The sequence below is a fragment of the Roseivivax sp. genome (assembly GCF_054552075.1).
Genome location: NZ_JBTOLZ010000027.1, coordinates 1 through 41,897, shown reverse-complemented (window position 1 = coordinate 41,897; position 41,897 = coordinate 1). Strand labels below are relative to the sequence as shown.

Sequence of the window (41,897 nt, the reverse complement as noted above, 5' to 3'; positions counted from 1 at the left end):
CTCGCCACCCCAAGGAGCGCCGGCCCATCGGGCCGGTCCGGCGCGCGCCCGGCATCTTCGATGCTATTCGGGCGCAAGGGGCGCTGGCGGCACCGGGGTGCTTGAGTGCAGACGCCGGTTCAAATGCATCCACTTGGAAGCCGGCCCTCCACCCTAGCAACAAGAACACCAGAGGGCGCGCTCCAGACCGGGGGCCGGCGCTGCTGCCCTCCGAGCGAAGCGCTTTATCCCGGCAAGGTCAGGGCTAAAGACGATCTAGGCACACCACTCCAAGGAGCGCCGGCCCAAGGGGCCGGTCCGGCGCGCGCCCGGCACCTTCGGTGCTATTCGGGTGCAAGTGGGCGCTGGCTGCGCCGAGGTGCCATTGTTCTTGCACCTGCGTTGTGGGCCCGCCCCCACCTCACCCAGCATAACCCCGCTCGAAATAAGGCAATTCTTTGACATTTCCTGCCCCGCGGTTGCGTCTTTTGAACCGATCGGTTCAGCTCAGGGCAAATTATCGACGGAGACGCCCATGCCCCTCCCCCGCCTTCTGACCGCCGCGCTGACGCTTGCGGCGCTGGCCGCCCCGAGCCTCGCGAGCGCCGAGACCTCCGTGGCCATGGAGGTTGTCCGCCCGGTCGCCACCGAGACCGGCGAGACCGCCTTCGAGCCGGTCGAGACCGCCCTGCCGGGCGAGCCGCTGGTCTACCGCATCGCGCTCAGCAACACCGACCCGGTGCCCGCGACCTCGGTCGGGCTCTCGCTGCCGCTCGACGGCAACCTGGCGATCGACCCGGCCTCGGTCAGCGCCGAGACGCCGCTCACCGTGCGCTTCTCGGCCGACGGGGGGGCGAGCTACGCGCCCTTCTCCGAGCTCACGATCGAGGAGAACGGCGAGACCCGGCAGGCCCAGCCGACGGACCTCACGCATCTGCAGATCGAGATCGCCGAGATCGCCCCCGAGAGCCAGGTCGCCGTGACCTATGACGCCGTCGTCCGCTAAGCCGGATGCCCTAGCCAAGTCCGCCAAGTCGAACGCCCAGGCCCTGTCCGCTCAAGCGGACGCCCCGGCCCTTCATCCAACCAGGAGACAGACCATGCCCCATCGCGCCCTGCGCCGATCGCTTCTCTGCGCCCTGTCCTCGACCGCGCTGGTCGGTGCGGCCCAGGCCGCCGGCACCGCGCCCGGCACCTCGGTGTCGAGCTCGGTCAGCATTTCCTACTCGAGCGGCGGCACCACGATCACCCAGGAGGACGCCGCCAGCGTCGCCTTCGTCGTCGACCGCAAGGTCGACTTCAGCTTCCAGGGCCAGGCCGCGGGCGACGCGGTGCTGGCCGCCCAGGGCGCCGAGGGCCAGACCATGGTCTTCCGGCTCGAGAACGAGGGCAACGATGCCTCGGGCTACGACATCGACATCGCCACCTCGGGCGAGATCGGGCTCGACTTCGACGCCGCGGGCGGCGGCGCGCCGGGCAGCTACTCCGTCTACGTGGGCGACAGCCCCGAGGTCGCGCCGGAAGACGCGCTCTACGACATCGCGGGCACGGCGAACCTCGGCGACCTGGCCGCCGACGCGGTGCGCTTCGTGAAGGTGGTGGCGCATATCCCCGGCAGCGCCGCCGATGGTGCCACGGATGCCTTCGACGTGACCGCGACGGCGCTCGATCCCGGCACCGACACGGTGACCACCGAGATCCGCGGCCAGGGGCTGCAGGGCATCGACACCATCCTGACCGACCCCGGCGAGGACGGGCTCGAGCTGCAAAGCGAACGCTACGTGGTCCAGGCCCCGCAGCTCTCGGCGCTGAAGGAGGCGGCGGTGATCTCGGAGAACCTCGACGGCGGCTTCGACTGCGGCAGCGATCCCGCCGATCCCGCCGCCGAGGCCGCGGTGCCCGGGGCCTGCGTGGAATACACCATCTCGGTCACCAATGCCGCCGAGGCCGGCTCGGACGCGGTCAATGTGACCATCACCGACGCCCTGCCCGAAGGCATCACCTATGCCGGCACCACCGCGACCACCGGCTTCGACCGGGTGAACGAGGCCGGCGGCACGGTGACCGCCGAGCTTGCCGCCCTGGCGCCCGGCGCCACCGCCAGCTTCCGCATCCGCGCGGTGGTCGACTGATGCCCGCCAGAGAGACGACAGCAGCACCGGAAAGAGCCATGACCCAAGCCCGCATCCTTTCGCTGACCGCCTGTTGCGCCGGGGCGCTCGCCGCGCCCATGGCCATGGCCGGGGGCCAGGCGCCCGGCACGCCGATCTCCAACGCGGTGACGGTGAGCTATGCCTCGGGCGGCGACGTGATCACCCTGCCCGGGACCCCGGCGGCCAGCTTTTCGGTCGACCAGCGGCTCTCCTTCACCTTCGCGCCGCTCGACGATCCGGCCAGCGTGAACGTGGAGCCGGGCGCCGCCACGCAGGAGATCCGCTTCCTGCTGACCAACACCGGCAATGCCGCGGCGCCCTTCGACATCGACCTCTCCGCGATCGAGGACCAGCTGGGCCTCCGCTACGACGCCGAGGCCAGCGGCGCCGAGGGCACCTATTCGGTGGTCCTGCGTAACGCCGAAGGCGCCGAGGGCACGCCCTATGATCCGACCGGCACCCAGGCGACCCCGGCGCTTGCCGCCGACGGCGCGCTGATCGTGGTGCTGCGCGCCTCGATCCCGCGCAGCGCCAGCGACGGCCAGGTCAGCGCCTTCGAGGCCAGCGCCGTGCCGCTCGCACCGGGCGGCGGCGAACGCCAGCCCGAGGTCACCGGCCAGGGGCTCGAGGCGGTGGACATCGTCTACGGCGACCCCGGCGGCGACGGCCGCGAGGCGGGCTCGGCGAGCTACCGCGTGCTGGCCCCGCAGCTCTCGGCGGTGAAGGACGTGGTGGTCATCTCCGAGAACCGCGCCGGCGGCTTCGACTGCGCCAGCGGCGCGCCCGAGGTCGGGGCCGAGGCCTTCGTGCCCGGCGCCTGCGTGGAATACACGATCACCCTGTCGAACGCCGAGGCCGCGAGCAGCGCCGCCACGCTCCTGGCCTTCAACGACGCCCTGCCCGAGACGGTGAGCTATACCGCCATCGCCGGGAACAACGGCTTCGACGAGGTCGCGGTCCGCGACGGCGTGATCCGCGGCGAGGTCGGCAGCCTGGCGCCCGGGGCCTCGGCCACGGTGCGGGTGCGGGCGACGGTCGATTGACCGGATGCGCCGATCTGATGCGATTGCCCGCTGGCGCCGGCTCGTCCCGGCGCTGGCCCTGGCCGCCGCCGCGCCCGCGGGCGCGCAGGACCGCCTGCCCAGCGGCGCGCCGGAGCCCGCGCCGGCGGGCGAAGAGATCACCAACCGGGTGATCATCGAGTTCGGCCCCGAGGGCAGCACCCTGCCCCCGATCGAGGCCGAAAGCACGATCACCGTCCTCGCCCCGGAGCTGCCGGGCGAGCTGACCGCCTTCCGCGTCGCGGGACAAAGCGCCGAGGCGCTTCGGACCGAGATCGCCCCGGCGGATTACAGCGTCAGCGGCAGCCCCTCGGGGCCCTTCGACCGGGTGCCGCGCGCCGCGCCCGCGCCCATGGCCACGCGCATCGCCCCGGCCGAGCGGGTGCGATCGGATGAAGACGTGATCTTCCTGCTCGAAGATCCGCTCGAGAACACCGACCCCGAGGCGCGCGACGCCGCGACCCTGCGGATCACCGATTCGGTCAGCGGCGACAGCGAGCTGTTGCGGATCTACGAGACCGGCAAGAACACCGCGACCTTCGCGGGCGCGATCTGCGCCTGCAGCGACAGCCCGCGCGGCCCCGACGGGGTGCTCGCGACCGAGGCCAACTCCCGCGTCATGGCCCGGGCCGCCAGCGCCCGCGCCCCCGACCGGGTCTTCGAGGACAGCGTGACCGTCGGCCCGGTCACCCCGCGCGGACGGGTCTTCGACAGCCGCAGCGGCACGCCGCTCAACGGCGCGCGGATCACCATCATCGACGCCGAGACCGGCGCCCCCGCCGAGGTCTTCGGCGAGGACCTCGAGGCCCCCTTCCCCGCCACGGTGACCAGCGGCGGCCAGGTCAGCGACGCCTCGGGCGAGACCTATGACTTCGCCCCCGGCAGCTACCGCTTTCCCTATGTCGAGCCCGGCTCCTACGTCTTCGTGATGACCCCGCCCGAGGGCTACCTGGCGCCCAGCTCGCGCCGCCCCGAGGAAGTCGCGCCCCCACCCGGCGGCGCCCCCGAAGTGACCGGCGCCTCCTATCTCGAGCCCTTCGACATCTCCCCCGGCGAGGTGCTGGTCTACGACATCCCGCTGGACGGCGCCGCGCTGGTCGACGTGAGCCGCAGCGGCTCGGCCGAGCGGCTGACCGCGGGCGAGGCGATCCGCTACACCGCCACCGTCGGCGGCTCGGTCCCCGGCGAGACGCGGGTCGATGTGACCGACCTTCTGCCCGAGGGGCTGAAGCGGGTGCCGGGCTCGCTCAGGATCGACGGGGCCCGCCCCGAGGCCGAGGTCACCCGCTCCCGCGATGGCCGGCAACTGGTGATCTCGGACATGGTCCTGCCCGAGGGCCGCCGCCGCAGCATCACCTATACCGCCCGGGTCACCGTCGCCGCGCCCGACCGCGGCACGCTGACCTCGCGCACCAGCGTCTCGGGAGAGAGCTTCAACACCGCCTCGGCGCAGCACCGGCTCGAGGTCGGCCCCGCCTTCGCGCGCGACGAAAGCGCGGTGCTGGGCGAGGTGGTCCTGGGCTGCGGCCCCGCCGCGGGCCCGCCCGAGCGCGACCTCTCGGGCATCCGCGTCATGCTGGAGAACGGCCGCTTCGCCGAGACCGACGCCCGCGGGCGCTTCACCCTGCGCCGGGTGCCGCGCGGCGGCCATGTGCTGGCGCTCGACCGTTTCACCCTGCCGCGCGGGCTGGAGCCGGTGCTCTGCCGCAACAACACCCGCCGCGCCGGGGCGGCGGGCTCGGTCTTCCTCGAGACCCGCGACGGCTTCGCCCGGCGCATCCGCTTCCACCTGACCGAGGTGCCCCCGCGCGAGACGCCCGACCCCGAGGTGCCCGCGCCGCCGCGGATCACCGGCTATGACGCGGATTGGCTCGACGCCGCGCCGCGCCGCGCGGGCCTGCATTTCCCGCCCGAGGGCTTCCTGCCGCCGGTGCGCAGCCTCTCCGCCGCGGTGGTCCGGCAGAAGGGCCAGACCGCGCGGCTGTTCCTGAACGGCACGCCGGTGCCCGAGATCTACCGCCGCCCCGCCGTCGCCGCCGAGGGCGGGGGGCGCTTCCTCGACATCTGGCGCGGGGCGGAGCTCGACTTCGGGGTCAACGACCTGCGGCTCGAGATCCGCGACGCCAGCGGCACCCTGGTCCGCCAGGAGACCCGGCAGTTGCGCTTCACCGACCGCGCCGCCCGGCTCGAGGTGCTCGAGGAGATGTCGGATCTCTCCACCGATGGCCGCGCCCGCCCACTGGTCGTCTTCCGCGCCACCGATGCCGAGGGCACGCCGCTGCACCCCGGCGCCATCGTCGCGATCAGCGTCGAGCGGCCCTTCGCCTTCGCCCCGGGCGAGCGGCTGAACGGCGCGCGCCAGGGCGCCGAGCCGATCCAGCGCACCACCGCCAGCGTCGATGCCGACGGCCGCTTCCGGATGCGCCTCGCGCCCAGCCGCCGCTCGGGCCTCGCGCGCTTCACCCTGCGCGACGGCGAGCGCGAGCTGACCGCCAGCGCGCCGATCTCGGCGGCCGGCCGCGACTGGACGGCGGCGGGCCTCGTCGAGGCGCGGCTGGCCGGGCGCGATGTCGCCCGCGCGCTGAAGACCCCAGGCGACCGGCGGCTCCTGAGCTTCGGCGACGCGGCGCTCGACGGTCATGCCGCGCTCTTTCTAGAGGGCATTGCCCCGGGCGGCTGGCACCTGACCCTGCGCTACGACAGCGCCATCGACCCCGACGAACGCGACTTCTTCGCCGAGGACCCCGAGCGCGACTACCTGGTCTATGGCGACGAAAGCACCGAGGGCGATGCCGCCAGCAGCCGCTCGCCGCTCTACCTGCGGCTCGAACGCGGTGGCACCGATCTGCTCTGGGGCGATTTCGACACTGCGATCGGCCGCGAGAGGCTGGCCGAATACGACCGCCGCCTGACGGGCGCCCGGGCCAGCTTCACCGGCGAGACCCAGGCCCTGCGCCTCTTCGCCGCCGAGACGAGCCTTGCCTATGCCGAGGACCGCTTTCCCGCCGATGGCACCACCGGGCCTTTCGACCTGAAGCGCAGCGACATCCTGCCCAATTCCGAAAGCCTGACGGTCGAGACCACCGCCCGCGACGATCCTACCCGGGTCATCGCCCGCCGCGAGCTGACCGCCGGGCGCGACTACAGCATCGACTACGTGGACGGGCGGATCTTCCTGGCCCGCCCGCTCCGGGCGCGCACGCCCGATCTCGACCGCAACACCCTCGTGGTCCGCTACGAGACCGAGACCGCGCGCCGGAGCGGGGTGATCCTCGGCGCCCGCTACGAGGTCGCCCCGACCGAGGACCTGAGCGCCGGGGTGACGCTGGTGCACGAGGACGACGTCGGCGGCACGACCGGGGCGGGACAGCTCGGCGCGGTCGACGCGCGCTACCGCTTCTCCGAGACGCTGACCGCCCATGGCGAGCTGGCGCTCTCGCGGCAGGGCGCCTCGAACCTGCTTTCCGATCCGCGCGTGACCCATGCCGCCGAACTGGGCTTCCGCTTCGACGATGGCAGCACCACCGCCGAGGGTTACCTGCGCTCGCAAAGCACGGGCTTCGGCATCGCCAATCTCACCCCCGATCCCCAGCGCATCGACATCGCGCATCTCAGCGCCGACCTCCTGCTCTCCGAAGAGGTGACCGAGGGGCCCGACGGCGCCGAGACCCGCCGCAGCCTGCGCTTCCAGGGCCAGGCCCGGCTCGAGCGCAACGCCGAGACCGGCGAGCGGCTCGAGATGGCCGAGGCCAGCCTGGTGCGCAGCCGCGACCGCCTCACCCGCAGCGCCGGACTGCGCTACGCCGGCCGCCGGGGCGCGCCGGACCGCGACGACGGGCAGGTGCTCAAGGGTTTTCTCGGCAGCGAATATGAAAGCGCCGACGGACGGCTGCGCCTGGCCTTCACCCAGGAGCTGACGCTCTGGAACAAGGGCGAGCGGGCCGAGGCCGACCTCGGCGCGCTCTCGGTCGATTACGCCCTGACCGAGAGGCTGCGGCTCACCGCCAGCAACGAGGTCGCCTGGGGCGAGGATTTCCGCGTCGACATCCTGGCTGTCGGGGCCGAGCTGACCCTCTGGGAGGGCGCGCGGCTCTCGGGCGGGCTGGTCAATGCCTCGGGCCGGGACCAGAGCCAGACCGTCGGCCACCTGGGCTTCGACCAGGCGCTGCCCCTGAGCGACCGGCTGAGCGGCTATTTCGGCCTGGAGGCCCAGGACGCGCTGGCGGGCGACCTGGCCGAGACCGGCCCCGCGGCGCGCGGCGGGCTGACCAACCCGCGCCTCTCCGAGGGCTTCGTCAGCGCCAGCGCCGGGCTCGAACACGCCGGGCCCGACTGGCGCGGCGCGGTCGATGCCGAGCTGGGCTTCACCACCGAAAGCGATCACGCAAGGCTGCAGCTCGAGGCAACGACGCCGCTCTCCGAGGCGCTCTCGCTCGGGGCCCATGCCAGCTTCTTCTGGTCCGAGGGCGCCGAGGGGGCGCTCGAACGCGACCACGAGATCAAGCTCAGCGCCGCCTGGCGCCCCTTCGACCGGCCTTTCGTGCTGCTCAACCAGCTTAGCGCCCGGCGCGAGGTCGCGGGCGACACCGACGAGACGCGGCTGATGAACGAGCTCTTCCACACCCGCGAGCTGACCGACCGGAGCGAGCTCTCCCTGCGCCACGGGCTGAAACATGTCTCCCGGTCGCTCGGCGGCGGCGAGACGGCAGAAGAGGTGCTGACGCTGGTCGGCGCGGAATACCGCCGCGACCTGACCGACTGGCTCGATGTGGGCCTGCATGGCGCCAGCCTCTGGGCGATGGAGGACGGCAGCCAAGAGGGCTCGGCCGGGGTCTCACTGGGCTTCACCCCCTTCGAGAACGGCTGGATCGCGCTCGGCTACAACGTCGAGGGTTTCGCCGACCCGGACTTCAGCGAGGCGGGTTACACCGACAAGGGCGCCTTCCTGCAGTTCCGCTTCAAGATCGACCAGGACAACTTCAACGAGGTCTTCTGAGATGCGCCCCGGCCCCTTCCCCCGCGCGCCCCGGGCGGCGCTGATCCCCCTGGCTTGCGCGCTAAGCCTCGCCGCGGGCGGCGCCGGGGCCGCGACCTGCGCCAGCCCCGAGGCCGAGATGCTGCTCGACTGGTCCGGGGCCGGCTGGAAATCCGGCGCCCGGAGCGCGTCCCTGCCCGCCGAACGCCGCGCCGGCCCCGAGGCGGGCCCCGCCGATGCCGTCGGCCTCGATCTCTCGGGCGCCACCTCGCGCATCCGCCCGGGCTACCCCGAGGCCAGCTCGGAATTCACCGGCGGGCGCGGCGCGGGCACCGACAGCCTCGCGCTCCTGATGGATTTCGCCAACAACAGCGAGGCGCTGACCCTGCGCTTCGACTTCCCGCGCGCGGTCGAGGGCCTCTCCTTCGCGATCTTCGACATCGACTACCTGCCCTATCGCACCTCGCGCGGCCGGGTGACCCAGCGCGGCTTCCGCGACGGGGTGGAGATCACCGGCTGGACCGCCGAGGGCGCAGCCGTCACGCCGCAGCTCTCCTCGCCGCATATCCCGCCCGGCGCCCGCAGCGCCTCCGGCGCCTCGATCTACCTCGGCTCCCCCCTGACCGACCGCCAGGCGGTGGGCTACGAGCGCAACGCCGCCCCCGCCGACGACATGGGCAACCTCGAGGTGCGCTTCGCCCAGCCCGTCGCGGCGCTGAGCCTGCGCTATACCAACGGGCTCTACCCGCCCTCCTCGAACCCCCAGGCCCAGGCCATCGCGCTTTCCGACCTGAGCTACTGCGCCCCGCTCGGCGCCGAGCTCTCGGTCAGCAAGAGCCAGCGGGTGATCTCCGAGGACGGCGCGGCCTGCGCGACCCTGCCAGCCGATGACAGCCCCGCCCCCGGCGCGCCCGGGGGTGCCGCGATCCCCGGCGCCTGCATCGAATACCGCATCGCGGTCACCAACGAGGGCGACGCGCCGGCCCGCCAGATCGCGCTCAGCGACAGGCTCGACGCGGCGCTGATCTTCCAGGCCGCCCGCGCCACCGGCTTCGCCGGCGGCACATCCGCCGAGCTGGTCAGCCACCCCGCCAAGGGCACCCGCTGCGCCGCCGGCGCCTGCACCGTGGCCCTCGACGGCGCCGAGCTCTCCCCCGGCGCCAGCGGCGCCCTCCTCATCCGCGCCAAGGTCCGCTGACCCCGGCCCAGCGCGGCCCCGGACCACAAGCGCCCACCCCCGCCACGCGAAGCCCACCGCCAGCCAGGATCCCACAACCGCCGCCGCGAAAGATCCCCGGCCCCGCAAAACCCGGCACACCCGCCCTGAAACCAAGCAACACCCGCAATGAAGCCCCCTTCCAGGCCTGACCGGGCCCAAAATACTCCGGGGGTGAATGCGGGCCGAAAGGCCCGCAGAGGGGGCAGCGCCCCCTCCCCCGGGTCCGGGACGCCGCAGGCGGACCGGACCCCAACAAACATGCTAAAACAAAGCGCGAAGCCCTACCCCGCCCAGACCTCCGCCGCCGCCGCGAGGAAGACCCGCGCCACCGGCCCGATCAGCGCGTCGGGGTAGTCGTAGTCCTGGTCGTGCAGCGCCGGGTGGTCGCTGCCCGCGCCGGTGAAGATCATCGCCAGCGGCCCGAGCCGGGCGAACTGGCCGAAGTCCTCCGAGGGGCGCCAGGGCTGGCCGCGGCCCGAATGGGTGATGCCCGAGCGGTCGAGCGCCGCGCGCAGCGGCACCACCGCGTGGGGGTCGTTGACCACCGCGTCGAAGACATCGGCGTAATCCATCTCGACCTCGAGCCCGTGGCGCGCGGCGATCTCGCGCACCAGCGCCTCGGCGCGTTCGCGCATCCGCGCCATGGCGCGGTCCTCGAGGCAGCGCAGCGTGGCGCAGACCTCGGCCTCGCCCGGCGCGATGCCGAAGGCGCGCTCGCCCATGCGGCAATGGGTGATGGTCGCCATGGCGAACTCGGGGTGGTCGAGCGGATGCGCCGCGCTCAAGCCTTCGAGCGCCACCAGGATCTCGGCCAGCGCGCCGCGCGGCGAGACCCCGGTCTCGGGCTGGGAGGCATGGGCGGTACGCCCGGTCAGCCGGATCGTCAGTCCGCAGGAGGCGCAGGCGATCGGCCCCTCGCGCAGCGCCACCTGGCCAAGCGGCAGCCCCGGCAGGTTGTGCTGGGCGAAGATCGCCGCGGGGCGCAGCGCGGCGAGCCGCGGGTCCTCGAGCATGGCGCGGGCCCCGGCGCCGGTCTCCTCGGCGGGCTGGAAGACTAACGCGAGGCTCCCGCGTTCGGGCCGCACCCGGGACAGCGCCCGCCCGACTCCCAGGAGCGTGACCATATGGCCGTCGTGGCCGCACAGATGCCCCCAGCCCGGCCGCACCGAGACATGGGCGCTTTTCCCGGTCTCCGGGATCGGCAGCGCGTCGAGCTCGGCGCGCAGCATCACCAGGGGGCCCTCGGATTTGCCCTCGATAACCCCCATGACGCCATGGCCGCCGATCCCGGTCTCGACCCGGTCGACGCCGATCTCGCGCAGAAGCCCGGCGATCCGCGCGGCGGTGCGCTCCTCCTGCCCCGAGATCTCGGGATGGCGGTGCAGGTCCCAGCGCAGGGCGGTCAGCGCGGCGATGTCGTCTTCATTGAGCTCGGGCGTCATGTCACCCGAATATCAGGTTCGGCAGCCAAAGCGCCACCTCGGGAATGAAGGTGGTGATCAAAAGCGTCGGCAGCCAGGCGAAGCCGATCATGATGAAGGTGGGCTTCAGCATCTCGGTCACCGGCGTGTCGGTCACCTTGGCCCCGAGATAGAGAAGCGGCGCGGTCGGCGGGGTGATATTGGCCATGCCGAGGTTCACGCCGAGGACCGCAGCGAAATGCACCGGGTCCATGCCCACCGACTGCACGATCGGCAGAAGCAGCGGCGCCGAAAGCAGGAGCCCCGAGATGTCGTCCATCAGCATGCCGATCAGGATCATCACCAGGTTGACCATGAGCAGGATCACCACCGGGTTCTCGGAGATCGAATAGATCAGGTCCTCGGCCATGCCGGGGATGTCCTCGAAGACCAGGAAGCGGCTGACGATGACCACCATGAAGACCATGAGCATCACAACCCCGATGGTGATGCCGGCGTAGCGCAGGGTCGGCAGGAAGTTCTCCACGGTGATGCCGCGGTAGATGAAGAAGCCCACGGGGATCGCGTAGACCACCGCGACGCCGGCGGCCTCGGTCGGGGTCATGATGCCGCCGTAGATGCCGCCGAGGATGATCGCCGGCATCAGGAGGGCAGGCAGCGCGTAGCCGCCGCGCCGGGCCAGCTCGCGCGGGAGGTTGTCGGGCCGGGGCGGCAGCTTCAGCTCGGCCTTGCGCATCAGCACCGCGTTCACCAGGCACAGAAGCGCGATCAGGATCAACCCCGGCACCACGGTCGAGAGGAAGCAGCGCAGCACCGACTGCTGGGCCACCCAGGCATAGAGGATCTGCGACGACGACGGCGGGATCAGCAGCCCCAGCGGGCAGGCGCTGACGATGATCGCCGCGGCGGGACCGCGGGGGTAATTGGCCTCTTTCAGATGCGGCATCATGATCGAGCCGATGCAGGTCAGCGTCGCCGCCGCCGAGCCCGAGATCGAGCCGAAGATGCCCGAGGCGATGACCGCCGCTCCGCTCAGCCCGCCGCGCAGCCGGCCGATCAGAAGCTCGGCGATGGCGACAAGCGGCGCGGCGATGCGGCCGCGTTCCATGATCGCGCCGGCCAGGATGAAGAGCGGGATCGCCAGAAGCACGACGGAGTTCATCTTCCAGTGCCCGGTGGGCAGGAAGCCGGTCACGTCGTGCCCGCCGAAGACCCCGATGAAGACCAGCACCCCGCCGAAGGCCATGGGCACGCTGACCCCGATCACGAGGAGCGCGCAGATGATGAAGAGCGAGCCGAGAATGATCATCGCGCGGCCTCCTCGGCCTGGGCTTGCACCGGGTCGTCGCCGACCTCGGGGGAAAAGGCCTCAAGCGGCAGGCGCAGCATGATCCAGAGCCGGAGCGCGCTGTAGAAGGCCATGAGCGAGAAGCCTGCGAAGATCGCCGCGCGGGGCACCAGGAAGGGAATGCGCAGGGCGATGGTGGTCTGCCAGCGCGGGTAGTCGCCGACCTCCTCGATCATCATCAGCACCGCCCAGTAGACCAGCGCAAGAAGCACCACGAGTTCGATCGCGGTGATCGTCACCGCCCGGATGCGGCGCTTTCGCGGGTCGCTCAGCGCGAAGTTCAGCAGGTCGGCGTTGACGTGCTTGTCCTCCCAGGTGCCGAGTCCCGCGGCCAGGAAGTAGAGCCAGAAGCAGACGATCAGCAGCCATTCCTCGTAGGCGAAGAGATCCGCCTCGAAGCCGTAGCGGAACAGCACGACGAAGAAGAACGTCAACGCCATGATCAGGCAGCCAAGGCAGACGTAGATCGTCTGGAGCCGGAGCAGTCCGCGCACCAGCCGCGCGAGCCCGGGGGAGAGGTGGTCCGCTGGGTCGGCCATCAGCGCCTCCTTCCTGGTCGGTTGGGAAAAAAAAGGGCCGCGCGATGACGCCGCGCGGCCCCGGGATCAGCGGCTCAGTTGGTCGCCGGCATCAGCTGGTCCATGACCTCCTGGCCGACGATCTCGGCGATGCCCGGCCAGACCTCGGCGCGGACGGTCTCGGCGATGGCGCCGCGCTCGGCGTCGCTCAGCTCGACCACCTCGTAGCCGGTTTCCTCGAGCTTGGAGAGGTAGCTGGCCTCGTTCTCCTTGGCGAAGGCGAAATACTTCTCTGCGGCGTTGTCGAAGGCGGTCTGCACCACCTCGCGCTGCGCGTCGTTCATCTCTTCCCAGGTCTCGGCCGAGGCGTAGTAGGTGGTGTTCTCGACCACCGCGCCATAGGGCACGAAGACCGAGCCCACGTCCGAAGTGGCGAAGGCGGTATAGGCCAGCTGCGCGGTGCAGCAGATCGCGCCATCCACGGTGCCCGACTGCATCGCCGCGAAGACCTCGCCCCAGTTCATCGTGGTGGCGTTGAAGCCCATGGTCTCGACGGTGCTCTTGATCACCTGGCTCGACCAGACGCGGATGTTCATGCCCTTGTCGCCGAGGCTCGCGGCGTTCTCGGGCACCTCTTCGGCGACGACGCCGATGAAGCCCTCGGGCGCATTGGCCAGGAGCTTCAGCCCGAGCATGTCGAGGCGCTCGGCGAAGATCTGGTTAAAGGCGCTGTCGGAGTTCAGGTAGGTCGCTTCCATCTCGTCGAAGGAGGAGACCAGGTAGGGCAGCGAGTTGATCTCGAGCACCGGGTCGCGCTGCGCGTAGATCACCGAATGCACCAGGTCGACGTTCCCGCGCGAGGCGTCCTCGAAAAGCTCCTCGCCCGAGCCGAGCTGGCCCGAGGGGAAGAGCGTGACCGACAGGCCCACGTCGGCACCCTCGATCTCCTCGACGACCTCTTCGAGGATCTGGTTGCCGAAGTGCTCGGCCGGCACCACGCCGGCGAGCTTCAGGCGCATGTCGTCGGCCGATGCGGCCCCGGCGCCCAGCGCGAGCAGCGCGGCGCTGGCGGCGAATGTCTTGCGAAGTTCCATCTCAGTCTCCTGTTGGCAGTGAAGGGAGCGCCCGTTCAGCGGGTTCTGTTCTTGGCGGCGGCCTGCGGCGGGCCGCCCGAATACTGGCGCCGGTTCGACCGGCCCCAGTCGCAATAGAGGTCGGCCATGATCGTGCCGCTGGCCTCCTCGACCATGGCGCGCGTCACGCGGGCCGCCCCGTCGGCGCCGAAGAGCGTGACGGTATCGCCCGGCGCGGCCTCGGGGATGTCGGTCACATCCACGGTCAGCGCGTTCATGGAAATCTTGCCGATCAGCGGCGCGAGCCGCCCGCGGACGGCGACCTGCGCGCTGTTGGCCATGCTGCGGCGGATGCCGTTGGCATAGCCGATGGACAGGTTCGCGATGCGGCTTTCGCGGCCCAGCACATGGGCGCGGTCGTAGCCGATGCTGACGCCCTCGGGCAGGGTGTTGACGCTGGTGATCCGGGCGCAGAGCCGCATGACATCGGCAAACTCGGCGCGCGCACCGACGATGCCCCAGAGGATCGCCCCGGCGCGCAGCATGTCGTATTCGATGCCCGCCTCGGCCAGGAGCCCCAGCGAGGACGCCGCATGCACGGTGACCGCGTCGCGGGACAGCCCGCCCTCGGAGAGGCACCAGGCCACGTCCGCCTCGAAGCGGGCGCGGCTCGCGGCCAGGTCCTCGGGGTCATGGGCGGGGAAATGCGTGGTCAGCCCGGCGATGCGCAGCCCCGGCATGGCGAGGATCTCGCGCGCGGTGGCGCGGCCCCCTTCGGTGGCGAGCTCGATGCCGTCGCGGCCCATGCCGCCGGCGTTGAGCGGCAGATGCACGGGCACCGGCGCGTCGGGGTCGGAAATCGCCCGGGCGGCCTCGGCGCTGGTGGCCAGCTCCTCGACGCCGAGCCCCGCGACGTCGCGCGCCTCCGCAAGGCTCGCCCCGCGCAGCCGCATGATCCGGCCGGTGAAACCCGCCCGGCGCAGCGCCAGCGCGTCCTGGTTGCTGGTGATCCCGGCCCAGCTCACGCCGCCTTCGGCCAGCACCGGGGCCACGCGGTCGATGCCATGGCCGTAGGCGTCGGATTTCACCACCGCGCAGTAGTCGCAGCCCGCGGGCAGCCGCGCCTTGATCGCCGCGAGGTTGGCGGCCAGCGCGTCGAGGTCGATCTCGACCCAGGCGTCGGGCAGGGATATGGCGCCGTCGCTCCGCATGATCAGCCGCGCGCGGCCCCGTGTCCAAAGGGGTGTCCTGCGGCGCGGAAATCATCGGCGGGTCGGGGCGCGACGGCCCCTGCGAATGGCGGCATTGCCATGGTCTTATCCGGGTTGAATGCGTGCTTTCCCAATCCCCGCCGGCGACAGCGGGTTGTTAAAGCCTAAGAAGGGCGCGCTGTGCACTGACATTGCAAAAATGACTCGCGCGGTGTGAAATACGGCGCAATTCGTGACATTGATTGGAGCATTTTGTTCATGAGACTTGTCGACGAAACCGACCGGGAATTGATCTCGGTGCTGCGCCGCGACGGGCGCGCGCCGGTCTCGAAGATCGCCGAAATCCTCGACGTCTCGCGCGCCACCGTGCAGCGCCGGCTCGACAGCCTGGTCGAGGACGGCGTGGTCCTGGGCTTCACCGTGCGCGCCCGCGAGGCGGTCGACGCCGAGGGCGTCTCGGCGATGATGGCGCTCGAGGTGCGCGACCAGAACGCCTCGGCGGTGATCCGGCGGCTGCGCGGCATCCCCGAGCTGCGCACGCTCTATTCGACCAACGGCAAATGGGACCTGATCGCCATGATCGAGGCGCAGGACCTGTCGGATTTCGACCGCGTTCTGGGCGAGGTCCGCGAGGTCACCGGCATCGCCAACAGCGAGACCAACATTCTTCTGAGCGCGGTCTGAACCGCGCGGCGCGGTCCGCACAACCCCAGATTGAGTATTGCGCGCCCTGCCGCGCAAAGCTTCACCCCGGATACGGAAACAATCCGCCCGGACGCGCGTGATTATTCCGCGATAACCCGGGTTCGCATTTTTGCACTTTATGAATGATTGACAGAATGGCCGGCGCCGATGCAACTTCCCCGGCATTTCCTCGGGAGTTTTTCGTGCGAGTGTTTTCCGGTCCGTATTTCTTGACCTATGCCTTTCTCGGTCTGGCGGCCAGCGCGCTGGCCGCCGAGACCACCCGCGAGTGCCGCGGCGAAGGCGACGCCCGCATCTGCGCCACGATCACCACTCATGAGGACAATTCCATGGTGGTGAAAACTTCGGATTCCGAGGGAAATACCTATGAAATCCGCAGCTGGAGCGACGCCAAGGGCACCCATAGCGTCGACAGCCGGGGCAACCGCTGCACCATCACCCGCAGCGGCGCGATCATCGGATGCGGCCAATGACAGCCCCTGCGCGCGTGGCGAAGGGCCCGGGCCTCTCGAGGCCCCGCGCGAGACATTCGGCAATTTCGATCCATTGCTTATTCCGCCTTTATTGCGCCGCAATTCGCTGTGTCTTTCCAAACACGCTTATTCTCATTTCCCCGGCATTTTCCCAAGACCGGGCGAAATCACTTGGCGGATGGCCCCGCTTTCCCTCTTTCTAAGCAATCAATCATAAGTTGAGGTATTCCATGTCCCTGACAGTCGATCAGCAGATCCTTATCGAACAGCGCGTGAGCAATGACGCGCGCTCCCCGGTTGTCGCCTACCTGCTCTGGTTCTTCCTGGGCGGGCTCGGCGGGCACCGCTTCTACCTGGGCCGGACCGGCTCGGCGCTGGTGCTCCTGGTGCTGATGCTCGGTGGCATCGCGACCTCGGCCTTCCTGATCGGGCTGCCGCTCTTGGCGATCGCGGGCTGCTGGCTGCTGGTCGATGCCTTCCTGATCCCCGGCATGATCCGCGCCGACACCGAGGCGCTGCGCAGCCGGCTGACCAAGGCGGGGATCACCGGCGGGCCGGTGCAGTAAGGCCCCGCCCAGGCGGGGCGCAACATGCTAGGGAGGCAAGGATGGCAGAGACTGGCACACCCCCGCGGCAGGCCCTGGCCCCCGTGCCGCCCCGGGTCGAGCCCGCGCTGACCGGGAAACCGCCGCATCCGCTCGATGCGCAGTGGTTCATGAATTCCGAGGGCGAGACCTATGGCCCCTACAGCGGCCACGCCCTGCGTCAGTTCGCCGGGGAGGGGCGACTGACGCCCGAGACCGAGGTGATCCGCGACGGCGCCGGGACCTGGACAACCGCAGCCGAGGATACCGCACTGCGGCGGCTCTTTCCCGACCTGCCGGCGCTCAGGCCGCAGGGCGCGGTGGCGGGCACCTCGGGCTCGGCGGGCGATCACGGGACGGTGGTGCAGATCACCAATACCGTCTCGACCCCGCGCCCGGCGGCGGCGATCCTCGAGCCCGGGGCGAACAAGTCGCCGGGGCTCGCGCTTCTGTTGTCGCTGGTGATCGTCGGGCTCGGGCAGATCTACAACGGCGAGACGGCCAAGGGCATCATGATGTTCCTGGGCTGCCTGCTGCTCTGGGCGCTGCTCCTGGGCTGGGTGATCCACATCTGGGCCATGGTCGATGCCTATTCGCGGGCCAAGACGCTCCGGTCGCAATACGAGCTTTGGCAGCTCGCGCAGGTGGCGGCCCGATGATGCGCTCCTGGACCCTCTCGCGCCCCTGCGCGCAATGCCGGCCGAGCGCCGCGGCGCGGCGGGCGACCTGCCCCGCCTGCGGACGGCGTCATGCCATGGGCCCCACGACGCTGGAGCTGCCCCGCCTGCCGGTCTGGATCGACCGGCCGCTCGCGGGCTGGCTGCGGGGCCGCGACCTGCCCGAGATCGCGCTGCACCTGGCCTGCGTGCCCTTGCTCCTGCCCCTGCCGCTGGCCGCGCTGGCGCTTGGCGGGCTGCACCTGGCGCGGCGCGGCACCCGGGGCGACCAGCGCGAATGGCTGGTCATCATGGCGACCGCGGCGCTGAACCTGGGGCTGAGCCTCTATCTGCTGCACCTCCTCGGCGGGGCGCTGGCCGAGACCGCGCTCGAGGGGCTGCACGACCTCTGGCGGATGGTCCTGCCCCTGGGCGGCGAGGCCCCCGGCCCCGCGCCTTCGGTCGAGGTCTAACGCCCGGCCTCGTCACGCAAAACGGCGGCCCCGGGCATTCCCGAGACCGCCGTATCCACGTCACGCCGCACAAGCGACGGCGCGTCACCTTATTTCAAGAGCGCCAGCACCTTCTCGGCCGCGCCTTCCGAGGAGGCCGGGTTCTGCCCGGTCACCAGCCGCCCATCGGCGACCGCATGGGGCTGCCAGTCCTCGACACCCTCGAAATCGGCGCCCAGCTCGCGCAGGCGGCTTTCCAGCAGGAAGGGCATGGCCTCGGCCAGGCCCACGCCGCGCTCCTCGCTGTCGGTGAAGGCCGAGACCTTGCGCCCCTTCACGATCGGCGCGCCGCTGGCGTCCACCGCCTTGGAGAAGGCCGCCGGGCCGTGGCAGACCGAGGCCACCACCTTGCCCTGGTCCCAGGCGGCGCCGATCACCTTGGCGACCAGGTCACTTTCGGCCAGGTCGTACATCGCGCCGTGGCCGCCGGGGATGTAAAGCGCGTCATACTCGGCGATGTCCTGGTCCTCGAGCTTGTCGGGCGTCTCGAGCCGCGCGGTCGCCGTGGCATCCTCGCGGAAGCGCGTCACCGAGGCCGGGGCGTCCTCGCCGGTGGCGTCGGAATTGGGGTCGATCGGCACCGATTTGCCGCCCAGCGTGACCAGCGTCACCTCGTGGCCGGCGTCGAGGAAGGCATAATAAGGCGTCGCCAATTCCTCGTACCAGACGCCGGTCGATTTGCCGGTCTCGCCGAGGACATCCGATGCGGTCGAAAGAATGAGAATACGTGCCATGCTGCTGTCTCCTAGCGGTCAAAATCCTTGGTCGGGGTCGGGCGCGGCCCGGGAAAGGTGCGGCGCCGAGAGCCCGGTCAGGGCGTCCAACACCGCAGGTGGGGCGCTTGTTCCTGATCTTGGCTGGCGCGGCATCGCGGCCTCCTGTCCCATGTCGGGCGGCGCGCTTTGCGCCCCGTCGAGGGCAGAGATAGGCGTCGTGCGCCCATATGAGAAATTGATGCAGACAAGGTCAGAAATCGATATTCCGGGGATATGATGCCCGACCTCGCCCTGCTGCGCGTCTTCCATGCGGTCATGGAAGAGCGCAATGTCACCGCCGCCGCCGAACGGCTCGGCCAGTCGCAAAGCACCGTCAGCGCCGCGCTCTCGCGGCTGCGCGAGGCCTTGGGCGACGAGCTGTTCCTGCGCGCCCGCTACGGCGTGGAGCCGACCGAGAAGGCGCTGGAGATCGCGCCCGACATCGCCGCGGGGCTCGAGCGGCTGGAACAGGCCTTCCGCGCTGCCGAGCCTTTCGATCCCGGCCGCACCACCCGCCGCTTCCGGCTGCTGCTGGGGCCTTACGTGGAGATCGTGCTCTTGCCCGAGCTGGCCGCCGCCTTCGCCGAACGCGCCCCGCTCGCGGCGCTGGAGATCGCGCCGCTGGGCCCCGACCTCGACCCGCGCAGCCTCGCCGGGCGGGCCTTCGACCTGGCGCTCGGCCGGTTCCACAGCGCGCCCGAGGAGCTGGTGGTCTCGGAGCTTTTCGAGGACGGGTTTCGCTGCCTCGTGGCGCCCGAGGCGCTGCCGGAGGGCGCGCCGCTCGACCGGGAAAGCTACGAGCGGCTGCCGCATGTGGTGGTCGCCCCGCCGGGCAAATGGCGCACCGGGCTGCACAAGCGGATGGAGGGCACGGGGCTGCGCCGCAACACCGCGCTGGTGGTCTCGCATTTCCTGTCGGCGCCGCCGGCGGTGGCGCGGCTGGGCGGGATCGCTACGGTGCCGCGCCGGGTGGCGGCGATGACCGCCGGGCCTTTCGGGCTGCGCGACCTGCCGGTGCCGGTGGACCTCGGGCAGTTCCCGAGCCAGATCGCCTGGCACCCGCGCCTCCGCCGCGACCCCGGCCACGCCTGGCTGCGCGGGCTGGTGGGCGAGATCGTGGCGGGGTTCAACGGGACGGGGTGAGGGCCCGGGTCTGCGAGTGAGTCAGGCAGGCGGCGGATGCGCGGGGTCTAGGCTGTGCCGCGACGCCATCCGCAGAGACCAGCACAACGCGCGGGCAGTATCGCCCCAACGGCGCGGCGCGCGGCCCTTACGCGCCACACGGGGCGGCGCACACCGCCGCGCCCGCGCCGCCTGCCCTTCCACCTACCGCGCCGAGGCCTCCGCCTGCAGGCTCTGCGCATAGGCCTCGAGCTGCGTCGCCACGGTGCCCCAGCCGCCGTGAAAGCCCATCTCCTCGTGCTGGGCCCGCGCCGCCTCGGAGCGGTGGCGCGCCGTCGCGGTGTAGGAGGTGCCGCCCTCGGGGTGGTCCTCGAACTCGATGATCGCCGTCATGAAGGGGTCGGCCGCGGGCTTCCAGCCCTCGGAATAGGCGTCGGTGAAGACCAGCTTCCGGCCCTCGATCACCTCGAGCACCACGCCGAGGTTGCGCATCTCCGCGCCCTCGACCCAGAAGGTCGTGTTGAACCGCCCGCCGGGGCGCAGGTCGATCTCGCAGTCGGTGACCTCATGCGGCTTCGGCACGAAGAACTGCTTGATATGCGCGGGCGTGGTCCAGCACTCCCAGAGCAGCGCCCGGGGCGCGTCGAGCCGGCGGGTGAAGGTCAGGTCGGTCGCAGGGTCGAGGATCATTTCTCGCGCTCCTTTTTCAGGGAAGTGACGTAATCGTCGAAACGGTCGAGCCGCCCGGTCCAGAGCGCCCGCTGTTCGGCGAGCCAGTCCTGCACCGGGGTGAAGGCATCGGGCGCCAGCGCGCAGACCCGCACGCGGCCCTCCTTGGCCGTGGTGATGAGCCCGGCCGCCTCGAGCTTCCTGAGGTGCCCCATGAAGGAGGGCAGCGCCATGTCGTGCGGGGCGGCCAGCTCGCTGACGCTGGCCCGCCCGCGCGCGAGGCGGGTCAGGATCGCCCGCCGGGTCGGGTCGCCCAGCGCCGCGAAGTGCAGATCGAGTCGGGGGTCATACTTAGCCATATGACTAACAAAGCACGGCACCCCGGCGCGCGGCAAGGAAAACTTAGGGTGTTGCATAAGTTTTGACGGCGCGCGGGCGCGCGACGGGCCTTGCGCCGCGCCCCCGGCCTGCCCCCGACCTAGAGCACCTTGCAGAGCCGCAGCGCGTCGTAGATCGCCGCATGGGTGTTGCGCGCCGCCACCGCGTCGCCGATGCGGAAGAGCTGGTAGCGCCCCTCGGGGTTGCGCGTCACCGCCTGCGGCTGACCCGCGATGAGTGCCTCGTAATCCACCTCGCCGAGGTTTCTGGAGCCCTCCAGAAGCTCGAAATAGACCTCGTCGAGCGGCCGCGTGCCGTGGTTCACCACCACCTGGTCAACGTGGCGCGTCCGGCGCGCGCCGCCGTAATCACTGCCCAGCGTCGCGGTCAGCGCGTTGCCCTCGCGGCTCACGCCGGTCAGCACCCAGGTCGGGGTGAAGGTCACCTCGCGCTCCTGCAGCGCGCGCAGCGCGGGGGTCAGCGACATGGCCATGACCTCGGAAGAGATCGTCCGGTCGCGGGTCACGATCTCCACCTGAGCCCCCGTGGCGGCGATCTTCTCGGCGGCCTGGAGCCCCGCGTAATCGCCCGCGTCGTCGTAGATCAGCACCCGCGCGCCCGGCGCCACGTCGCCCGAGAGGATGTCCCAGGTCGAGACCACCAGCCCGTTGCCCTCGGCCAGCACCTCGGTGTGCGGCAGCCCGCCACTGGCGACGACCACCACGTCGGGGGCCTCGGCGGCGACACTCTCGGCATCAGCGAAGCTGTTGAACCGGAAGGTGACGCCCATCCGCGTGCATTCGGCGAACCGCCACTGGATGAGCTGCATCATCTCGGCCCGGCGCGGGCTCTGGGCGGTCAGGCGCACCTGGCCGCCGGGGTCGTTGGCCGCCTCGTGCAGGATCACCTCGTGGCCGCGTTCCGCCGCGACCCGCGCGGCCTCGAGCCCCGCCGGCCCCGCGCCGATCACCACCACGCGGCGGCGCGTGTCGGCCTTCGGCACGGCATGCGGCTGCTCCAGCTCGCGCCCCGTGGCGGGGTTGTGCAGGCAAAGCGCCATGCCGCCCTGGTAGATCCGGTCGAGGCAGTAGTTCGCGCCGACGCAGGGGCGGATGCGCTCTTCCTCGCCGCGCAGGATCTTGGCGACGATATGGGGGTCGGCCATATGCGCGCGGGTCATGCCGACCATGTCGAGCTTGCCCGAGGCAATGGCGTGACGGGCGGTCGCCACGTCCTGGATCTTGGCGGCGTGGAAGGTCGGGAACTTGGTCGCGGCGCGGATCTCTCCGGCGAAGTCGAGATGCGGGTTGGCCCGCATCCCCTGCACCGGGATCACGTCGGTCAGCCCGGCGTCGGTGTCGATATGGCCGCGGATCACGTTGAGGAAATCCACCAGCCCGCTGTCCTTCAGCCGGTGCGAGATCTCGAGCCCCTCGGTCCGGCTGATGCCGCCGGGCAGGTCCTCGTCGGCGACGTAGCGGATGCCGACCAGGAAGTCCGGCCCCACCCGCTCGCGCACCGCGCGCAGCACCTCCATGGAGAAGCGCATGCGGTTCTCGAGACCGCCGCCGTAGGGGCCTTCAAGCGTGTTGGTGGCCGGCGACCAGAACTGGTCGAGCAGATGGCCGTAAGCCTGGATCTCGATGCCGTCGAGGCCCGCCGCCTTCATGCGCTCGGCGGCATCGGCGTAATCCTCGGTGATCCGGGCGATGTCCCAGGGCTCGGCCTTCTTCGGGAAGGCCTTGTGCGCCACCTCGCGCTCGTGGCTCGAAGAGACCACCGGCAGCCAGTCGGCCTTGTCCCAGCGGGTGCGGCGGCCAAGGTGGGTGAGCTGGATCATCACCGCGCAGTCGTGCTCGTGGCATTCGTCGGCGAGCTTCTTCATCCAGCCGACCACCTCGTCCTTCCAGGCGAGGATGTTGTTGAAGACCGGCGGGCTGTCCCGCGCCACCGAGGCCGAGCCCGCGGTCATGGTCAGCGCCACCCCGGCGCGCGCGCGTTCGACGTGATAGGCGCGGTAGCGGTCCTTCGGCATGCCGTCTTCCGGGTAGGCCGGCTCGTGGCTGGTGATCATCAGCCGGTTCTTCAGGCGCAGGTGCTTGAGGTCGTAGGGTTGAAGCAGGGGATCGTTCGACATCGGCGGCCTCCCGGGGCGGATGGGGTGATCCTTCCGCACAATGTTCACTTGTGTCAATATTTAGATCATCACTGTCTATTTTTCTTGTGACCCCGCGCCCCGCGGCCTATCCTGAGCCCATGGCAGACAGGTCGACCATCCCGCCCGAGAAGGCCTCGGGCTGGCGCGGCTCGCGCGCGCTCTGGCTCGAGGCGGCCAAGCTGGCGCTGATCGAGGGCGGGCTCGCGGCGGTGAAGATCCAGCCGCTCGCGGCGCGGCTGGAGCTGTCGCGCACCAGTTTCTACTGGTTCTTCAAGGACCGCCGGGCGCTGCTCGACGCGCTGCTCGAGGATTGGGACGCCAAGAACACCGGCGCCTTCCGCGACGCCTGCGCGGGCTACGCCGAGACCATCGCCGAGGCGGTGCTGAACCTGATCGTGGTCTTCCACGACGAGGCGCTCTTCGAGCCGCGCCTCGACTTCGCGGTGCGCGGCTGGGCGCATCAATCCGACGCGGTCACGGCGCGCGTGAACGCCGCCGACGAGGCCCGGCTCGCCGCGATCCGCGAGATGTTCGAACGCTTCGGCTTTGCGCCCGAGGACGCCGACGTCAGGGCCCGCACGGTCTACCTCGTGCAGATCGGCTATATCGCCATGCAGGTCGAGGAAGACCGCACCCTGCGCATGGGCCGCGTGCCGGCCTATGTGCGGACCTACTGCGGCGTGGATGCAACGCCGGGCGAGCTGGCCCGCTTCCACGCGCGGCTTGGGTATGTGGCGGAGGAGGACGTGGCGTGAAGGGGGTGGCTCGCTCACCTGTCCATCCCAAATAACGCGCCCCGCCTAGGCCCCCGCGCCTACCGCCCCTGCCCCACCGCATGCGGACCGACCGTCGGCTCGGACAGCGCGCAGGCGCCGGGCGCGCGCAGCGCCTCCCAGGCCTCGCCCTGCGACAGGAAGACCTGCCCGGTCAGCTCCTCGCAGAACCGGCTCCGGCGCAGGCGGTCCATGACCGGGCCCTTCACCTCGCTCAGGTGCAGGCGCAGGCCGGCCTCGCGCAGCCGGGTGTTGATGGTCTCGAGGCTCTCGAGCGCCGAGAGGTCGACCTCGTTCACCGCCGAGAAGACCAGCACCACATCCGTCAGCTCCGGGCGCTCGGCCACCAGCGCGGCGACGCGGTCCTCGAGGAAGCGGGCGTTGGGGAAATAGAGGCTCTCGTCGACCCGCAGGCTCAGGAGATGCGGCTGGGTCTCGACCCGGTGCCGCTTCACGTTGCGGAAATGCGCGGTGCCGGGCACCCGGCCCACCACCGCCATATGCGGGCGCGAGGTCTTGTAGAGATGCACCAGCACCGAGGCCGCGACCCCGGCGCTGACCCCGGCCTCGACACCGACCAAGAGCGTCAGCCCCATGGTCACCACCACCGCCAGGAAATCAGCTCCGCTGAAGCGCCAGGCGCGGCGCAGGATCGACAGGTCAACGAGGTTCAGGACCGCCACGATGATCGTCGCGGCCAGCGTGGCCTTGGGCAGGTGATGGATCAGCGGCGTGAGATAAAGCGCCGCCAGCGCCAGCCCGAACGCGGTGAAGGTCCCGGCGGCGGGCGTCCGCGCCCCGGCGTCGTGGTTGACCACCGAGCGCGAGAAGCCGCCGGTGACCGGGAAACCGCCGCTGAACCCCGCGCCGATATTGGCCGCGCCGAGGCCGATCAGCTCCTGGTCGGGATCGACGCGCTGACGGCGCGAGGCGGCCAGCGTCTGGGCGACAGAGATCGATTCCACGAAGCCGATGACCGAGATCAGGACAGCCGGGCCGATGAGCTGGGCCAGGAGCTCGGGCGAGAGGCCGGGCATGCTGAACGGCGGCAGGCTGCCGGGCACCGCGCCGACCACGGCGACGCCCCGGGCGGAGAGATCGAAGGCCCAGACGGCGCCGGTCGTCGTTGCAATCACCAGGACCGGCCCGGCCTTGGCCGCGATGTCGGCGAGCCGCGGGCCGGCACCCAGGGCGCGCAGCGCGGGCTTCAAGCCCCTGCGCATCCAGAAGAGCGCGATCAGCGCCGCGCCCCCGATGGCAAGCGTCGGCAGGTTCACCTGCCCCGCTTCGGCGGCGAGCGACGCCAGAATCTCGGCCAGCGTGTGCCCGCCACCCTCGATCCCGAGGATGTGGCGCAGCTGGCTGGCGGCGATCAGAAGCCCCGAGGCGGTGATGAACCCCGCGATCACCGGATGCGAGATGAAATTCGCCAGGAACCCCAGCCGCAGCAGCCCCAGCCCCACCAGGATCAGCCCCGAGAGGAAGGCCAGCGTCAGCGCGGCGGTCGCATAGTCCGCGGTGCCCGCCTCGGCGACCTTGCCCACGGCGGCGGCGGTCATCAGCGAGACCACGGCAACCGGCCCGACCGCGAGGCTGCGACTGCTGCCGAAGATGGCATAAAGCAGGATCGGCACGATCGAGGCGTAAAGCCCCGCCTCGGGCGGCAGCCCGGCGAGCAGCGCATAGGCGAGCGACTGCGGCACCAGCATGATCGTCACGATCAGCGCCGCCAGGAGGTCGGCGCCCAGCGTCGCGCGGGAGTAGCCGCGGCCCCAGTCGAGGACCGGCAGGTAGCGGGCAAGCGGGCGCATCGGTCAGTCGAGCGGCAGGCCGTCGCGGCGCCAGGCCGCCAGGCCGCCCTCGATCACCCGCGCCTCGTAGCCCATGCGGATGAGCGTATGCGCGGCGAGCCAGGCCCGGGTGCCCGAGGCGCAGAGGACATGCACCGGCCCTGCCCCACGCTGGCGGGTGAGCGCCGAGAGCGCGGCGGGGCTCTCGGGGTCGGCGCGCACTTCGAGGAGGCCGCGCGGCACATGCAGCGCCGCGGCGATGCGCCCGTCCGCGGTCAGCTCTCCCGGCTCGCGCACGTCGAGGATCACCGCGCCCGTCTCAACGGCGGCCTGGGCCTCGGTCGGGGTGCTGGCTGATGCCACCGCGCGGGCCGAGGCCAGCATGTCCTTGATGCCGATGGGCATGTCTCTCACCTCAGAAGAAGTTCAGCGGGATTTTCAGGTAGGAGCGCCCGTCATCCTCGGGCGCGGGCAGCCGCCCGCCGCGCAGGTTGATCTGCAGGGCGGCGAGCATCCGGTCGGGCAGCGGCAGCGTGGCGTCACGGGCGGCGCGCAGGTCCAGGAAGGCCTGCCGCTCGGTGCCCGCCTTCACATGCGGGTTCCCCGCGCGATGCTCGGCGACCGTGGCCTCCCAGGCCGGGGTGTCGCGGCTGGCGCTGCCGTAGTCGTGGCCGACGAAAAGCCGCGTCTCGCCCGGCAGCGCCAGGAGGTCCTGGATCGAGGCCCAGAGGTCCTCGGTCGTGCCGCCGGGAAAATCCGCCCGCGACGTGCCGACGTCGACATGCATCAGCGTGTCATGCACGAAGCCCGCGTCGCCGCAGATGTAGCTGACCGAACCCAGCGTGTGGCCGGGCGAGAGCATCACCCGCATCTCCAGATTGCCCAGCGCGAAGGTCTCTCCGTCGGCGAAAAGCCGGTCGAAATCGCGGTCGGGGTCGAAAGCCTCGGGCGTGTTGTAGAACCCGCGCCAGAGCGCCGCGATCTCGCGCACCTTGGCGCCGATGGCGGTGGGCGCGCCGGTGCGCGCGCGCAGCCGGGCCGAGGCCATGAGGTGATCGGCATGGGGATGCGTGTCGAGCACCCAGGCCACCTCGAGCCCCTCTCCGGCGACGATCTCCAGCACCTGCTCGAGGCTCTCCTCGGAGGTCGCCGCATGGGCCGGGTCATAGTTCAGCACCACGTCGATCAGCGCCGCCTGCCGGGTTTCGGGATCGGCGCAGATATACTGGATCGAGCCGGTGTCGGGGTCGTAGATCCCCCAGACATCCGGGTTGCCCGCGCCGGTGGAGGGCGAGTGCCTGACGATGCGGGTGTCCTGCGAATAGTCGCGTGGCATGGCTTACGCTCCTTTGGTCTGAAGAAAGCTGGGCCCCGGGCGTCGGCCGAGCCAGAGCCCGGCCAGCATGGCGGGCAGGAAGACAAGCGTGCCCGGCGCGAGCAGCGGCAGCGCGGTCCAGGCCGGCCCCGGGCAGAAGCCGCCGATCCCCCAGCCAAGCCCGAAAAGCGCCGATCCGGTCAGGAGGCGGGCGTCGATCCGGGAGGTCGCGGGCAGCTCGAACCGGGGGTTGTAAAGCGGCGCGGGCCGGCGCCAGACCACCCGGTAGCCCAGGAAGCTGACCAGCATGGCGCCGCCCATGACGAAGGCGAGGCTTGGGTCCCAACTGCCGAAGACATCGAGGAAGTTCAGCACCTTGGCGGGGTTGGACATGCCCGAGACCACCAGCCCGACGCCGAAGATCAGCCCGGCGAGATATCCGATCAGAATGCGCATCGGTCCCTCCTTACAGCAGGTGGCGCAGCACGAAGACGGTCAGCGCGGCGCTGCCCATGAAGCTCGCGACCGCCGCCAGCGAGCGCGGCGAGAGCCGGGCCAGCCCGCAGACCCCGTGCCCCGAGGTGCAGCCGGATCCTAGCGCGGTGCCGAGCCCCACGAGGAGCCCGGCCGCCAGCATGGCCCAGAGGTTCCCGGGCACCTCCTGCGGGATCGGCGCGCCGGTCGCGAGCTGCACCAGGAGCGGCGCCGTCACCAGCCCGCCGATGAAGGCCAGCCGCCAGGACCACTCGGCCCCCGCGCCCGCACTGACGCCCGGCAGAACCCGCGCGAGCCCGCCGCTTGTGATGCCCGAGATGCCGGCGATCCGGCCCAGGGTGCCCATCAGAATGACGGCACTGAGCCCGATCAGCATGCCCCCGAAGAGCGAGGCCCATGGCGTGAAGGCCGTTGCGGTTCCCAGCTCCATCGCCCATTCTCCTTGATCCGATGCGGTCGACTTGCCCTTATGTAAGCGATGACTAAATTATAACAAGCTAATAATGCAATCCTGGTGAGCCCGATGAGTTTCACGGACCTGCACGACAAAGCCGACCAGGTCGCAGAGCGGCTGAACCTCATGGCCAACGCCAAGCGGCTGTTGATCCTGTGCCGCCTGGCCGAGGGCGAAGCCTCGGTCGGCGAGCTGCAGCAGCACGTCGACCTCAGCCAGTCGGCGCTGAGCCAGCACCTCGCCAAGCTGCGCGCCGCCGAGATCGTCGCCACCCGCCGCGAATCGCAGACCATCTACTACCGCCTCGCCGACCCCGAGACCGAACAGATGATGGCCGCGCTCTACGAGGTCTTCTGCGGACCCGCGAAGCGGTAAGGGCGTCCATTTGGACGGGCCGGGAGCTTAAGCCCGCCCTCCGCTGCATGCCGCACGCCCGGAATAGCCCCGCTCACGCCACCCCGCGGTCCGCGTAGAGCGCCTCGATCTCCGCGCCGTAGCGGTCGGTGATCTTGCCGCGGCGCACCTTCATCGTGGCGGTCACCTCGCCGTCGTCGTGGTCGAGCTCCTTCGGCAGCAGCCAGACGCGTTTGACCTGTTCGACCCGGGCGAGGAGCGCGTTCTGCCGCGCGACCTCGGCATCGATCAGCCCCGCCACGCGCGGGTTCTCGGCGAGCGAGCGGAAGGTCGTATAGGCGATGCCCTGCCCCTCGGCCCAGAGCCGCGTGGTGTCGGCGTCGAGCTGCACCAGTGCGGTCACATAGGGCCGCCGGTCGGCGATCACGATGCATTCCTTGATGTAGGGCGAGGCCTTCATGGTGTTCTCGATCAACGAGGGCGCGAGGTTCTTGCCCGCCGCGTTGATCATGATGTCCTTCTTGCGGTCGACGATGGAGATCGAGCCGTCGGGCGCCTCCTCGGCGATGTCGCCGGTGTGCAGCCAGCCTCCGGCCAGGGTCTCGGCGCTGGCCTCGGGGTTGGCGTAATAGCCCTTGAAGACGATGCCGCCGCGGATCAGCAGCTCGCCGTCCTCGGCGATGCGATGGCTGACGCCCTCGGGGAAGAAGCCGCAGCGGCCCGCGCTTTCGCCCCAGTCGGGCTGGATCGAGGCCGCGCCCGAGGTCTCGGACATGCCCCAGGCCTCGCGCAGGTTGATGCCGATGCCGCGCAGGAAGACCAGCAGGTCGGCCGAGATCGGCGCCGCCGCGGTGATCGCGAAGGTGCAGCGGCCAAGCCCGAGGTAGCTGCGGATGTGGCGGTAGACCAGCACGTCCCAGAACCCATCCGCCAGACGCTGGCCCAGGCTCCTTTGGCTGCGCGGCGTGCCCGCGCGGGCGGGGATCCGCGCCAGTGCCTTCAGCGTCAACGCCCGGCGCAGCGGCGCGGCGGTCTGCGCCTGCACCATGACCCCGGCCTGCATCTTCTCCCAGATGCGGGGCACGCCGAAGAAGATCTGCGGGGCGGCATCGCGCAGATCGGCGGTGATGGTGCGCAGGCTCTCGCCGAAGTTCATCACGTGCTGGCCCGAGAGCGCATTGGTCACCGTCACGTTCTGCTCGGCGATATGGCAGAGCGGCAGGTAGCTCAGGATGTTGGTCCCGGGCGGGTAGTCCCCGAAGAAGCCGGTCGCGAGGCAGGCGCTGGCGTGCAGGTTGGCGTGGCTGATCTCGGCGGCCTTGGGCGGGCCGGTGGAGCCCGAGGTGAAGACCATCATCGCCGTGTCCTCGGGCCGCAGCGCGGCAAGCCGCGCGTCGATCTCGGGCCCCTGCGCGGCCAGCGCCGCCTGCCCTTGTACCAGAAGCTGATCGAAGGAGAGCGCGCCCAGGTAGTTTTCCGCCTGCAGCCCCCGGGGGTCGAAGACGATCAGCCGGCGCAGCTTCGGCAGCCGCGCGCCCAGCTCGGCGATCTTGTCGAACTGCTCCTGGTCCTCGATGAAGAGGACCTCGGTGTCCGAGGCGTTCACCAGGTGGTCGACCTCGGCGGCGGGGCTGGTGGGATACATGCCCACGGTCACCCCGCCCGCGGCCTGGATGCCGAACTGCGCCAGGACCCATTCGCGGCGGTTCTCCGACAGGATGCCGAGATGCGTGCCCGGCGCCACGCCCAGCGCGATCAGCCCCGCGGCCAGGGCGCGGGTGGTGGCCTGCAGCTCCGCCCAGGTCAGCTCCTGCCAGATGCCGTGGCGCTTCTGGCGCATGGCGACGCCCGCGGGGTCGCTGGCGGCATGTTCGGCGATCAGCGCGACCTGGGTGCGGAAGCCCTTGGCGGCCAAGGTGCGGGGATCATAGGCCATGGCGCCCTCAGCTCAGCCAGCGCTTGCGGCGCTTGTAGTGTTTCACGTCGCGAAAGCTGTCGCGGGCGCTGCCCTCGGTCGCGACACCGAGGTAGAAGCTGCGGATGTCCTTGTCGTCGCGCAGCTTGGAGACCGGGCCCTCCATGACGATCTGGCCGCTTTCCATGATGTAGCCGTAGTCCGCGACCGAGAAGGCAACCCCGGCGTTCTGCTCGACCAGGAGGATCGAGACGCCGTCCTCGGCATTGAGCCGGCGCACCGTGTCGAAGATCTCGGCGACGATCTTCGGTGCGAGGCCCAGCGAGGGCTCGTCCATCAGGATCATCGAGGGCCGCGCGATCATCGCCCGCCCGAAGGCCAGCATCTGCTGCTCGCCGCCCGAGAGATAGCCCGCGATCTGGCCGCGCCGCTCTTTCAGGCGGGGAAAGAAGGCATAGACCTTGTCGTAATCGGGCCTGAGGTCGCGCCCGCGCAGGGCATAGGCGGCGGCAACCAGATTGTCCTCCACCGTCATCTCGGTGAAGATCCGCCGCCCCTCGCGGACGTGGAAGAGCCCGCGCTGCACCAGCCGGTCGGGCGCGATGCGGAAGACGTCCTCGCCGCGAAAGGTGATCCGCCCTTCGCCGAGATGGCCGTTCTCAAGGCCCAGGAGGTTCGAGGCCGCCTTCAGCGTGGTCGACTTGCCCGCGCCATTGGTGCCGAGCAGGGTCACGATCCGGCCCTCGGGCACCTCCAGCGACAGGCCCCGAAGGGCCTGCACGGTGTGGTGATAGGTGACCTCGATGTTCTCGATGCTCAGCATGGCGCGGGGCCGGGGCTCAGACCGTGAACCAGTCCGAGCTGGGCGTGAAAAGCCCGCTTTCGGCGCCGTAGGTATAGACCCGCCCGGTGCCGATCTTGTTGCCCTCGAGGCTGATCGGCCCGCCGAAATAGCCGCCCATGTCCCAGTCGCGGATCGCGGCGAGGCTTTCGGCGGCGTTGTCGGCGGTGAGCGGCAGGTCCTTCTCGGCGGTGTCGCGCAGCGCGCGCACGACGATCTCGATGGCGCACATGGTCTGGATCGTCCAGGTCGGCATGTAGGTCTCGAGCGGGGTGCCCGCGAACATCTCCTTGGACATCTCGGCGAAGGTCTCGTAGCGCGGCGCGCCCTCGCGGTCGTAGAAATAGCGGTAGGGCATGACGCCCTGGTAGCCTTCGAGGAAGGGCCCGGCCTCGGCGGTCACGCGGTCGGCGATGATCTTCTCCATGCCCCAGAAGGTGCCCATGAACTTGGTCGGCAGGCCGAACTGCCGCGCGCCGCCGATGAGCTGCGGCCAGACGCCGGTCACATAGCCCTGGAGCAGGCAGTATTCGGCGCCCGACTGCGCGAGCTTGGTCACATGGGTCGGGATGTCGGCGCCCTGCGCCTTGGTGCTTTCCTCCAGCACCACCTTCAGGCCCAGCTCCTCGGCGCGGGCCTTGCCATGGGCGATCGGGTCGCGGCCGAACTCGGTGTTGGAATAGATGAAGGCCACGCTCGAGCCGCCCTCGTTGGCGATGTTCTGCAACAGGATGTCGAACTGGTCCTCGTAGGAGGGCCCGGCGAGGAACTGGTAAGGGTTGGTCTCGGGGTTGGCGAGCTCCGAGGCGAAGGAGGTCGAGCCCATGAGCCGCGCCTGGTCGCCGCGCAGCTCGGGCGCCACCAGCTTCATGAAGCCGGTGCTGTCGCCGAAATAGGCCACCAGCGCCTCGCCCTCGGTCGCCAGCGCGCGCTGGTAGTTGGCCAGGGCGTTCTGCGGCACATAGCCCGAATCCTCGGTCAGGAAGCGGATCGGCACGCCGCCGATGCCGCCCTCCTCGTTGATCAGCCGCTGTGCCATGGCGAAGGCGGGGGCCACCAGCTGCCCGGCGGTGGCGAAGGGGCCGGTCAGAGGCAGCGAGGCCCCGAAGACATATTCGGCGGACTGCGCCTTCAGGAGGCTCGGCGCCCCGATCACCGCCGAGGCGGCGGCGGAGCGCTTGAGGAAGCTGCGGCGGTTCATGGTCATGGTGTCTCCTCCCTGAGACGGTGGGTTATCCGCGGGCGAAGGGCCAGCGATTGAGCGACCGCAGCCATCGGTCCACGATCTGGGCGATGCCGAGCGGTTCGAACATGAGGAAGAGGATGATCAGCGCGCCGAAGACGATCTCCTGCACCGGCGCGCGCAGGGCTGCGACATCGGCGCTGCCGCCGGCGATGGCCCCGAAGCTGTATTTCAGCAACTCCGGCACCATGACGATGATCACCACCCCGAAGACCGGCCCCATGGTGCGGCCCATGCCGCCCACGATCAGCGCCGCGACCAGCTGGAGCGACAGCGCCAGCTCGAACTGCTCGGGCAGGATGCGGGCGTAGAAATAGGCAAACAGCGCCCCGGCCAGCCCGCAGCAGGCCGCCGAGACGGCGAAGCTCAGGAGCTTGTAGCGCAGAAGCGAGATGCCCAGCACCTCGGCGGAATAGTCGCGTTCGCGAATGGCGATGAAGGCCCGCCCGACGCGGGTGCGGAAAAGGTTCTGCACCAGGAGGATCGTGGCGAAGCCGAGGCCCGCGATCAGCGCGAACATCTCGCGCTGGCTGTCGAGCCGCCAGCCGAGGATGTTGGCCTCGGGCGTGTTGATCCCGTTGAAGCCGCCGGTGAAGGGCGCCATGGCATCAAGCTCGATCAGGAAGATCACGATGAAATTCGCGCTGAGCGTCGCCACCGCGAGGTAGAGCCCCTTCACCCGGAGCGAAGGCAGCCCGACCACGAGCCCGACCAGCGCCGAGACGGCGACCGCCAGAGGGATCGCCAGAAGCGGCATCACCCCCTCGGGCAGCCCCCAGGCCGCGAAAAGCCGGTGCAAGAGCGGCACCGCATAGGCGCCGATGGCGATGAAGGCCGCATGGCCCAGCGACAGAAGCCCGGTGTAGCCGATCACCACGTTGAGCCCGATCACCGCGATCAGCATGATGCCCATCTGCGCCGCGACCAGGATGATGTAGTCATTGGCCACGAAGGGCAGCGCGGCGGCGAGCGCCGCCGCCCCGAAAACGAAGCCCCGACGATAGGCGTTGTCGAGGATGCGCTCGTCGGCGGCGTAGCTGGCCTTGAGGTTGCCGTTGATCATATCCGCTCGACCTCCTTCTGGCCGAGCAGCCCGTGCGGGCGGATCAGGATTACCACCAGGACCGCGATATAGGGCACCACCTCGGCCCATTCGCCGCCGAGTTGCCATTGCGCCATGGCCTCGAGCACGCCGACCGCCAGGGCCGCGATGAAGACCCCGACGTAGCTGTCGAGCCCGCCCATGAGCACGATCGCCAGGACCGAGAAGCCGAAAAGCCCGAGCGAGGGCGAGACCCCGTTGCGCGTCGCCAGGATCGCGCCTGCGATGGCACCGGTGGTCGCCGCCAGCACCCAGGCATGGCCGAAGACCGCGGGCACCGAGATGCCCATGGAATAGGCCGTCTGCTGGTCCTCGGCGGTGGCCCGGATCGCCACCCCGCCGCGCGAATAGCGCACCCAGAGCACGATGCCCGAGAACAGGATCACCGCGATGGCCGCGTTCACCAGGTCCGCGCCAAACAGGAACACCATGCTGCCGAACAGCTCGAAGCGGATCGGCGCATTGGGCGCGATATGCGGCACGAAGGCGGCATCGGCGGTCCAGATCAGCCCCTTGGCGCCCGAGAGCACCGAGACCAGCCCCACGGTGATCATGATCATCGCGAAGGCCGACTGCCCGATCATCGGCCGCATCAGCGCCCGTTCGATCACCCGGCCCAGCACCGCGCAGGCCAGGATCGAGCCCAGGATGCCCAGGACGATGCGCGGCAGGTTCGACAGCCAGTCGAGCACCGTCGCCCGGGGCGAGAACATCTCGGCCTCGGCCCGCGCCGCGAGAAGCCAGGCGGGCTCCCATTTGGCCAGCCACCCGGGCGCCCATTCGAGCCCCGGAAGGAGCACCGCGAAGGTGTAGTAGAAATAGGCCCCGAACATGATCAGGTAGCCATGGGCGAAGTTCACCACCCGGGTCGCCTTGTAGACGCTGACGATCCCAACCGCGATCAGCGAATAGATCGTGCCGGCCAGGAGCCCGTTCAGCGCGAACTGGATGAACTGCCCCATCAGACCGCCTCCCCCAGGTAGGCCTCGATCACCGCGGGCCTGGCCGAGACCTCCGCCGGGCTGCCCTCGGCGATCTGGTGGCCGAAGTTCAGCACCACGATCCGCGCGCAGATATCCATCACCATATGCATGTCGTGTTCCACCAGGAGGATGGTGGTGCCGAACTCCTGCTGCACATCGAGGATGAAGCGCGCCATGTCGCCGGTCTCCTCGCGGTTCATGCCGGCGACCGGCTCGTCGAGCAGCAGCACCTTCGGCCGCATCGCCAGCGCCCGCGCCAATTCCACGCGTTTCTGCAGGCCATAGGGCAGCATGGTGATCGGCAATTTGCGGATATGGTCGATCTCGAGGAAATCGATGACCCGTTCCTCGATTTCGGCGCGAAAGGCCAGTTCCTCGCGTTGGGCGGTGCCGAAATATCCCAGCGCCGACCAGATCCCCGATTTCAGCCGGGTGTGGCCACCGAGCTTGATGTTGTCGAGCACGGTCATCCCGCGAAAAAGCGCGATATTCTGGAAGGTCCGCGCGATCCCCAGCGCCGCCCGCCGGTCCGGCGGCGCCTTGGTGATGTCCTCGCCGTCAAGCAGGACCTGCCCTTGGGAGGGCGCGTAGAACCCCGATATCGCATTGAAAAGAGAGGTCTTTCCCGCCCCGTTCGGCCCGATCACCCCTGTGATCTCGCCCGCGCGCGCGGTGAAGCCGACGCCCTGCAGCGCCTTGATGCCCCCGAAGGACAGATGCAGATCACGAACCTCGAGCAATGCCCGGGCACCTCCCCGTGACGGCGCTTGTTCTGGTTCTGCGCGCCGCATCCGGGAAGTGTAGTGAGGCCATTATCCTGCGTCCAGCGCGGGGTTATTGGAGATGCGGGTTTATGGGGTTTGGGAATGGGTGGCGGCGGGAATTGCGGGGAGAATAGGGTGGGTGTGAGGGGGATTGTTTGCGGATGGAATGGGGGAATTGGGTTTGGCTGAGGGGATTGATCTAGGGGGCGTTTGAATAGCGGGCTGGGATCAGCCGAGACATCGGCCATTACAGCACGCGCCCCCCCCCATTCATCGATTGACGGCCAGACGCGTGAACTAGCTTCCTTCAACCGCCACCGCCCGACCTAGCAGGGGCAATGTGGAGGCAGAAAACCGTTCAGGAAAGCCCGAAACTCGTTCAGACACACCGAGCTACCCAAATTGGTCGAAAACTCCAGCTTGCTAGCGGCAGAGCTGCGCCAATCAGGTGGCGCGGCCCGTTCTACAGCCTGTGTCAGGCTCGTCGAGGCAAAACGGGCCGCCCCTCAGTCGACGTCTTGGACGGAACGTCAATCTCCAAGGTGTTCCGAAAGGCCGACCCCGTTGGGATCAGCCCTGTTCCTGCGGTTTCCGGCTGTCGATGAAGCGGCGCTTCACGATCGGACCGACGACCACCGCAATTGTCAGCGCGATAAGGATCTGGCTCGTGGTGTTGGCCATGAGCGTCGTCCAGTCGCCGCGGCCGATCCGCAAGGCGAGCCGAAGGTTCTCCTCCGCGAAGGCACCGAGGATCAGGCCGAGCACGACCGGCGGCAGCGGAAACTTCAGCTTGTCCATGACCCAGCCGATCGCGCCGAAGCCCAGCATCAGGTAGACGTCGAACATGCGGCCATGGATCGAATAGACGCCGATCAGCATCAGCACGATGATGACCGATCCAAGAAGCGGCCTCGGCAGGTTCAAGAGCCGCGCGAAGCTGTTGGTGGCCAGCGCCCCGCCGAGCAGGATCAAGAGGATCGCGCCGAACAGGAACTGCCACATGAAGCCGAAGACCACGTCGGGGTTCTCGCGGAAGAGCATCGGGCCGGGCTGAAGGCCGTGCACCAGGAGGCCGCCCAGCATGACCGCGGCCACGGCCGTTCCGGGGATGCCCAGTGTCAGCGCCGGGATCAGCGCCGATGCGGTGTCCGCGTTGTTGGCCGTTTCCGAGGCCGCGACGCCCTCTGGCTCGCCTTCGCCCCAGGTTTCCGGCGTCCGGCTGCTGCGGCGCGCTTCGTTGTAGGACATGAAGGCCGCCATCGAGCCGCCCGCGCCGGGAAGGATGCCGATCCAGATGCCGATGACGGAGGACCGAAGCCAGGTTTTCCAGAACCGCGCCATCCGAGGCAGGGTTTTCCAGATCGGTTCCGTGCCGAGCTTGGAGCTGTTGACGCCATCGGTCTTGAGCGGCGTTTCCAGAAGGTCGATCACCGGCGGCAGGGCGTAGAGGCCGACGAGCAGGATGACGATGGAAATCCCGTCGAGCAGTTCGAGCTGGCCGAACGTGAAGCGGTCGCTGCCGTAGATCGGGTCGGACCCGATCACCGAGACGAAGACGCCGAAACAGGCGCTGATCAGACCCTTGATCGGATTGCCTCCCAGCAGGAAGATGATCGAGGCAAGCCCGAAGACCGCGACCCAGAACACCTCGGACGGCCCGAAGAGCAGCGTCACCTTGCTGAGCGGCGGTGCGAGCAGCATCAAAGCGAAGGCAGAGGCGATGCCACCAATGGCCGAGGAGACCACGGCGACCTGCAGCGCGTAGCCGCCTTCGCCCTTCTGCGCCATCGGATAGCCGTCAAAGGTCGTCGCGACGGCGGCCGGGGTGCCGGGAATGCGGAGCAGCACCGCGGGGATCGCCCCGCCATACATCGCCCCGTTGTAGATGCCCGCCATGAGGCCGAGTGCCACCAGTGGCTCGAGGCCGAAGGTGAAGGGCACGAGCACCGAGATCGCCATGGTGGCCGAGAGGCCGGGCATGGCCCCCACGACGATGCCGGCGACGACACCGATGATCACGGCGAGGAAATTGCTGAGGCCCAGGACCTCGGGAAGCGCGTTCAGAAGATCGGAATACATGGAAGCCTCACTGCCAAAGCCGGCCGGAGGGAAAGTCCTGCGACATCCCGAAATCGAAGATCAGCCAGACGGACCCGAGGACGATCACGGTGGCCAGCGCCAGACCCGAAGGGTTTCGGAACCCGAAGATCCAGGCCACTAGCGGGATGGTCACGGCGGTGCTCACGTAGAACCCGATGAAATCGGTGGCGAGCGCATAGGCCACGATCAGCAGGAAGGCTCCGCCGACACGTTTCGGCGCCTGAGTCATCTGATGCGCGGGCTCGCCGCCGCTGGCCTTGCGCTGGTCACGGACCAGGAGCGCCGCCGAGAGCACCACCAACCCGATCAGCATGGATGCGGGCAAGAGGGCCGAGATCGGCCTGAGCTCGGCGGTCGGGACCAGGAAGACGATCGCGGCGAAGATGATGCCGAGCGCGGTCAGGGTTTCCGGCCGGGCAAGGCGTTTGGGTCGGTGTTCCGGCATGGCAGAGGCTCCGCGTTCGAGGTCTGGCGCGCCGGAAGCCCTCCGGCGCGCGCGGGTCAGTGGATCAGTTCCAGGGCGTTTCGTTCCACACATCCTGCGCCAGGTCGTGAAGCTCCTGGGTCAATGCCTTGAAGTCTTCGCCCGTCACGACCTCGACCGGGTTGGCCGTCTCCTTCATCGCCTGGATGAACGCTTCGTCCTCCTCGAGCTGCCGGAACGCGTCGAGCAGTTTCGCCTCCACGTCCTCGGGCAGACCGGCAGGTGCGATGAAGCCCCGCATGGAGCCGTTGACGAGATCGAGCCCCTGCTCCTTGAAGGTCGGCAGCTCCGGCGCAAACTCGGAACGTTTTTCGGTCGCGACGCCCAGCACGTTCAGCTCTTCCTGGAATTCAGCCACTTCCGAGATGTTGAGAATGCCCATGGCGACATGGCCCCCCATCAGCGCCGTGCGGGCCGGGGCCGACCCCTTGAAGGGCACGATGGTGAACTCGGCCTCGGTCAGGTTCTGCAACTTGATGAGCGCGAAATGGTCGTCGCCGCCAAGGCTCGACATGCCGACGGTGATGGCGCCGGGATTGGCCTTGGCTTCCTCGATCAGCTTGTCGATCGTGTCGAGCCCGCTGCCCTTCTGGGTGACGATCACATTCGGGTCGTTCACCACGTTGGCGAGATAGGTGAAGCTCTCGGTGTCGTAGTCGGCCTCGCGGTCGATGGTGCGGGCCATCATCCCGGGCAGATTGAAGGTTCCGAGCGTGTATCCGTCGGCATCCGCATGCGCGGCCTCGGTCACGCCGATCTGGCCGCTCGCGCCGGGCATGTTCTTGACGACGATGCTCGCGCCCTCGCCGAGATATTTCTCGATGAACGGCGCGGTGGTGCGCGCCATCACGTCGGTCCCGCCGCCGGCCGAATAGCCGACGATCACCTCGATCGGCTTCCCGGGATATTCCGCCAGCGCGGCGGTGGCCGCCAAGGCCGTGACACTGGCCAGAACGGTCGTCTGCATGAGCTTGAACATAGGTTTCCTCCCTTTCATGCGGTCATGGTGTGGATTGTCAGGATGCCGGGAACACACAGCCGCGCTCCTTGAGCGCTGTGTCAACCCAGGCGCGGTCGTTGGTGCCGTTGGCAATGGCCTGCATCTGCCGTGTCTCGGCGTCCTGCTTGGCCTGGGTCCGCGCGAGGACCTCGGCGGCATCGTCGAGAGGCACCGACAGCACCCCGTCGCTGTCGCCCAGCACGATGTCGCCGGGCGCGATCACCATGCCGCCGAAACTGATCGGCACGTTGATCTCGCCAGGGCCGTCCTTGTAGGGGCCGCGGTGAGTGATGCCCGCGGCGAAGGTTGGCAGGTTGGTCTCGAGGAAGGCATCCGCATCGCGGATCGCGGCATTCAGCACGAAGCCCGCGACCCCCTTCCTCACCGCGTAGGCCAGCATCAGCTCGCCCATCAGCGCGTTTGTAAGGTCACCGCCGGCATCGCAGACGATGACGTCCCCGGGCTCCGCCATGTCGATGGCCTTGTGCAACATCAGGTTATCCCCCGGCCGCGCCTTCACGGTCAGCGCCACGCCGGCCATGGAGCCGGACCGGTGCATCGGGCGCAGCGCCGGACCAGCGGCACTCATCCGCGCCATGGCGTCCGAGACATTGGCGACAGGCAGCGTCGCGAAGCTTTCGACAAGGGCGCGCGGTGCGACGCGCTGCCGGGTGAGAATGCGGAAACCTTGAGACATGGTCAGCCCTCGATATTGGCCAGGGACGCTTGGGACGCCTCCAGCAGCTTGAGATTTGCTATGCGCGCGCGTGGCACACTGCGCCCTTCGAGGACGTCGAAGATGCCCTGCACCGCCTGTTGTCCGACGCGCGCGCTGGCCTCCCGGGTCACGCCGCCGATATGCGGGGTGACGACGATCCGGGGCTCGGACCAGAACGGATGATCCTGCGCCGGAGGCTCGACGGCGAAGGAGTCCAGCCCGGCCCCTGCGAGATGCCGCGAACGCACTGCCTCCAACAGCGCCGCCTCATCGATCAGGCCGCCCCGCGCGGTATTGATGACGAAACTGCCTTTCGGCATCTGCGCCAGCGTATCCGCATTGACGAGGCCGCGCGTCTGGTCGGTCAGCGGACAGTGCAGGCTCAGGATGTCAGCTTGCGAAAAGAGCGCGTCCGGCGATGCGCAGCGCGTCACCCCGTTCTCCTCGAAGGCATCGTCGGCCGCATAGGGATCGAAGGCAATGAGCCGCAAACCCAGGCCATGGGCGTAGCGGGCGGTTGCCTGGGCGATGGCGCCCATGCCCACAAGCGCGAAGGTCGCCCCGGCCAGCTCCCGCCCTTGGAAGCCCGGCTTTTCCCAGCGGCCCGCCCGCAGCCCCCCGTCAAGCGGCAGGATCCGCTTCACCGCCGTAAGCAGAAGCGCGATGGCATGTTCGGCGACCGAAACCGCGTTCGCCCCGCTGGCGACAAGGACGGGAATACCCCGTTCCGCCGCTGCCGCGAGATCGATGTTGTCCACGCCCACGCCGTGCTTGGAAATGACGCGCAGGGTCTCGACCGTGTCCAAGACCGCCTCATCGAGCCGCCCCATCCGGGAGACGATCGCGACCGCGCCGGTGCTCTTCAGGTGCTCCGAGATCGTCTCGCTGTCGGCGTAAGCCGGGGTGTGCACCGTGCGATAACCGTGCTCCGCAACCAATTGAGCCGCGGAGGGATCAAGGTCGGGACCGGTCACCAGGATGGTCTTGCTCATGGCAGTCTTCTCCGGTCCCCGGAACGGCGGTTCCGGGGCTTGTTCGCTTCAGATTTTGTGTGATGTCCGCGACCGGCCCTCCCGACCTGCGCGGAAATCCTCCTCATGCATCGACTTATCGGATAGCTTAGCTTCAATACAGCGCGTAATTCTGATCGGTAAATTAAGAAAAAGCGGACGAAGTCATGGACACGCGGCAACTCAAGACCCTGGTGGCCATCGCCACGCATGGCACCTTCCTGCGCGCGGCCGGGGTCGTGAACCTGAGCCCTTCCGCGGTCAGCCAGCAGATCCAGGCGCTGGAACAGGAGCTTGACGTGACGCTGTTCGAGCGCGCCTCGCGGCCTCCGAAACTGACCCCACAGGGCCTCCAGGTGCTGGAACTCGCGCAGGACGTCCTGCGCCTGCACGACGACACCAAGGCCAGCCTGAGGGGGGATCGGATCTCGGGCACCCTGATGCTTGGCTCGGTGCGTTCGAGCGCGCTGAACCTCCTGCCCGGCGCCATAGTGCAGATGCGATCGCGCTTCCCCGAGCTGAAGACCAGCCTTGTCGTGGCGAACTCTTCGGCCCTGATTGCCGATGTCGCGGCGGGCCGGCTCGATGCAGCGGTCGTCGCCGAGCATGTCGCTTTCCCGCCGGCCCTGCGCTGGAGCCCGTTCCTGCGGGAGCCGCTATGGCTGATCGCCCCCGCCGGCACGGTGGTGGAGACCGTGGCCGAGGCGCTCGCCACGAAGCCGTTCGTGCGGTTCCAGAGCTCGGTGCCGCTTGCAAACCTCATCGACACCGAGATCTCGCGGATGGGCATCGTGACCCAGGACGTGGCCGCGATCGACACGATCGGCGCGATCATGACCTGCGTCCGCCAGGGGCTCGGAATATCGGTGGTGCCACAGGTGGCCTTGCAGGAGCCCGAAAACGAGAGCCTCGTGAGCCTTCCGTTCGGGGATCCCCCGCTGTCCCGACAAATCGGGATCGTGGAACGCATCGTCTCTCCGAGAGGAGAGATCATCGCCCGCATTCACGAGGTGCTCGCAACGCTCTGCGCGGAAAACGGGATCGCCAGAGAGTAGGTGGCGGATAGGTCCCGAGCATGTGGTCATCTCAGACTTCTTCGGCAATGCCAGGCGTTGGTTTCGCGCCATGGTCACCATGTAACTACCCAGCAAAACACGAGCAGTGCAGATGAGTAGTTTGCCTGCAAATCGTTGAATCCGCTTACCGCCGGCCCTTTGCGCGCAAACGCAATCTGGTTTCAGACGGTCCGGGGCACAAGATAACCTATTAGAGCAGACGGTTGCCTGGACCGCATCCAATCATTGCATCACAACGCAGGATGCAGGAGGCCGCAGAGCATAAAGCACAGATCGCGATGGGCAGGAAACGGCCGCTTCCTGCATTGCCTACACACGACAACCACATCAAGAATATATAATGCAATTCCGCCCACTTGATAAAGTGATACTGCTGTGACCCCCAATCTTCATCCACCCGAAGCCGGAGCCCGGCGGTCAGATTGGCGCGGGTGCGCCGGTGGAGCAATGGGCGATCCGCGCAGCGTTTCAGGTGCGCGGAGCGGATCATCCATTGCGGTGAGGTTGGCG

39 protein-coding genes and 1 pseudogene are annotated in these 41,897 nt (G+C 69.4%); 14 read left to right on the top strand and 26 right to left on the bottom strand.

Annotated elements, in window-relative coordinates:
• Positions 1-514: 514 nt before the first annotated feature.
• The 5 genes from ACX938_RS16905 to ACX938_RS16885 all read left to right on the top strand — a co-directional run bounded on the left by ACX938_RS16905 (position 515) and on the right by ACX938_RS16885 (position 9,366).
• Positions 515-985 carry a hypothetical protein gene (locus tag ACX938_RS16905; RefSeq protein ID WP_459431916.1) on the top strand — a complete coding sequence of 157 codons (471 nt, stop codon included), beginning with the start codon at positions 515-517 and terminating at the stop codon, positions 983-985.
• A 94-nt stretch (positions 986-1,079) separates the two neighbouring features.
• The gene (locus ACX938_RS16900; RefSeq protein WP_459431915.1) at positions 1,080-2,111 is read left to right on the top strand and encodes a hypothetical protein; all 1,032 of its coding nucleotides are present in this window, start codon (positions 1,080-1,082) and stop codon (positions 2,109-2,111) included.
• A gap of 38 nt (positions 2,112-2,149) precedes the next feature.
• Positions 2,150-3,175: a hypothetical protein gene (locus ACX938_RS16895; protein ID WP_459431914.1), complete on the top strand. Its 1,026-nt coding sequence runs from the start codon at positions 2,150-2,152 to the stop codon at positions 3,173-3,175.
• 4 nt (positions 3,176-3,179) lie between these two features.
• On the top strand, positions 3,180-8,189 hold the full coding sequence (locus ACX938_RS16890; RefSeq protein ID WP_459431913.1) for a hypothetical protein: 5,010 nt from the start codon (positions 3,180-3,182) through the stop codon (positions 8,187-8,189).
• Between the two features lies 1 nt (position 8,190).
• Positions 8,191-9,366 (top strand): hypothetical protein, encoded by a 1,176-nt coding sequence (locus tag ACX938_RS16885; RefSeq protein ID WP_459431912.1) that lies wholly within the window; start codon positions 8,191-8,193, stop codon positions 9,364-9,366.
• Positions 9,367-9,668: 302 nt separating this feature from the next.
• Here ACX938_RS16885 and ACX938_RS16880 read toward each other — a convergent pair whose 3' ends face one another.
• The 5 genes from ACX938_RS16880 to alr form a co-directional block, all read right to left on the bottom strand.
• Positions 9,669-10,829, bottom strand: coding sequence for an amidohydrolase (locus ACX938_RS16880; RefSeq protein WP_459431911.1), 1,161 nt, complete (start codon positions 10,827-10,829; stop codon positions 9,669-9,671).
• Position 10,830: 1 nt separating this feature from the next.
• Positions 10,831-12,117 (bottom strand): TRAP transporter large permease, encoded by a 1,287-nt coding sequence (locus tag ACX938_RS16875; RefSeq protein ID WP_232754047.1) that lies wholly within the window; start codon positions 12,115-12,117, stop codon positions 10,831-10,833.
• The gene (locus ACX938_RS16870; protein WP_459431910.1) at positions 12,114-12,695 is read right to left on the bottom strand and encodes a TRAP transporter small permease; all 582 of its coding nucleotides are present in this window, start codon (positions 12,693-12,695) and stop codon (positions 12,114-12,116) included. The genes ACX938_RS16875 and ACX938_RS16870 overlap by 4 nt, the downstream gene beginning before the upstream one ends.
• A 74-nt stretch (positions 12,696-12,769) precedes the next feature.
• Positions 12,770-13,768 carry a TRAP transporter substrate-binding protein DctP gene (gene dctP, locus ACX938_RS16865; protein ID WP_459431909.1) on the bottom strand — a complete coding sequence of 333 codons (999 nt, stop codon included), beginning with the start codon at positions 13,766-13,768 and terminating at the stop codon, positions 12,770-12,772.
• Positions 13,769-13,803: 35 nt separating this feature from the next.
• Positions 13,804-14,958, bottom strand: coding sequence for an alanine racemase (gene alr / locus ACX938_RS16860; protein ID WP_459431908.1), 1,155 nt, complete (start codon positions 14,956-14,958; stop codon positions 13,804-13,806).
• A 258-nt stretch (positions 14,959-15,216) separates the two neighbouring features.
• On the opposite strand from alr, the gene ACX938_RS16855 reads away from it, so the two are divergent.
• The 5 genes from ACX938_RS16855 to ACX938_RS16835 all read left to right on the top strand — a co-directional run bounded on the left by ACX938_RS16855 (position 15,217) and on the right by ACX938_RS16835 (position 17,849).
• On the top strand, positions 15,217-15,642 hold the full coding sequence (locus tag ACX938_RS16855; protein WP_232754051.1) for an Lrp/AsnC family transcriptional regulator: 426 nt from the start codon (positions 15,217-15,219) through the stop codon (positions 15,640-15,642).
• Between the two features lie 155 nt (positions 15,643-15,797).
• The gene (locus ACX938_RS16850) at positions 15,798-16,136 is read left to right on the top strand and encodes a hypothetical protein (RefSeq protein WP_232754052.1); all 339 of its coding nucleotides are present in this window, start codon (positions 15,798-15,800) and stop codon (positions 16,134-16,136) included.
• 230 nt (positions 16,137-16,366) lie between these two features.
• Positions 16,367-16,702, top strand: coding sequence for a TM2 domain-containing protein (locus tag ACX938_RS16845; RefSeq protein ID WP_459431907.1), 336 nt, complete (start codon positions 16,367-16,369; stop codon positions 16,700-16,702).
• A 41-nt stretch (positions 16,703-16,743) separates the two neighbouring features.
• Positions 16,744-17,379: a DUF4339 domain-containing protein gene (locus tag ACX938_RS16840; RefSeq protein ID WP_459431906.1), complete on the top strand. Its 636-nt coding sequence runs from the start codon at positions 16,744-16,746 to the stop codon at positions 17,377-17,379.
• A gap of 95 nt (positions 17,380-17,474) precedes the next feature.
• On the top strand, positions 17,475-17,849 hold the full coding sequence (locus ACX938_RS16835; protein WP_459431905.1) for a hypothetical protein: 375 nt from the start codon (positions 17,475-17,477) through the stop codon (positions 17,847-17,849).
• A gap of 89 nt (positions 17,850-17,938) precedes the next feature.
• Here ACX938_RS16835 and ACX938_RS16830 read toward each other — a convergent pair whose 3' ends face one another.
• On the bottom strand, positions 17,939-18,622 hold the full coding sequence (locus ACX938_RS16830) for a type 1 glutamine amidotransferase domain-containing protein (protein WP_459431904.1): 684 nt from the start codon (positions 18,620-18,622) through the stop codon (positions 17,939-17,941).
• Between the two features lie 258 nt (positions 18,623-18,880).
• Between ACX938_RS16830 and ACX938_RS16825 the strand changes: the two genes are divergently transcribed.
• Complete coding sequence (locus tag ACX938_RS16825) at positions 18,881-19,786, top strand: LysR family transcriptional regulator (RefSeq protein ID WP_459431903.1); 906 nt, start codon at positions 18,881-18,883, stop codon at positions 19,784-19,786.
• A 183-nt stretch (positions 19,787-19,969) separates the two neighbouring features.
• On the opposite strand, the gene ACX938_RS16820 is transcribed toward ACX938_RS16825, so the two are convergent.
• The 3 genes from ACX938_RS16820 to ACX938_RS16810 form a co-directional block, all read right to left on the bottom strand.
• The gene (locus ACX938_RS16820) at positions 19,970-20,455 is read right to left on the bottom strand and encodes an SRPBCC family protein (RefSeq protein ID WP_459431902.1); all 486 of its coding nucleotides are present in this window, start codon (positions 20,453-20,455) and stop codon (positions 19,970-19,972) included.
• On the bottom strand, positions 20,452-20,793 hold the full coding sequence (locus tag ACX938_RS16815) for an ArsR/SmtB family transcription factor (RefSeq protein ID WP_459431901.1): 342 nt from the start codon (positions 20,791-20,793) through the stop codon (positions 20,452-20,454). The genes ACX938_RS16820 and ACX938_RS16815 overlap by 4 nt, the downstream gene beginning before the upstream one ends.
• 119 nt (positions 20,794-20,912) lie before the next feature.
• Positions 20,913-22,949, bottom strand: coding sequence for an oxidoreductase (locus tag ACX938_RS16810; protein WP_459431900.1), 2,037 nt, complete (start codon positions 22,947-22,949; stop codon positions 20,913-20,915).
• 119 nt (positions 22,950-23,068) lie between these two features.
• Between ACX938_RS16810 and ACX938_RS16805 the strand changes: the two genes are divergently transcribed.
• Positions 23,069-23,725 carry a TetR/AcrR family transcriptional regulator gene (locus ACX938_RS16805; protein WP_459431899.1) on the top strand — a complete coding sequence of 219 codons (657 nt, stop codon included), beginning with the start codon at positions 23,069-23,071 and terminating at the stop codon, positions 23,723-23,725.
• Between the two features lie 59 nt (positions 23,726-23,784).
• Here the strand turns inward: ACX938_RS16805 and ACX938_RS16800 are convergent, their stop codons facing one another.
• The 5 genes and pseudogenes from ACX938_RS16800 to ACX938_RS16780 all read right to left on the bottom strand — a co-directional run.
• Positions 23,785-25,554 carry a SulP family inorganic anion transporter gene (locus tag ACX938_RS16800; RefSeq protein WP_459431898.1) on the bottom strand — a complete coding sequence of 590 codons (1,770 nt, stop codon included), beginning with the start codon at positions 25,552-25,554 and terminating at the stop codon, positions 23,785-23,787.
• A gap of 3 nt (positions 25,555-25,557) precedes the next feature.
• Positions 25,558-25,938 carry a rhodanese-like domain-containing protein gene (locus ACX938_RS16795; protein WP_459431897.1) on the bottom strand — a complete coding sequence of 127 codons (381 nt, stop codon included), beginning with the start codon at positions 25,936-25,938 and terminating at the stop codon, positions 25,558-25,560.
• A gap of 10 nt (positions 25,939-25,948) precedes the next feature.
• On the bottom strand, positions 25,949-26,869 hold the full coding sequence (locus ACX938_RS16790) for an MBL fold metallo-hydrolase (protein ID WP_459431896.1): 921 nt from the start codon (positions 26,867-26,869) through the stop codon (positions 25,949-25,951).
• A gap of 3 nt (positions 26,870-26,872) precedes the next feature.
• Positions 26,873-27,304, bottom strand: a complete 432-nt coding sequence (locus ACX938_RS16785; protein WP_459431895.1) for a DUF6691 family protein — start codon at positions 27,302-27,304, stop codon at positions 26,873-26,875.
• A 10-nt stretch (positions 27,305-27,314) separates the two neighbouring features.
• Positions 27,315-27,788: pseudogene (locus ACX938_RS16780) on the bottom strand (YeeE/YedE family protein); the annotation flags it as partial.
• A gap of 78 nt (positions 27,789-27,866) precedes the next feature.
• On the opposite strand from ACX938_RS16780, the gene ACX938_RS16775 reads away from it, so the two are divergent.
• Positions 27,867-28,172, top strand: coding sequence for an ArsR/SmtB family transcription factor (locus tag ACX938_RS16775; RefSeq protein WP_232754067.1), 306 nt, complete (start codon positions 27,867-27,869; stop codon positions 28,170-28,172).
• 73 nt (positions 28,173-28,245) lie between these two features.
• Here the strand turns inward: ACX938_RS16775 and ACX938_RS16770 are convergent, their stop codons facing one another.
• The 11 genes from ACX938_RS16770 to ACX938_RS16720 all read right to left on the bottom strand — a co-directional run bounded on the left by ACX938_RS16770 (position 28,246) and on the right by ACX938_RS16720 (position 40,293).
• Entirely contained in the window at positions 28,246-30,087 is a 1,842-nt protein-coding gene (locus ACX938_RS16770; protein WP_459431894.1) for an AMP-dependent synthetase/ligase, read from the bottom strand.
• A gap of 7 nt (positions 30,088-30,094) precedes the next feature.
• Positions 30,095-30,889, bottom strand: coding sequence for an ABC transporter ATP-binding protein (locus tag ACX938_RS16765; RefSeq protein WP_459431893.1), 795 nt, complete (start codon positions 30,887-30,889; stop codon positions 30,095-30,097).
• A 16-nt stretch (positions 30,890-30,905) separates the two neighbouring features.
• Complete coding sequence (locus tag ACX938_RS16760) at positions 30,906-32,114, bottom strand: ABC transporter substrate-binding protein (protein WP_459431892.1); 1,209 nt, start codon at positions 32,112-32,114, stop codon at positions 30,906-30,908.
• Positions 32,115-32,139: 25 nt separating this feature from the next.
• Positions 32,140-33,213: a branched-chain amino acid ABC transporter permease gene (locus ACX938_RS16755; RefSeq protein WP_459431891.1), complete on the bottom strand. Its 1,074-nt coding sequence runs from the start codon at positions 33,211-33,213 to the stop codon at positions 32,140-32,142.
• The gene (locus tag ACX938_RS16750; protein WP_459431890.1) at positions 33,210-34,214 is read right to left on the bottom strand and encodes a branched-chain amino acid ABC transporter permease; all 1,005 of its coding nucleotides are present in this window, start codon (positions 34,212-34,214) and stop codon (positions 33,210-33,212) included. Before ACX938_RS16750 ends, ACX938_RS16755 begins: the two co-directional genes overlap by 4 nt.
• On the bottom strand, positions 34,214-35,026 hold the full coding sequence (locus tag ACX938_RS16745; RefSeq protein WP_459431889.1) for an ABC transporter ATP-binding protein: 813 nt from the start codon (positions 35,024-35,026) through the stop codon (positions 34,214-34,216). Before ACX938_RS16745 ends, ACX938_RS16750 begins: the two co-directional genes overlap by 1 nt.
• 543 nt (positions 35,027-35,569) lie before the next feature.
• Positions 35,570-37,078 carry a tripartite tricarboxylate transporter permease gene (locus ACX938_RS16740; protein ID WP_459431888.1) on the bottom strand — a complete coding sequence of 503 codons (1,509 nt, stop codon included), beginning with the start codon at positions 37,076-37,078 and terminating at the stop codon, positions 35,570-35,572.
• 7 nt (positions 37,079-37,085) lie between these two features.
• Positions 37,086-37,544 (bottom strand): tripartite tricarboxylate transporter TctB family protein, encoded by a 459-nt coding sequence (locus tag ACX938_RS16735; RefSeq protein ID WP_459431887.1) that lies wholly within the window; start codon positions 37,542-37,544, stop codon positions 37,086-37,088.
• 64 nt (positions 37,545-37,608) lie between these two features.
• Entirely contained in the window at positions 37,609-38,562 is a 954-nt protein-coding gene (locus ACX938_RS16730) for a tripartite tricarboxylate transporter substrate binding protein (protein ID WP_459431886.1), read from the bottom strand.
• A gap of 37 nt (positions 38,563-38,599) precedes the next feature.
• Positions 38,600-39,280, bottom strand: coding sequence for an RraA family protein (locus ACX938_RS16725; protein WP_459431885.1), 681 nt, complete (start codon positions 39,278-39,280; stop codon positions 38,600-38,602).
• Between the two features lie 2 nt (positions 39,281-39,282).
• Positions 39,283-40,293, bottom strand: coding sequence for a hydroxyacid dehydrogenase (locus ACX938_RS16720; RefSeq protein ID WP_459431884.1), 1,011 nt, complete (start codon positions 40,291-40,293; stop codon positions 39,283-39,285).
• 185 nt (positions 40,294-40,478) lie between these two features.
• Here ACX938_RS16720 and ACX938_RS16715 point away from each other — a divergent pair, with 185 nt between their 5' ends.
• Entirely contained in the window at positions 40,479-41,366 is an 888-nt protein-coding gene (locus tag ACX938_RS16715) for a LysR family transcriptional regulator (RefSeq protein ID WP_459431883.1), read from the top strand.
• Between the two features lie 211 nt (positions 41,367-41,577).
• Here the strand turns inward: ACX938_RS16715 and ACX938_RS16710 are convergent.
• On the bottom strand, positions 41,578-41,897 hold a 320-nt coding region (locus ACX938_RS16710), incomplete at its 5' end, for a hypothetical protein (RefSeq protein WP_459431882.1).

What these genes read in the sequence shown, in the direction of transcription:
- alr (WP_459431908.1), bottom strand. Translation starts at nt 14,958, where the DNA reads ATGCGGAGCGACGGCGCCATATCCCTGCCCGACGCCTGGGTCGAGATC.
- ACX938_RS16880 (WP_459431911.1), bottom strand. Translation starts at nt 10,829, where the DNA reads ATGACGCCCGAGCTCAATGAAGACGACATCGCCGCGCTGACCGCCCTG.
- ACX938_RS16725 (WP_459431885.1), bottom strand. Translation starts at nt 39,280, where the DNA reads ATGTCTCAAGGTTTCCGCATTCTCACCCGGCAGCGCGTCGCACCGCGC.
- ACX938_RS16750 (WP_459431890.1), bottom strand. Translation starts at nt 34,214, where the DNA reads ATGGGGCAGTTCATCCAGTTCGCGCTGAACGGGCTCCTGGCCGGCACG.
- ACX938_RS16795 (WP_459431897.1), bottom strand. Translation starts at nt 25,938, where the DNA reads ATGCCCATCGGCATCAAGGACATGCTGGCCTCGGCCCGCGCGGTGGCA.
- ACX938_RS16785 (WP_459431895.1), bottom strand. Translation starts at nt 27,304, where the DNA reads ATGCGCATTCTGATCGGATATCTCGCCGGGCTGATCTTCGGCGTCGGG.
- ACX938_RS16850 (WP_232754052.1), top strand. Translation starts at nt 15,798, where the DNA reads ATGGCCGGCGCCGATGCAACTTCCCCGGCATTTCCTCGGGAGTTTTTC.
- ACX938_RS16885 (WP_459431912.1), top strand. Translation starts at nt 8,191, where the DNA reads ATGCGCCCCGGCCCCTTCCCCCGCGCGCCCCGGGCGGCGCTGATCCCC.
- ACX938_RS16745 (WP_459431889.1), bottom strand. Translation starts at nt 35,026, where the DNA reads ATGCGGCGCGCAGAACCAGAACAAGCGCCGTCACGGGGAGGTGCCCGG.
- ACX938_RS16840 (WP_459431906.1), top strand. Translation starts at nt 16,744, where the DNA reads ATGGCAGAGACTGGCACACCCCCGCGGCAGGCCCTGGCCCCCGTGCCG.
- ACX938_RS16870 (WP_459431910.1), bottom strand. Translation starts at nt 12,695, where the DNA reads ATGGCCGACCCAGCGGACCACCTCTCCCCCGGGCTCGCGCGGCTGGTG.
- ACX938_RS16720 (WP_459431884.1), bottom strand. Translation starts at nt 40,293, where the DNA reads ATGAGCAAGACCATCCTGGTGACCGGTCCCGACCTTGATCCCTCCGCG.
- ACX938_RS16765 (WP_459431893.1), bottom strand. Translation starts at nt 30,889, where the DNA reads ATGCTGAGCATCGAGAACATCGAGGTCACCTATCACCACACCGTGCAG.
- ACX938_RS16735 (WP_459431887.1), bottom strand. Translation starts at nt 37,544, where the DNA reads ATGCCGGAACACCGACCCAAACGCCTTGCCCGGCCGGAAACCCTGACC.
- ACX938_RS16760 (WP_459431892.1), bottom strand. Translation starts at nt 32,114, where the DNA reads ATGACCATGAACCGCCGCAGCTTCCTCAAGCGCTCCGCCGCCGCCTCG.
- ACX938_RS16775 (WP_232754067.1), top strand. Translation starts at nt 27,867, where the DNA reads ATGAGTTTCACGGACCTGCACGACAAAGCCGACCAGGTCGCAGAGCGG.
- ACX938_RS16810 (WP_459431900.1), bottom strand. Translation starts at nt 22,949, where the DNA reads ATGTCGAACGATCCCCTGCTTCAACCCTACGACCTCAAGCACCTGCGC.
- ACX938_RS16855 (WP_232754051.1), top strand. Translation starts at nt 15,217, where the DNA reads ATGAGACTTGTCGACGAAACCGACCGGGAATTGATCTCGGTGCTGCGC.
- ACX938_RS16770 (WP_459431894.1), bottom strand. Translation starts at nt 30,087, where the DNA reads ATGGCCTATGATCCCCGCACCTTGGCCGCCAAGGGCTTCCGCACCCAG.
- dctP (WP_459431909.1), bottom strand. Translation starts at nt 13,768, where the DNA reads ATGGAACTTCGCAAGACATTCGCCGCCAGCGCCGCGCTGCTCGCGCTG.
- ACX938_RS16905 (WP_459431916.1), top strand. Translation starts at nt 515, where the DNA reads ATGCCCCTCCCCCGCCTTCTGACCGCCGCGCTGACGCTTGCGGCGCTG.
- ACX938_RS16755 (WP_459431891.1), bottom strand. Translation starts at nt 33,213, where the DNA reads ATGATCAACGGCAACCTCAAGGCCAGCTACGCCGCCGACGAGCGCATC.
- ACX938_RS16730 (WP_459431886.1), bottom strand. Translation starts at nt 38,562, where the DNA reads ATGTTCAAGCTCATGCAGACGACCGTTCTGGCCAGTGTCACGGCCTTG.
- ACX938_RS16895 (WP_459431914.1), top strand. Translation starts at nt 2,150, where the DNA reads ATGACCCAAGCCCGCATCCTTTCGCTGACCGCCTGTTGCGCCGGGGCG.
- ACX938_RS16830 (WP_459431904.1), bottom strand. Translation starts at nt 18,622, where the DNA reads ATGGCACGTATTCTCATTCTTTCGACCGCATCGGATGTCCTCGGCGAG.
- ACX938_RS16800 (WP_459431898.1), bottom strand. Translation starts at nt 25,554, where the DNA reads ATGCGCCCGCTTGCCCGCTACCTGCCGGTCCTCGACTGGGGCCGCGGC.
- ACX938_RS16820 (WP_459431902.1), bottom strand. Translation starts at nt 20,455, where the DNA reads ATGATCCTCGACCCTGCGACCGACCTGACCTTCACCCGCCGGCTCGAC.
- ACX938_RS16805 (WP_459431899.1), top strand. Translation starts at nt 23,069, where the DNA reads ATGGCAGACAGGTCGACCATCCCGCCCGAGAAGGCCTCGGGCTGGCGC.
- ACX938_RS16740 (WP_459431888.1), bottom strand. Translation starts at nt 37,078, where the DNA reads ATGTATTCCGATCTTCTGAACGCGCTTCCCGAGGTCCTGGGCCTCAGC.
- ACX938_RS16900 (WP_459431915.1), top strand. Translation starts at nt 1,080, where the DNA reads ATGCCCCATCGCGCCCTGCGCCGATCGCTTCTCTGCGCCCTGTCCTCG.
- ACX938_RS16875 (WP_232754047.1), bottom strand. Translation starts at nt 12,117, where the DNA reads ATGATCATTCTCGGCTCGCTCTTCATCATCTGCGCGCTCCTCGTGATC.
- ACX938_RS16815 (WP_459431901.1), bottom strand. Translation starts at nt 20,793, where the DNA reads ATGGCTAAGTATGACCCCCGACTCGATCTGCACTTCGCGGCGCTGGGC.
- ACX938_RS16835 (WP_459431905.1), top strand. Translation starts at nt 17,475, where the DNA reads ATGGGCCCCACGACGCTGGAGCTGCCCCGCCTGCCGGTCTGGATCGAC.
- ACX938_RS16845 (WP_459431907.1), top strand. Translation starts at nt 16,367, where the DNA reads ATGTCCCTGACAGTCGATCAGCAGATCCTTATCGAACAGCGCGTGAGC.
- ACX938_RS16790 (WP_459431896.1), bottom strand. Translation starts at nt 26,869, where the DNA reads ATGCCACGCGACTATTCGCAGGACACCCGCATCGTCAGGCACTCGCCC.
- ACX938_RS16825 (WP_459431903.1), top strand. Translation starts at nt 18,881, where the DNA reads ATGCCCGACCTCGCCCTGCTGCGCGTCTTCCATGCGGTCATGGAAGAG.
- ACX938_RS16715 (WP_459431883.1), top strand. Translation starts at nt 40,479, where the DNA reads ATGGACACGCGGCAACTCAAGACCCTGGTGGCCATCGCCACGCATGGC.
- ACX938_RS16890 (WP_459431913.1), top strand. Translation starts at nt 3,180, where the DNA reads ATGCGCCGATCTGATGCGATTGCCCGCTGGCGCCGGCTCGTCCCGGCG.